The organism is Pseudomonas sp. sp1636, from assembly GCF_030376615.1.
Classification (GTDB): Bacteria; Pseudomonadota; Gammaproteobacteria; order Pseudomonadales; family Pseudomonadaceae; genus Aquipseudomonas.
The window spans coordinates 54688-112358 of record NZ_JARRAB010000011.1 but is presented as its reverse complement, the minus strand read 5'-3'; the positions used below and the strand labels follow the sequence as shown (position 1 = coordinate 112358).

Below are 57671 nucleotides of genomic sequence, written 5' to 3'. Positions count from 1 at the left end.
AACCTTGCCGCTGCGGTGTTGCTGCGTGCCGGCTGGCCGCGCATCGCCGCCGAGGGCGGGGCGCTGACCGATCCGATGTGCGGGGTCGGCACCTTTCTGGTGGAAGCGGCCATGATCGCCGCCGACATCGCGCCGAACCTCAAGCGCGAGCTGTGGGGCTTCAGCCATTGGCTGGGCCATGTGCCGGCCTTGTGGAAAAAGCTGCACGCCGAAGCCGAGCAGCGTGCGGTTGCAGGGCTGGCCAAGCCGCCGTTGTGGATTCGCGGTTATGAGGCCGATCCGCGGCTGATTCAGCCGGCGCGCAACAATATCGAGCGCGCCGGGCTGAGCGACTGGATCAAGGTCTACCAGGGTGAGTTGGCGACCTTCGAACCGCGCCCGGATCAGCACCAGAAGGGCCTGGTGATCTGTAACCCGCCCTATGGCGAGCGGCTGGGCGATGAAGCCAGCCTGCTGTACCTCTATCAGAACCTCGGCGAGCGTCTGCGCCAGGCGTGCATGGGCTGGGAGGCCGCGGTGTTCACCGGGGCGCCGGATCTGGGCAAGCGCATGGGCATTCGCAGCCACAAACAGTACGCCTTCTGGAACGGCGCCTTGCCGTGCAAGTTGCTGCTGATCAAGGTGCAGCCGGAGCAGTTCGTCACCGGCGAGCGGCGCACCCCGGAGCAACGCGAGCGTGAGCGCGAGCAGGTCGAAGCCGACAAGGCCGTGCTGGAGCCGCTAGAGCGCCAGTACAACAAGAACGGCAACCCGCTTAAACCGGCGCCGGCGCCGGTTGTCGAGCAGGCGCGCCTGAGCGAAGGCGGGCAGATGTTCGCCAACCGCCTGCAGAAGAACCTCAAGCAGCTGGGCAAGTGGGCCAGGCGCGAGGGTGTCGAGTGCTACCGCGTCTACGATGCCGACATGCCCGAGTACGCCCTGGCCATCGATCTGTACCACGATTGGGTGCATGTGCAGGAATACGCGGCGCCCAAGTCGATTGATCCGGAGAAGGCCCAGGCCCGTCTGTTCGACGCCTTGGCGGCGATTCCCCAGGCGTTGAACGTCGACAAGAGCCGGGTGGTGATCAAGCGCCGCGAGCGCCAGAGCGGCACCAAGCAGTACCAGCGCCAGGGCAGCCAGGGTCAGTTCATGGAGGTCAGCGAAGGCGGGGTCAAGCTGCTGGTCAACCTCACCGACTATCTCGATACCGGGCTGTTCCTCGACCATCGACCGCTACGCCTGCGTATCCAGCGCGAGGCGGCCGGCAAGCGCTTCCTCAATCTGTATTGCTACACCGCCACGGCGAGCGTGCATGCGGCCAAGGGCGGGGCGCGCAGCAGCACCAGCGTCGACCTGTCGAAGACCTACCTGGACTGGGCGCGGCGCAATCTGTCGCTCAATGGCTTCTCCGATAAGCACAAGCTGGAGCAGGCCGATGTAATGGTCTGGTTGGAGGAGGATCGCGGCGAATACGACCTGATCTTCATCGATCCGCCAACCTTCTCCAACTCCAAGCGCATGGACGGCGTGTTCGATATCCAGCGCGACCATGTGCAGTTGCTCGATCTGGCCATGGCCCGCCTGGCACCGGGCGGCGTGTTGTATTTCTCCAATAACTTCCGCAAGTTCCAGCTCGATGAGGGGCTGGCGGCACGTTACGGTCTGGAGGAAATCAGCGCCGCGACCCTGGATCCGGATTTTACCCGTAACCCGAAAATCCACCGCGCCTGGCGCTTGACGACGCAAGGCTGATCGACAGGGTTGGCCGTCATTCGTCCAGCGCTTGCAGCCACTCCTGGGGCACATCGCGTTTCAGGGCCAGCTGGCACTGTTGGCTTTCGGGATCGAAAACGATCACCGCTTGGCCCTTGTCGAGGGCGTGACGCACCCGTTGCACGCGGGTTTGCAGCGGCGTTTCATCGCCGTTGTCGGTGCCTTCGCGGGTGACGAAATCTTCGATCAGGCGGGTGAGGGTATCGGCTTCGAGCAGGGACGAGGGGATCAGCACGGTTTTTTCTCCAAAACACGGCGGCGATGCTAACGCGCCGTGGGCGTGCTGGCCATGTCCGCCGTTCATCCGGCGGGTTGTGTGTGCCATTGCGATCTCAAGCAGGGCGTAGGGCGGTTCGGGCGGCGTTCTGTTCGGCGCGCAGCGACAGTCTGCCGGATCGGCGTCCAGGCGTACTGCTGCGCGAGTGCGCCCTACGGGTTATGTGTCTGGTACGGCCTGCTCGAGTAGATAAAGCTCCAGGGTGCTGTAGAGCTGGGCGCTGTCCAGTGGTTTGCCGAGAAAGTCGTCCATGCCGACCTCGATGCCATGCTGGCGGTGTTCGTCGAGGGTGTGCGCAGTCAGGGCGATGATGGGCACCGCCGCGAGGTTTTGCTGGCGCTCCAGCAGGCGAATTTTTTCGGTCGCTTCGAAGCCGTCCATTATCGGCATTTCACAGTCCATCAGGATCAACTGTATCGCTGCGGGGTTGCGCTGGTATTCGTTGACTGCGGCCAGCCCATTGCTGACCAGGCGCACCTTGTAGTTACGTTTGTTGAGGAAGCCTTGCACCACCATCTGGTTGATCGGGTTGTCTTCGGCAACCAGGATGCACGGGACTGCAGCCCGATCGCTGGGGGCTTCACGCGGCAGGCCGGGCTCTTCGGCGTGGCGCTCCGCATGGAGTTCGGTCAGGGCGTCACGCAGGGCGCTGACCGTGAGTGGAAGCGCCAGGCTGAGCAGGCGCAGGTTGGTGCTGGGCGGCAGTGGCTGGCAGTGCTGCGCAGGGCAGAGCAGTAAGATGCGCTGGTCGGGTTGCAGGTAGGGCCGTAGCGAGTCCAGCCAGTGGCTGGCACTGCCGGGCCAGGGCGACATCAGCACCAGCAGCGGCGCGGCAGCAAAATCTTCCAGATAATTGTGCAGTTTGTCCGGGTTTTGACAGCACTCGGTGCGCATGCCCCAGCGTCTGAGCAGGCGGCTGAGGGCGTCCAGGCCGGGGCCGTCGAGCGAGCAGAGCAGGGCGGTGCGACCCTTGAACAGCAGGTGCACAGCGTCGGCCTCGCATGCTTGGTCGTTGAGGGGAATGTCGAAGGCAAAGCGCGTGCCTTGCCCGGGGGTGCTCTGTACGTCGATACGTCCGCCCATCATTTCTACCAATTCCTTGCTGATTGCCAGACCGAGACCGCTGCCGCCATAACGCCGGGTGGTGCTGGAGTCGCCCTGGGAGAAGGACTCGAATAGCCGAGCCCGATGCTGCGGGGTGATGCCGACGCCGCTGTCGCTGACCGAGAACAGCAGGTGCGCGTTGCCCTGGGAGTCGCTACGGCGGCAGACGTTGACGCCGACATGGCCTGCGTCGGTGAACTTCAGGGCGTTGCTCAGCAGGTTCATCAGCACCTGCTTGACCCGGGTCGGGTCGCCGCGCATGTGTCGCGGCACGCCCGCGTCCAGGCTGATGTAGAGGCGCAGTTGTTTGTCCTGCGCTTGCCCGATGAACAGGCTGAGGGTGTTGGAGATCAGTTCTTCGAGGTCGAAGTCGATATGTTCCAGGCTGAGCTTGCCGGATTCGATCCGCGCGTAATCGAGGATGTCGTTGATCACCGCCAGCAAGGAACTGCCGGAGCCGGAAATGGTATCGACATAGAACCGCTGGCTGCGATCCAGGGTGCTTTCGCGCAGCAGTTGCAGCATGCCCAGCACGCCATTGAGCGGGGTGCGGATCTCGTGGCTCATCATGGCCAGGAAGCGGCTCTTGGCCTGGTTTTCGATCTCCGCCTGCTCGGCGGCGCGGCGTGACTGGAAGCCTTCTTCCTTGAGGATGTTGATACGGTCGGCCAGGCCGATGGAGAGGGTAATCAGCTCGATGGTCACGCCGACCTTGACCACCGCGGCACCATACAGGTCGAACAATTCGACCCCCAGCGAACCCGCGGTGGCAATGATGAACGAAGCCAGCAAGATACCCCAGGCGAGGATGTAGTAGGAGCCGTAGCGCAAGCCCTGGCGCCAGATATAGGCGCCGCTGAGCAGCAACACCAGGGAGACCGCCAGCACGGTCAGGCTGGCGAGGATGTTCCAGGCCTGCAGGCCGATCAGCGGCAGTGATAACAGGCAGCCGAGCATGGCCAGCATGAACAGGCGCAAGCCCAGGTCGAGACGCGGGAAGTGCTGTTGGGTATGCAGGAAGTGGCGGCTGAACTGGCTGGCGCTCAGGCAGTGGAAGAACATCAGGATGTAGATGCTGACCGACTGCAGTTCGATGTAGTGCGGCAGCAGTTTGAACAGCATGCCGTCGAAGCTGATGCTGAACAGGCCGATGTTCAGGCTGTAGACCAGGTACCAGAAATAGGCCGGCTCGCGCAGCGTGATAAACAGGAACAGGTTGTAGCAGAACATCGCGAACAGCACGCCGTAGAAGGCGCCGTTGATGCTCATGAGGTTTTCCTGGGCGGCCGCGCTGGCATTGTAGGTGCTGAAGAACAGCGGCACGAACACCGTGCTGCTGGTCTCCACGCGCACCAGCAGGGTGTGGTCGCCCGGGGACAGGCTGACCGGAAACCAGAAGTTGCGCACCTGCACCGGGCGCTGGGAGAAGGCATAGCGGTCGCCGCTTTCCTGCGTGAGCCAGTGGCCGTCGCTACCGCTCAGGTAGATCTGGATATGATCGAGCAGCGGGTAATTGACTTCCAGGTAGCCGGCCAGATCCTGCGTCAGGCTGTTGCGCAGGCGCACCTTGAACCACCAGACCGAATTGTTCTTGCCTCGGTTGGCATGGTCGCCCTGAATCCGTGCGAAGTGCTCGTCGTCCAGGGCGCTGACCTGCTCGAGGCTCAGGCTGCCATCCGGGTCTTCCAGGTAGCCCATGGCGGGGCCGAGCGACAGGCGTAGCTCCTGTTTGTCCAGTTCGGCGGACGGCAACGCCCACGCCGGGCCGCAAAGCCAGAGCAACAACACAACCAGGCATATACGCGGCATCCGCGCCCCTTATTATCGTTAGCAGGCCGTTGAAAACCACGGCGCTCGGCTCTGCCGCGTGGCAGCCGATTTCGCCTGGCCTGGCCGTCGTGCGCTCCATGTTTCAACGGCCTGTCGGCGGGGGCGCGTGCAGCACGCCACGCCGGTCATCCCATGCCTGCCACTTTGCCCGGATGCGCGTTGCCCTTCAAGCGTCCTGGTCGCGCTGACCGAGCAGGCTGTCGACGGTCGGTACGCGCGTCTCGCTTTCCATCTGGGCATCGTGCTCGATCTGGTGACTGAAGCGTTCCAGGGAGCCCTCTGCCGGCAGGGCATCGCTGGCGAACACCGGCGGGCTGAGCAGGTAGGCGCCGAGCAGGCGGGTGAGGGCGGCCAGGCTGTCGATGTGGGTGCGTTCGTAGCCGTGGGTGGCGTCGCAGCCGAAAGCCAGCAGGGCGGTGCGGATGTCGTGGCCGGCGGTCACCGCCGATTGGGCATCGCTGTGGTAGTAGCGGAACAGGTCGCGGCGCACCGGAATCTCCTGTTCGCCGGCCAGGCGCAGCAGGTGCCGCGACAGGTGATAGTCGTAGGGGCCGCCGGAGTCCTGCATGGCGACGCTGACCGTGTGTTCGCTGGACTGCTGGCCGGGTGCGACCGGGGCGATGTCGATGCCGACGAACTCGCTGACGTCCCAGGGCAGGGCGGCGGCGGCGCCGGAGCCGACTTCCTCGGTGATGGTGAACAGCGGATGGCAGTCGATTTCCGGTTCCAGGCCGCTTTCCTTGATCGCCTTGAGCGCCGTGAGCAGGGCGGCGACACCGGCCTTGTCATCCAGGTGGCGGGCGCTGATATGGCCGCTCTCGGTGAACTCGGGGAGCGGGTCGAAGGCGACGAAATCGCCCACCGAGATGCCCAGCGACTCGCAGTCGGCGCGGGTGGTGCTGTACGCATCCAGGCGCAGTTCGACGTGATCCCAGCTGATCGGCAGCTGATCCACTTCGGTGTTGAAGGCATGCCCCGAGGCCATCAGCGGCAGTACGCTGCCGCGGATCACGCCGTGGTCGGTGAATACGCTGACCCGGCTGCCTTCGGCGAAGCGGCTCGACCAGCAGCCCACCGGTGCCAGGGCCAGACGGCCGCCGTCCTTCAGCTCGCGGACAATCGCGCCAATGGTGTCGAGGTGGGCCGACACGGCGCGATCCGGGCTGCTCTGCTTGCCTTTGAGGGTGCCGCGAATGGTGCCGCGCCGGGTCAGCTCGAAGGGGATGCCGATTTCTTCCAGACGCTCGGCGACGTAGCGCACGATGGTGTCGGTAAAGCCGGTTGGGCTGGGGATGGCGAGCATTTCCAGGAGGGTTTTTTGCAGATAGTCGAGATCCGGTTCGGGATGTTGCTGCATTTACGTCTCCTTGCGTGCCGCGAGATAAGGATCGAGTCCGTAGCCCGGATGCAATCCGGGAAAGCGCGATCCGGGATTGCGCCAAGGCTCATTGGGCCAGGTTCGTTGTCAGCCCACCTGGCTGAGCGGGAACAGCAGATCGATAAAACGCTCGGCGGTCGGTTGCGGTTCGTGGTTGGCCAGGCCGGCGCGTTCGTTGGCTTCGATGAACACGTGTTCGGGTTGGTCGGCCGCCGGCACCAGCAGGTCGAGGCCGACCACCGGGATGTCCAGGGCGCGCGCGGCTTTCACTGCCGCCTCGGCCAGTGCCGGATGGAGGATGTCGGTGACGTCCTCCAGGCAGCCGCCGGTGTGCAGGTTGGCGGTCTTGCGCACGGCCAGGCGCTGGCCCTGGGGCAGGATGCTGGCGTAGTCGACGCCGGCGGCATGCAGGGTGCGCAGGGTTTCCGCGTCCTTGGGGATACGGCTTTCACCGCCGGTGGCAGCCTGGCGGCGGCGGCTCTGGGCGTCGATCAGGTCGCCGATGCAGTGGCGGCCGTCGCCGATCACCTCGGCCGGCCGGCGAATGGCGGCGGCGACCACCTCGAAGCCGATCAGCAGAATGCGCAAGTCATAGCCCTGATGAAAGCTCTCCAGCAGCACCCGGCTGTCGAATACCTGGGCGCGTTCGATGGCGCTCTGCACCTCGGCCGGGCTGCGCAGATCGACCGCCACGCCCTGGCCCTGTTCGCCGTCCACCGGTTTGACCACCAGGCTGCCGTGTTCGCGGAGGAAGGCGGCATTCTCTTCGGCGCTGCCGGCCAGGCGCTGGGCCGGCAGGCTGAGGCCGGCGCGGCTGAGGGCGCGATGGGTCAGGCGCTTGTCCTGGCACAGGGTCATGCTCACCGCGCTGGTCAGGTCGGTCAGTGACTCGCGGCAGCGGATGCGGCGGCCGCCGTGGCTCAAGGTGAACAGGCCGGCTTCGGCGTCGTCCACCTGCGCCTCGATACCGCGACGCAGGGCTTCGTCGACGATGATCCGCGCATAGGGATTGAGCTCGGCCTCGGGTCCGGGGCCGAGGAACAGTGGCTGATTGATGCTGTTCTTGCGTTTGATGCTGAAGGTTTGCAGTTCGCGAAAACCGAGCTTGGCGTAGAGCCCTTTGGCCTGACGGTTGTCGTGCAGCACCGAGAGGTCGAGGTAGCTCAGGCTGCGGCTCATGAAGTGCTCGATCAGGTGGCGCACCAGCACCTCGCCGACACCGGGGCGACTGCACTGCGGGTCGACCGCCAGGCACCAGAGACTGCTGCCGTTTTCCGGATCGCGATAGGCTTTCTGATGATTGAGGCCCATGACGCTGCCGATCACCGTGCCGCTGTCTTCATCTTCAGCCAGCCAGTAGGTGGGCCCGCCCTGATGGCGCGGGGTGAGCTTGGCCGGGTCGATCGGCAACATGCCGCGCATCTGGTACAAGCAGTTGATCGCCTGCCAGTCCGCAGCATTCTGCGCGCGGCGGATACGGTAGCCGCGAAAGCCGCGGTGTGCCGGGCGATAGTCGCTGAACCACAGACGCAAGGTGTCCGAGGGGTCGAGAAACAGCTGCTGCGGCGCCTGCGCCAGCACTTGCTGTGGCGCGGCGACGTACAGGGCAATATCGCGCTCGCCCGGCTGTTCGGTCAGCAGCTCTTGGGCCAGCTCGGTGGCGTCCGGGAAGGTATGGCCGATCAGCAGGCGGCCCCAGCCGCAGTGCACCGCCAAGGGCTGGCAGAGTTCCGCGTCGCGCTCTTCGGCGAAGCGTGCCTGCAGGCGTTCATAAGAGGGGGCTTGGCCGCGCAGCAGGCGTTGATTGAAGGCATTGGCGCGCATGGTGTGCTTCCTTGGCTTTCAGCTGCGCCCGGACAGTGCCCGGGCGCGTGAATGTAGTCGTGACATCTCCGGACTCGGTCCGGCCTGCGACCCTGGTCGAACAATGGCTTGGAGCCCCGATAGCCATGCTTGGTTCAGCTGGATTGCCGGGGCACCAGGCTTACAGGCCTTGCTCGCTCAACCACAGGTTGAGCGCCGCCATCTGCCACAGCTTGGAGCCGCGCAGCGGGGTCAGCTGGCCGTGTGGATCGGTCAGCAGGCGGTCGAGCATGGCCGGGTTGAACAGGCCGCGATCCTGGCTCGGGTCGATCAGCAGATCGCGTACCCAGCCCAGCGTCGCGCCTTCCAGGTGCTTGAGGCCGGGCACCGGGAAGTAGCCCTTGGGCCGGTCGATCACCTCGCTGGGGATGACCTGGCGGGCGGCCTCCTTGAGCACGTGCTTGCCGCCGTCGGGCAACTTGAAGCGGCCCGGGATGCGCGCCGAGAGTTCGGCCAGGCGGTAATCGAGGAACGGCGTGCGCGCCTCCAGGCCCCAGGCCATGGTCATGTTGTCGACCCGTTTGACCGGGTCGTCGACCAGCATCACCGTGCTGTCCAGGCGCAACGCCTTGTCCACCGCGGCGATGGCGCCGGGCTGGGCGAAGTGCTGACGGACGAACTCGCCGGCATGGTCGTCGGTCAGCCACTCGGGCTGCACGCAGGCGGCATACTCGTCGTGTTCGCGGTCGAAGAAGGCCGCACGATAAGCGCTAAAGGCATCTTCGGCACCGTCCACCAGCGGATACCAGTGGTAGCCGGCGAACAGCTCGTCGGCGCCCTGGCCGCTCTGCACCACCTTGCAGTGCTTGGCCACTTCGCGCGAGAGCAGGTAGAAGGCGATGCAGTCGTGGCTGACCATCGGCTCGCTCATGGCGCGGAAGGCCGCCGGCAGTTGCTCGATGATCTCGTGCTCGCCGATGCGCAGCTGATGGTGCTGGGTGTGGAAGCGCTCGGCGATCAGATCCGAGTACTGGAACTCGTCGCCGCGTTCGCCGCCGGCATCCTGGAAACCGATGGAGAAGGTCGAGAGGTTTTCCACTCCGGCCTCGCGCAGCAGGCCGACCAGCATGCTCGAATCGACGCCGCCGGACAGCAGCACGCCGACATCCACCGCCGCGCGCTGGCGGATCGACACCGCCTCGCGCATGCCGTCGAGCACCTGGTCGCGCCAGTCATCCAGCTCGAAGGCGATTTCCTCGCGCTTGGGGCCGTAGTCGAGCTGCCACCAGCTCTGCTGCTGGCAGTTGCCCTGGGCGTCGAAGCGCATCCAGCTGGCTGGCGGTAGTTTTTCCACCCCGGCCAGGATGGTGCGCGGCGCCGGCACCACGGCATGGAAGTTCAGGTAATGGTTAAGCGCGATCGGATCCAGCGCCTTGCCGATGTCGCCGCCTTTTAGCAGCGCCGGCAGACTGGAGGCGAAGCGCAGGCGCTGGCCGGTACGCGACAGGTACAGCGGCTTGACGCCGAGGCGGTCGCGGGCGATGAACAGTTGCTGGGTGTCGCGCTCCCACACGGCGAAGGCGAACATGCCGTTGAGCTTGGGCAGCAGGTCGGTGCCCCAGGCGTGGTAACCCTTGAGCAGCACTTCGGTGTCGCCGCCGGAGAAGAAGCGGTAGCCGAGGCTTTCCAGCTCGCCGCGCAGTTCCGGGTAGTTGTAGATGGCGCCGTTGAACACCATGGACAGGCCGAGGTCGCTGTCGATCATCGGCTGGCCGGAGGCTTCGGCGAGATCCATGATCTTCAGCCGGCGGTGGCCAAGGGCAACTGGCCCCTGACTGTGGAAGCCATGCGCGTCAGGGCCGCGCGGGGCTAAATGATGGGTGATCCGCTCGACTGCAGCCAGGTCGGCCGGTCGTTGATCGAAGCGTAGTTCTCCAGCTATTCCGCACATAGGGTTCCTTACCGGTGTTGCCGTTGGGGAGTGGTTCGGGCTCGCCGAACCTTTTACATGGGAACAAAAAAATGCTTTCATGTCAAAGCGTTTATTCGATCTGAAGGCATGTATGAGTGAGAATATAGTTTCTACTGAAATAGATTTGTCACCTGTGATGGCACTCGACCTGCCGATTTTCCAGGCGCTCAGGCGCCTGCAGCAGGCCGGTGAAGTGCACGCCAAGCGCCTGGCCCGTTTCGGCGGGCTGACCCCCATGCAGTTGATGATCCTGCAGGTGCTGGCCGGTGAGGCACGATTGACCGCCAGCGACCTGAGCGGACGGGTCAGCCTCACCGCGGCAACGCTGTCGGGCATGCTCGATCGCCTGGAGGAGCGCGGCCTGTTGCAGCGCCAGCGCGACGATCAGGATCGCCGCCGCCAATGGTTGCTGCTCAGCGAGGCCGGCCGCGAGTTGGTGCAACAGGCACCGACGCTGCTGCCGCCGGAGTTTCGCCAGCGCTTCGCCGCGCTCAAGGATTGGGAGCGGCACAACCTGACCGCCGCGCTGTTGCGCGCGGCGGAACTGTGCGGCGAGATGGAGTGAACGAGCTGCAGGATTGAGCGTCGGCGCGGCGGCCTGTTGTTGTTGATTGCTGCCGAAAGAAACACCTCTGTAGGCGTCAGCTTGCCATGCTTCGGCATTCCGGGGATTCGCTAGCCGGCGGCAAAAGATCGCCCGCAAGCGGACTCCTGCAACTCCGGCCACGCCCCAGGAGTCGGGAAACGATCATTGCGGCGACAGGCCGCTAGGTGTACTTGGTGAAAATGGCGCGAACCCGGGCCAGGGTTTCGCCGGGGTCATGCTCGGGGTCGAGCACGGCTTCTTCCAGCAGGCAGGCGAGCATCTCCTGATAGGCCTTGTCCAACGCCTTGCGGGCGGCGGCGAATTGCTGGGCGATGGCCTCGCAGTCCTCGCTGCGGCGGATCATGGCTTGAATGCCGCGGATCTGCCCTTCGACCCGGGCCAGGCGTTTGAGCATAGCGTCTTCATGGGCTGCGCGGGTTTGTTCGCTCATGGCGCTGCATCCGCCAGTGATCGACGCAGGGTGAAGGCGCCGCGCAGTTCGCCTGGGGCAAAGCCGGTGGCCTGATCGTTGGGGTAGCTTTGCTCGATCTGCGCCGCCACCTCGGCCTCGATCCCCTGGCCGTGACAGGCCAGGCACGGCTCGCCGGTGGCGATGGCTTGCATGTAACGGAATTCGCCGTCGACGACCGCCGACGCACTCATCTGCGCCAGCTCTTCGCCAGCGCTTTGCCGCCGTAAAAAGTCTTCCAGTATCTGGCGTTCCCAGGCGTCCGGCTGGTTATCCGGGTTGCGCAGGCGCAGGGCGGTGCGCCCGACTTTCCAGGGCTGCTGGCTGTGCTCCACGGCGATGGTTGGCGCGAGCAACTGGCAGGCTTGCACGGCCTGCACCGGGTCGCCGGCCGCGATTGCAGTTTTCACCGTCTGCAGCAGGTGTTGCTGGAAGGGTGGGATAAGGCTGGCGGCTTCGCGTGCGAGGCTGCCCGGGTCTGCCGCAGGAGCGGCCCAGGCCAGAGTCGGCAGGGCTGCGAGTACGAGAATGAGGCGCATGCGGGTGTCACTCCTGTTCTGTATACCCCGTAGGGTATGCATGCGGGGTGAATGCACGCAAGGGTCGAGCTTCGGCTTGCGACTATTGGCCGCGGATCAGCGTGCGCAGGGCGAACCGGTTGGGGTGGCAGGCCGCGGCGACATCCCGGGGCACGGGCAAGGGCTCCTCATTCAGCCAGGCGGCAATCAGTTCGCCGGACAAGGGGGCGGTGATCAGCCCGCGCGAACCGTGGCCGCTGTTGACGTACAAGCCGTCGAGCCAGGGGCAGGGGGTGTCCGGCACTTGGCGGGCATCCTTGGCCAGCACCGCGTAGGCCTCGAGAAAGGCCGGGCGATCGGCCAGGGGGCCGACGATGGGCAGGTAGTCCGGGCTGGTGCAGCGAAAGGCGGCGCGACCCTCGAGCTGCGCCGGGTCGAGCTGGGCGCTGTGCAGGCGTTCGGCCAGGTCTGGCGAGATTTCCTCGAGCAGGGCGAGGTTGCCCGCATGGTCGGCGCTGTTGAGTCCAAGATCGTCGCTTTTGAAGTCGAAACTGGCGCCCAGGCAGTGCTCGCCGAGGCGCGCCGGGGCGATATAGCCCGAGGCGCACACCACGCTGCGCAGCGCCGTGCTCTGGGGGGTGGCCGGCACCCGACTGATCTGCCCGCGAATACGTTTGAGCGGCAGTTCGGCGCTGTAGGGGAAGCGCTTGATCTCGGCGGCGCCGGCCAGCACCACCACGGCGGCGCTGGCCAGCAGCTCGGTGCCGTTCCAGGCCTGCCAGGCTTGGCCGTCGCGGCGTAACTGCAGCGCCTCCCGGTGCAGTTGCAGGCGAATATTCGGCTGCTCGGCCAGCAACCGGCACAGCGCCGGCGGGTGCACCCAGCCGGCTTGCGGGTAGAACAGGCCGCCGGCCGGGAGCTGGATGCCGGCTTGGGCTGCGGCGCTGGCCTGGTCGAGATTGACCAGCAGATCGCTGGGGAAGGCCGCCGCCAGTTGCGCCTGGCGCTGCGCTTCCTGGCTGTCGAGGGCCAGTTGCAGTACCCCGCAGTTGTCCCAGTCGTGGCCTTTGTGCAGGCGCTCGAGCAGGCGGCGGGTGTAGCCGAAGCCGCTGACGATCAAGCGCGACAGCGCGGTGCCGTGGGCCGACAGCTTGAGGTAGAGCACGCCTTGCGGGTTGCCCGAGGCTTCCTCGGCAATGTTGGCGTGGCGCTCCAGCAGGGTCACCTGCCAGCCGCGTGACGCCAGGCTGGCGGCGCTGGCGCAACCGGCCATTCCCGCGCCTATGACCAGAGCCCGGCGTTCGCGCTGGCGCTGTGGCGGACGGGCGAACCAGGGTTTGCCGGCGTCCGCGGCGCTGCCGACGAATTGGCCTTTGAGTACTTCCCACTTGTTGCCCAGGCCGGGTACGCGGCGCATTTTGAAGCCGGCATCATTCAGGCGCCGACGCACATAGCCGGTGCTGGTGAAGGTGCCGATGCTGGTGCCCGGCACACTCAGGCGGGCCAGTTCGACGAAGAGCTCGGGCGTCCACATCTGCGGATTTTTTGCCGGGGCGAAGCCGTCGAGAAACCAGGCGTCGATGCGCGCGTCGAGTTGCGGCAGCAGCTCCAGGGCATCGCCGATCAGCAGGCTGAGGATGATCCGTCCGCCGGCGAACATCAGGCGTTGAAAACCCGGATGCAGGGCGACGTACTGGCCCAGCAGTTGCTGGGCCAAGGGCGCCAGCTCGGGCCACAAGGCCAGGGCGCGCTGCAGGTCGCTGAGATTGAGCGGGTATTTCTCGACGCTGACGAAGTGCAGCCGCGCACCCGCGGGTGCCTGCGACTCGAACAGCTGCCAGGCGCAGAGAAAGTTCAGCCCGGTGCCGAAACCGGTTTCGCCTATCACCAGTTGTTCGCCGTCGCCCAGGGCGCTGAAACGCGCCGGCAAATCGTTATTGGCGAGGAAGACGTGGCGGCTTTCGGCCAGACCGTCCTGCTTCGAGAAATAGACATCGCCGAATAGCCGCGAGAGCGGTTGCCCCGTGGCGTCCCAGTCGAGCTGCGCGGCTTGGGTGGCGGGTAGGTCGAGCGGGGCGTCGGGCATGGCAAGGGCACCAGATTGAGCAGGCGCGCATTCTAGCGCACAGCTGCAGATGGCTCACCCCGTCGCTCGCGCGATCCGCTAGGCTCTGCTGATCAGATCAGGGAGCTAGCCATGTTTGAGTCCGCCGAGATTGGTCGCACCATCGATAAAGCCAGGTTCGATGCCGCCGTGCCGGAGTTGCGCGAGGCATTGCTCGAGGCGCAGTACGAGTTGCAGCAGCAGGCGCGTTTCCCGGTGCTTATCCTGCTCTGCGGTGTCGAGGGGGCCGGCAAGGGGGAGACAGTCAAGCTGCTCAACGAGTGGATGGATCCGCGTCTGATCCAGGTCAGCACCTTCGATCAACCAAGCGACGAGGAGCTGGCCCGGCCACCGGCCTGGCGCTATTGGCGGCAACTGCCGCCCAAGGGGCGCATGGGGGTGTTCTTCGGCAACTGGTACAGCCAGATGCTGCAGGGGCGGGTGCATGGGGATTTCAAGAATGCGGTGCTGGATCAGGCGCTCGATGCGGCCTCGGCCCTGGAACGCATGCTCTGTGACGAGGGCGCGTTGATTTTCAAGTTCTGGTTTCATCTGTCCAAGAGTCAGATGAAGGCGCGCCTCAAATCGTTGCAGGACGATCCCTTGCACAGCTGGCGTATCAGCCCGCTGGACTGGCAGCAGTCGAAGACCTACGACAAGTACGTGCGGGTCGGTGAGCGGGTACTGCGCCGTAGCAGCCGCGACTATGCGCCCTGGTATGTGGTCGAGGGCGTGGACGAGTATTACCGCAGCCTGACGGTTGGGCGGATTCTCCTCGAAGGCTTGCAGGCCGCGCTCAACGCCAAGAACCGACCGCTACCCCAGCCCCATGCGGCGCCGCTGACGTCCAGCCTGGATAACCTCGGCTTGCTCGACAGCCTGGATATGAGCCAGGCACTGGACAAGGACGACTACAACGAACAGCTGATCACCGAGCAGGCGCGACTGTCGGGTTTGCTGCGCGACAAGCGCATGCGCAAACATGCCCTGGTGGCGGTGTTCGAGGGTAACGATGCCGCCGGCAAGGGCGGCGCGATTCGGCGGGTGACGGCGGCGCTCGACCCGCGCCTGTATCGCATCGTGCAGGTGGCCGCGCCGACCGACGAGGAACGCGCGCAGCCGTATCTGTGGCGCTTCTGGCGGCAGATTCCGGCGCGCGGCAAATTCACCATGTTCGACCGCTCCTGGTACGGCCGGGTGCTGGTGGAGCGGGTCGAGGGTTTTTGCAGCCCCGCCGACTGGCTGCGGGCCTATGGCGAGATCAACGACTTCGAGGAGCAACTGACTGATGCCGGCGTGGTGTTGGTCAAGTTCTGGCTGGCGATCGATCAGGACACCCAGTTGCAGCGCTTCAATGAGCGCGAGCAGACGCCCTTCAAGCGCTTCAAAATCACCGAGGACGACTGGCGTAATCGTGAAAAGTGGCCGCAATACCGCGATGCCGTGGGCGATATGGTCGACCGAACCAGCACCGAACTCGCGCCCTGGACCCTGGTCGAGGCCAATGACAAACGCTTTGCCCGGGTCAAGGTGCTGCGCACCATCAATGCGGCGTTGGAGGCGGCATTCGAGCGGGACTGAGGGTGTCCGCCCGGGCCAGGTTAAAGATGGCCGCGCCGACGCCAGCCTGCAAAGCCTGAGCGCACTCCGCCGAGGCGCCGCCGAGCATAAGCTATCCTGCGTAAGGCCGGTTGAAGTCCTGCGGCCCAAGTGATGCCAGGCGCCAGTGGCGGCGAGCGCCGTCAGCTACTGCCGGCCGAGGATGTCGGCGCCGAATTCACCCCGAACTGCGCGAGCAGCAAGCACGCATTCGCGCGCGCATCGACCTTCGCAAGCGAGGAGAGTTGTGATGAAGATCCATGCCTACCTGATGTTCGACGGCCAGTGCGAGGCCGCCTTCAGCTTTTACGCCAAGTGCCTGGGCGGCACCCTGGAGATGATGCGCTACGCCGAGAGCCCCGACGCCGGCGAGATTCCGACGCAGTTCCAGCAGCGCATCATGCACGCCTGCCTGACGGTCGGCGACCAGTTGCTGATGGCCTCCGACCGCCCACCGCAGTCCCCGCACGAGGGCATCAAGGGCTGCTCGATCTCGCTGCAGGTGGACAACCTGCCAGAGGCCGAGCGCCTGTATGCTGCCCTGGCCGAGGGCGGTTCGGTGCAGATGGAGCTGCAGCAGACCTTCTGGGCCACGCGTTTCGCCATGCTCAGCGATCGTTTCGGCGTGTCCTGGATGATCAACTGCGTGGTGAGCCAGATGGACTGAGCCCCGGCGAGTTCCTGAGGCGGAGCGTCGCCGCACGTCGCCCGGATGCAATCCGGGAGCGGTGGTGGAGGCGCATCCGGGCTACAAAAGAACCGGGTAGGGCAACCAGCGGGCTGGAGTCGGTGGGATCGGGGGGCGCATGGTGCGCCCCGACGATTCAGCCGCATCGGGCCGTCGGAAGGGGCGCCATGCACACTCGGAGGTAACCCTTAGCTGGCCAAGCCCAGGGTGGCGTGCTTTTCGGCCTCAGGCTGCTCTGCCACGCCGGCGAGGAATTCCTCGCCCCAGCGCCGGATGTCGTTGTAGCTGACGATGTCGAACAGTTCGCGCAGGCGGGCCTGGGCTTCGGCCTTGGGCAGGTTGAGCGCCAGGTAGCAGGTCTGCGCCAGGTCGGCCGGGTCGTGCGGGTTGGTCAGCAGGGCGCCCTTGAGTTCGGCGGCGGCGCCGGCGAATTCCGAGAGTGCCAGCACGCCATGGCCTTCGAGCAGGCCCTGGGTGGCGACGAACTCCTTGGCCACCAGGTTGAGGCCGTCGCGCAGTGGGGTGATCCACATTACGTCGGCCATGGCGTACCAGGCCACTACTTGATCGAAGGGGAAGCTACGGAAGAAGAACTGCACCGGGATCCAGCCGATGTGGGCGAAGCGTCCGTTGATGCGGCCGACGGCTTGCTCGATCTGCGCTTGCAGTTCGTCATAAATGGTCATTTCGCTGGCGGCCGGTACGCAGATGCTGACCAGGGTGACTTTGCCCAGCAGCTCCGGGTTGTCCTCCAGCAAGCGTTCGTAGGCATTGAGCTTTTCCAGGATGCCCTTGGTGTAGTCGAGGCGTTCCACCGAGAGAACCAGTTTCAGGCCGCTGAGTTCTTTGCGCAGGTTGGCCATCTGCTCCTGAATCTTCGGTTGGGCCAGGGCGCCGCTGATCCGCCCCATGTCCAGGCCGACCGGGTGGGCGCCGAGCTTGACGATGCGGCTGCCGGTGTCGACGGCGGTGGTCATGCGCTCCAGGCCCACGGCGCAGCCATAGGTGATGAAGCGCGGGGCGCAATTCTGCCGGCTGACGGTTTGCAACGGCGTCACGCCGCGTGCCACGTCGACGAAGTTCTCCACCTGGCGCGGGATGTGAAAGCCGATGTAGTCGCATTGCAGCAGGCTGCCGATGATCTGCCGGCGCCACGGCAGTACGTTGAACACGTCCGCCGAGGGGAAATAGGTGTGGTGGAAGAAGGCGATGCGCAGATCCGGGCGCAACTCGCGCAGGTAGCCGGGCACCATCCACAGGTTGTAGTCATGCAGCCAGACGATGGCGCCTTCGGCGGCTTCCAGCGCAGTGCGTTCGGCGAAGGCGCGGTTGACCTTGAGGAACACCTGCCAGTCGTCTTCGTTGAAGGTGGCGCGTTCCCAGAAGGTGTGCAGGGTCGGCCAGAAGGCTTCCTTGGAGAAGCGCTTGTAGAAGATGTCGACTTCTTGCTTGCTCAGCTTGACCCGCGCGGCGGTGAGCTTGGGGTAGCGCTCGGCATCCACCGTGGTGTGGCTGTCGAAGGGGTCGTCGCCGTCCTCATGCACTGCCCAGGCGACCCAGGAACCGGGGCGGCCGTCGCCGAAGAAGCTCAGCAGGGTAGGGATGATGCCGTTCGGCGAGGTCGGCCGGCGGCGCTGCAGCTTGCCGTCGGCGCCACGGTATTCCTCATAGGGCAGGCGGTGGTAGACCATCACCAGTTCGGCCTTGCCGGGCTGGGCCGCCTGGCGCTTTTCCGCGGCGATGCCGTGTTCGCCGAGGAAGCCGAAGTGGGCGAACGCCTCGAGAATGCCGCCGCAGCCGGGGCGCTGCGCGTGCAGGGTGCGCGAGTGGTTGCTGGTGGCCTCCAGCAGCGCCGACTCGGACTGGCCGACGCAGACGCCATGGAATTGCGCGCTGAGCATGGACAGGTCGTTGAGGGTATCGCCGGCGGCGAGCACCTGATCCTCTTCCAGCTCCAGCCAGTCGGCCAGGGCCTTGAGGCTGCTGCCCTTGTTCACTCCTTGCGGCAAAAAGTCCAGGTAGCGCTCGGCCGAATAGAGCAGGTCGCAACCCAGTGCCCGGGCCGCTTCCAGCAAGGCCGGGTTGGCCGCCTCCTCAGGGCTGCAGAAGTAGGAACAACGGCGTATCTGCGGCACGTCCTGGCGCTCCAGAGCGAAGCCTTCGATGGCGCTGGCGACCTGGCTCTCGCCGGGCCAGAGTGCATCGACCATGCTTTGCAGCGGCTGGATGGGCTGCAGGGTGTCGCCGTGGGTAAAGCTGGCACCGACATCGGAGATGATGAAGTCCGGCTGTGGCAGGGTCGGGTCGGCCAGCAGTGGCAGTACCGACTCCAGGCTGCGGCCGGTGACGTAGGCTAGTTGGATTTCCGGGTGGGCGGCGATGGTCTGGTAGAGGCTCAGGCGATCCTCGGGATCGCCGGCGAGAAAGGTTCCATCGAGATCGGTGGCAAGCAGCATGCGCTGTCTCCTTGTGCAGTTGACGCGCCGACCTGGGCCGACGTGCTAATGGGTGGGCGTTGCCGCTGGAAGGCGGCGGCCGCAGTTGTTGCAGCAGCGCGGTGTTGCGCGGCTAGCGTGATTCGGGGGCGAGCGCCGCGGCGCGGTCGTCGGCCGCGGCCGGCGGTGCGTCGGGCATCAGCTCCAGCACCGTGTGGCTGGTGCGCAGCATGGGCATGAAGTGGGCGTGCTCGCCGCTGACCAGGTCGCTGACGTGGCGCAGGCGGTACCAGGTATAGGCGGCCAGCAGGCCCAGCACCGCGGCGAAATACAGCGGCAGTGCCTGGGCGCCGAAGTGCTGCATCAGCATCCCGGCCAGCAGCGGCCCGCCTACCGAGCCGATGCCGTTGACCAGCAACAGGCTGCCGGAGCCGGCGAGGATCTCGTCGCGGTGCAACTGGTCGATCAGTTGCGCCACGGCGATCGGGTAGATGGCGAAGGACAGGCCGCCGAACAGGAATATCGACCCGAGCAACGCTCGGCCGGCCGGCAGCAGGCTCATCAGCACGGCGACCAGCATCGCCAGCAGCACCACCCAGAGCAGCACCAGGCGCCGGTCGTGGCGGTCGGAATAATGCCCGATCGGCCATTGCAGCAGGGCGCCGCCGAGAATCGCGCTGCTCATCAGCAGGCCGACGCCGCCGGCATCGAAGCCGCTCAGGCTGGCATACACCGGGGCCATGCCCCAGAACGCGCCGAGCGCCAGGCCGGACAGGCCGGCGGCGGCGATGGCCAGCGGCGCGATGCCGACCAGTTGGCGCAGGTTGCTGTGCAGGGTGTCCGGAATGCTCGGCTGCAACTGGCGGGTGAGGGTGATCGGCATCAGCGCGGCGCTGATCAGCATGGCCGCCAGGACGAACAGGATGAAGTCGCTGGGCGAGGCCAGACCCAGCAGTTGCTGGGCGGCGGCCAGGGCGCCGAGGTTGACCGCCATGTACAGGGCGAACACCTGGCCACGCCTGTCGTTGGCCACCTGGGCGTTGAGCCAGCTCTCGATCACCATGTACAGGCTGACCAGCGCCAGGCCGTAGAGCACGCGCAAGCCCAGCCACACCCAGGGGTCGACCAGCAGGACGTGGAGCAGGGCGCAGATGGCGGCCAGGGCGGCACAAAAGGCGAAGGCACGGATATGGCCAACCCGACGCACTAGCGGAATCGCTAGCCAGGTGCCGAGGAGAAAACCGACGAAGTACCCGGACATGATCAGGCCGAGCATCCCGGTGGAGTAGCCTTCGGCGACGCCACGCAGGGTCAGTAGGGTGTTGAGCAGGCCATTGCCGAGCAGGAGTAACGCGACCCCGCTCAGCAACGAGCCGATGGGGGCAATCAGGGACCACATGGCGAACTACCCTAGGGAAGTATGACCTCGATAGCAAGCAGGAAACGCGCCAGGTCTACTGGCTGTTAGTTAGTAACTTATTGTTTTTATTGAAAAAAACGCCATGACAAATGGGGCTGTATTTATTTTTGGCAGCACGTGTGCACCATGTTGGCGCGTGATTGCTTCAGCGCTTGTCGATTTTGAGCGGGCCGAGCGCTGGCGGTGAAAGCTTGGCGGCCTGGTTGAAGCGTTCGATCATGTCGTTCAGCTCCTCGCGGTCGCGTCTATTGGCGATGTGCCGGTCGGCGGCTTCCACGACGCTGTGCGCGTGGGTGATCAGGTCGGCCTGGTGATGGGCGCGTGGGTGCTGAAACAGCAGGTTCTTGAAGGCCTGCAGCAGACGGATCAGCACACTCGGATCACGGCTGCCGTAGGTGCGTATAGGGCCGAAGATCAGTTGCAGCAGTTGATCCAGCGACAGTTCGAAGTAAAACAGGCGGGGTGCTTCGTCCGCCAGCGGCGCGATGTCCAGGTCTGGCAGTTGCAGGCGTTTGCTGAACAGCATGCTGAGCATGTCGATGGCGGTGATGGCGGTGCCCGGATCGTTGATCCCCGGGCTCAAGGCCTTCACGGCAATTTCGGAGATTTGCTTGCAGGCGAACACATAATGGCCGCTGGCGTATTGCTCGACGAAGAAGTCGAAGCAATCGAGCAACTGCTGGCGCAGTGCCTCGTCGACTTCGCGGTCGAGCTTGAACAACGGGTGCCCGGGCATGACGAAAAAGCCGCGATGAACCAGCACCGTCATGTGCAGGTCATTGTCGGCCAGCAGGGCGTTGAGCCTGTAGATATTCAGCTCCTTGAAGTAGCCGCTACGATGTGCGTTGACCACCAGCCAATTCCGGTCTGCCGGCCAGGAGGGCGGCTCTTTGAGCGCCTGGTGTTTGCTTATGCCAGTGGTGAGCTTCTCCAGAGCGGTGGTGTAGAGATTATTGAGGATGTATTCGACCTGGATCGACTGCGAGATCGAGCGGATGAACTCGACGAACAGGCCCAGGCAGGCAATGCCCAGACCCAGGGTGATCAGTACGCCGAGGCTGGGCACCTGATCCTGACCGTTCTGCTCGATGGTGGTGATCAGCAGCAACGCATAGAGGATGGTGCCGAGGTAGAAGCCCAGGGTCTTCTGGTGCCCCTTGCTGCTGATCAGCCCGGGCAGCACGCGTGGTGACAGAGTCGCGGAGGCGTTGTTGAGAACCACCATGACCATCGAGAAACTGAACACCATCAGCGACAGGATGCCGCCGACCAGGGTGCCGAGAATCAGTCGGGCGTTATCGCCATTGCGCACCAGGCCGATGTCAAACCGCTGTTTGAGCGCCATCAGCCAGGGCTGGTACTCGATGGCTATGTTCAATAGGCACAGCAGCACGAAGCCCAGAGCGATCAGTGTCGGGTAGAAGGCCAGGCTATGAACGGTGCGCTGGTAGGCGCGGAAGAGCAGGTTGGCGGGCTGCATCACGAGATATTCCGCTTCGGCGAGGGCGTAGCCCGAACTATAGTCAAGTGCCGTGGTACGCGCCTTTAGCGGTCGGGCAGGAGCGCAAGGCCCAGCTCAGGATGAACCTGGCCTGGGCCTTGAGCGTGGCGCATGGGCTTGTGGGAGCGGCCTCGGCCACGGAACTGTCATGGCGACCAGCACCGCTCCCGAAGCATCTTGGCCATCGCATTGTTCCGCGATCAGTCTGCGCACACCCGGGCGATGGCGCCGGCCAGTTGATCCAGGCGTTCGGCGTCCAGGCCGGCGACATTGGCCCGGCCGGAGCCGACCAGGTACACGCTGTACTCCTCGCGCAGGCGCTGCACCTGGCTGGGCGACAGGCCGGTGTAGGAGAACATCCCGCGTTGCACGCCGATATGGGCGAAGCGCTCGGCCAGGCCGTAGGGGCGCAGGGCCTCGACCAGGCCCAGGCGCAGGCTGGCGACGCGCCGACGCATGCCGTCCAGTTCAGTGCGCCACTGGGTTCTGAGCTGCGCGTCGGCAAGGATGGTTGCGACCACGGCGGCGCCGTGGGCCGGTGGTGTCGACCACAGGTTGCGGGCGATCGAGGCCAGCTGGCTGCGCACGTCCTGCAGTTTTTCTGCATCCGCGGTGCAGACCAGCAAGGCACCGGTGCGTTCGCGGTACAGGCCGAAGTTCTTCGAGCAGGAGCTGGTGACCAGCAGTTCCGGCAGCGCCTCGGCGAACAGGCGCACGGCCCAGGCGTCCTGCTCCAGGCCGTCGCCGAAGCCCTGGTAGGCGAAGTCGATCAGGGGCAGCAGTTCGCGCGCCTTGACCACCTCCAGCACCCGGCGCCAGTCGTCCTGGCTGAGGTCGAAACCGGTCGGGTTGTGACAGCAGGCATGCAGCAGCACCACGTCGCCCTGGGGCAAGTGGCTGAGCACGGCGATCATCGCCTCGACGTCGAGCCGGTTGGCGGCGCCGACATAGGGGTAGTGGCCGACCCGCAGCCCGGCTTCGGCAAAGATGCTTTCATGGATCGGCCAGGTCGGGTCGCTCAACCAGATGCCGCGACCCGGCAGGCAGTGGCCGATGAAGTCGGCCGCCAGGCGCAGGGCGCCGGTGCCGCCGGGTGTCTGGGTGGTACCGGCGCGGCTCTCCAGTAATGGGTTGTCCGCCCCGAGCACCAGCTGACTCAGCAGCGTGCCGAACAGCGCATCGCCGTGGCCGCCGATATAACTCTTGCTGGTTTCGCTGTCGAGCAAGCGTTGCTCGGCCAGCTTGACTGCCCGCGGGATCGGCGTCAGGCCCAGGGCGTCCTTGTATACGCCCACGCCCAGATCGAGTTTGGTCGGGTTGCGGTCGGCGCGATACGCCTCCAACAGGCCGAGAATCGGGTCGCCGGGAACCCGTGCAACCTGGGCGAAATGGCTCACTTGCGGCCCTCGGCGGTTTTCGCCAGCTCGTCGGTGCGCGCGGCCATGATGAAATCGTTGCGGTGCAGGCCTTTAATCTCGTGGCTCCACCAGGTCACGCGAACCTTGCCCCATTCGGTGAGCAGGGCCGGATGGTGGCCGACTTCCTCGGCGATGGCACCGACCGCGTTGGTGAAGGCCAGGGCGTGCCGGAAGTTCTTGAACAGGAATATCCGCTCCAGCTCCATGTGCTCGTCACGCACTTCGATGCTCCAGTCGGGGATCTGGCGGATCAGCTCGGCCAATTCTTCCTCCGACACGTGGGGGGCGTCGGCGCGGCAGGCTTCGCATTGGGCTTGGGCAAGGCTCATTGGGGGCTCCAAAGTTCGCTGGTGATCTAAATGCAGGTTATCGTTCGAGCCAGCCGGCATCAGTGATTTACGCCGCTTTCGGCGAGAATTTCGGCGCGTGCAGGCCCATCTGCATGGCCTGCTGAGCCATGGCCATGATGTCCTGGTGAGCCAGCTCGAACAGATGCTTGAGTTCCGGCAAGACAAAATACAGCGGTTGCAGGATATCGATGCGGTAGGGCGTGCGCATGGCCTCGATCGGGTCGAATGGCTGATGTTCGGGCTCGCTGGACAGGCTGTAGACGGTCTCTTTGGGCGAGGAGAGGATGCCGCCGCCGTAGATCCTGCGCCCCTGGCTGGTGTCGACCAGGCCGAATTCGATGGTCAGCCAGTACAGGCGGGCCAGGTAGACGCGCTGCTCTTTGCTGGCCTTGAGACCCAGCTTGCCGTAAGTGTGGGTGAATTCGGCGAACCAGGGGTTGGTGAGTAACGGGCAGTGGCCGAAAATCTCGTGAAAGATGTCCGGTTCTTGCAAGTAGTCCAGTTCCTCGGGGCTACGGATAAAAGTGGCCACCGGGAATTGCTGACTGGCCAGCAATTCGAAAAAGGTCTGGAAGGGGATCAGCGCAGGTACGCGGGCGACCCGCCAGCCGGTAGCGGCTTGCAACACCCGATTCACTTCGTCGAGTTGCGGGATGCGCTCATGGGGCAGGCCGAGTTGCTCGATGCCGTCCAGGTACTCCTGGCAAGCGCGGCCTTCGATCACCTTGAGCTGGCGGCTGATCAAGGTGTTCCACACCTGGTGCTCGGCTTCGCCGTAGTGGATAAAGCCGTTTTCATCCGGTTGCCGAGCCACATACTGCGTGTGCTTCATCACTGCCTCCTGCTGGGGCCGTTGTTGTTATGTTGGACAATGAATACCCCAGGTTGTGAGGTTGCGCAGCGCTTAAGGTGACTGTTTAGGCGGGGCAAGCGTGGGGATTGCGTAAAGGAAAAATTACGCCGGCAGGGGAGTGGCCGACTATCGTCTTGCTGCTGCGCTAACCTGTCACATATTCTTGACGAAAATTAAGACCTGGCCGCCGATTTTCGGCGGTTCGGCTACCGGGAAATGGGTTCAGGGCCTGCCATGCGTATCAAAATTCACTGTCAAAACCGGATCGGCATTCTGCGCGACATCCTCAACCTGTTGGTTGAGTACGGCATCAACGTCGCCCGCGGCGAGGTCGGCGGCGAGCAGGGCAACGCCATCTATATGCTCTGCCCGAACCTGATCAACCTGCAATTGCAGGCACTGCGGCCGAAACTGGAGGCGATCCCCGGAGTGTTTGGAGTCAAGCGCGTCGGTTTGATGCCCAGCGAGCGCCGCCACCTGGAGCTCAACGCCTTGCTCGGCGCTCTGGATTTCCCGGTGCTGTCGATCGACATGGCCGGCTCCATAGTCGCCGCCAACCGCGCCGCCGCCCAGTTGCTCGGCGTGCGGGTCGACGAAGTGCCGGGGATTGCGCTGTCGCGCTACGCCGAAGACTTCGATTTACCGGAGTTGGTGCGCGCCAACAAATCGCGGATCAATGGCTTGCGGGTCAAGGTCAAGGGCGATGTGTACCTCGCCGACATCGCCCCGCTGCAAACCGAACACGACGAGAGCGATGCCCTGGCCGGTGCGGTGCTCACCCTGCACCGGGCGGATCGGGTTGGCGAGCGCATCTACCATGTGCGCAAGCAGGAACTGCGCGGCTTCGACAGCATCTTCCAGAGCTCGAAAATCATGGCGGCGGTAGTGCGCGAGGCGCGACGCATGGCGCCCCTGGACGCACCGCTGCTGATCGAGGGCGAGACCGGCACTGGCAAGGAGCTGTTGGCGCGGGCTTGCCACCTGGCCAGCCCGCGCGGGCAGTCGCCCTTTATGGCGTTGAATTGCGCCGGCTTGCCGGAGTCGATGGCCGAGACCGAGCTGTTCGGCTACGGCCCCGGCGCCTTCGAGGGCGCGCGCCCGGAGGGCAAGCTCGGCCTGCTCGAACTCACCACCGGCGGTACCCTGTTTCTCGATGGCGTTGGCGAGATGAGCCCGCGTTTGCAGGCCAAGTTGTTGCGCTTCCTGCAGGACGGCTGTTTCCGCCGGGTCGGCAGCGACGAGGAGGTCTATCTGGATGTGCGGGTGATTTGCGCGACCCAGGTCGATCTGTCCGAGTTGTGCGCCAAGGGTGAGTTCCGCCAGGATCTCTACCACCGACTCAATGTGCTCAGTCTGCACATTCCGCCATTGCGTGAGTGTCTGGACGGGCTGGTGCCGTTGGTCGAGCACTTCCTCGACCAGGCCAGCCGACAGATCGGCTGCCCGCTGCCCCGGCTGGCTCCGCAGGCGCTGGACAAGCTCGCCCATTACCATTGGCCAGGGAATGTGCGCCAGCTGGAAAACGTGCTGTTTCAGGCGGTGTCGCTGTGCGAGGGCGGCATGGTCAAGGTCGAACATATCCGCCTGCCGGACTACGGTGCACCACAACCCTTGGGCGAGTTCTCGCTAGAGGGCGGCCTGGACGAGATTCTCGGCCGCTTCGAGAAGGCCGTGCTGGCGCGGCTGTATCACGACCACCCGAGCAGTCGGCAGCTGGGCAAGCGCCTGGGAGTGTCGCACACCACCATCGCCAATAAGCTGCGTCAGCATGGGTTGGGCAAGGAGTTGGAATAGTCGGGTAGGTGCATTGTTGTTGCACATAATAAGACGTGAAATTCGCTTCGACTTTCCTTGCCGCAGGGAGTGCCGGGCGAGGCCCGGCTGGCCTGCGTGGCGATCAGCGGCGTGGGTGTGGAGAGCGACGACGAGCGGGGCGGCGGGGCCGCTGAATCCTGTTAGACCTTGGTGCAATTGTTGGTGGGCGAGGTGGTGGGGGAGACTGGCCGCGTTCGAATCCTGCGTAATTTGAATACCAGCGGTTCTCCATTCCGTTCGCGGAATGTTCGGGTAGGCGGCCTCCGGGTCGCCTTTTTTCTGCGTTGAGCGGATTGACGGCTTGCCGGCGGCCGCTCGGCATCGATGTTTGCCGTCGCGAACGCCTGGAGACGGCCTCGCGACGGCGTTCGATATTTCCACAAATTTTGATCGTGCAACTGCTTTACTGCAGGCGTGGTTGCAGCGCCTGGCGAGTCATCGGCGCTGCAAGACCTTGGTTGTAGAGCGGTAATACCATGGTCGAATGGCCCAAGCAGGGGCACCTGGCTACAAAATGCCCCATAGAAAAACAACTACCCACCGAGGTCTATCCAATGAGTGTTGCGTCTCTCTATCCCGTGCGCCCAGAGGTGGCGGCTCAGTCGTTTACCGATGAAGCTACCTACAAAGCCATGTATCAGCAGTCGGTGATCAACCCTGACGGCTTCTGGCGTGAGCAGGCCCAACGTATCGACTGGATCAAGCCGTTCACCAAGGTCAAGCAGACCTCGTTCGACGATCACCATGTCGACATCAAGTGGTTCGCCGACGGCACCCTCAACGTCTCCTACAACTGCCTGGATCGCCACCTGGAAGCGCGCGGCGACGAGGTGGCGATCATCTGGGAAGGCGACGATCCGTCCGAGCATAAGCGCATCACCTACCGCGAGTTGCACGAGCAGGTGTGCAAGCTGGCCAACGCCCTGCGCGGCCAGGACATCCACCGCGGCGACGTGGTGACCATCTACATGCCGATGATCCCGGAAGCGGTGGTGGCGATGCTCGCCTGTGCGCGCATCGGTGCCATCCACTCGGTGGTGTTCGGCGGCTTCTCTCCCGAGGCCCTGGCCGGGCGGATCATCGACTGCCAGTCCAAGGTGGTGATCACCGCCGACGAAGGTCTGCGCGGCGGCAAGAGCATCCCGCTGAAGGAAAATGTCGACGATGCCTTGACCAATCCGGAAACCGCCAGCGTGCAGAAGATCATCGTCTGCAAGCGCACCGGCGGCAAAATCAAATGGCACTCGCATCGCGACATCTGGTACGAAGACCTGATGGCGGTCGCCGGCAGCGTCTGCGCGCCGAAAGAAATGGGCGCCGAGGAAGCGCTGTTCATCCTCTATACCTCCGGCTCCACCGGCAAGCCCAAGGGCGTGCTGCATACCAGCGCCGGCTATCTGCTGTATGCCGCGCTGACCCATGAGCGAGTGTTCGATTACCGGCCGGGCGAGGTCTTCTGGTGCACCGCCGATATCGGCTGGGTCACCGGGCACAGTTACAACGTCTACGGCCCGCTGGCCAATGGCGCGACCATCGTGCTGTTCGAAGGCATTCCCAACTACCCGGATATCACTCGCGTCGCCAAGATCGTCGACAAGCACAAGGTCAATATTCTTTACACCGCCCCGACCGCCATCCGCGCCATGATGGCCCAGGGCAAAGCGGCAGTGGAGGGTTTCGACGGTTCCAGTCTGCGCCTGCTCGGTTCGGTCGGCGAGCCGATCAACCCGGAAGCCTGGCAGTGGTACTACGAGACCGTCGGCCAGAGCCGTTGCCCGATCGTCGACACTTGGTGGCAGACCGAGACCGGCGCCACCCTGATGAGTCCGTTGCCCGGTGCTCATGGCCTCAAGCCCGGCTCGGCGGCGCGGCCGTTCTTCGGCGTGCAGCCGGCATTGGTGGACAACATGGGTAACCTGATCGAGGGGGCCGCCGAAGGCAACCTGGTGATCATCGACTCCTGGCCGGGCCAGGCACGTACCCTGTACGGCGACCACGACCGCTTCGTCGACACCTACTTCAAGACCTTCAAGGGCATGTACTTCACCGGCGACGGCGCCCGTCGCGACGAGGACGGTTACTACTGGATCACCGGGCGGGTCGACGACGTGCTCAACGTCTCCGGCCACCGCATGGGTACCGCCGAAGTCGAGAGCGCCATGGTCGCCCACCCGAAAGTCGCCGAGGCCGCCGTGGTTGGTGTGCCGCACCCGATCAAGGGGCAGGGCATCTATGTATATGTCACCTTGAACAGCGACGAGGAGCCTTCCGAGCAGTTGTGTCAGGAGCTGAAGAGCTGGGTGCGCAAGGAAATCGGCCCAATCGCCTCGCCGGAGGTTATCCAGTGGGCTCCCGGTTTGCCGAAGACCCGTTCGGGCAAGATCATGCGCCGCATCCTGCGCAAGATCGCGACCGGCGAATACGATGCGCTCGGCGATATCTCCACGCTAGCCGATCCTGGCGTGGTGCAACACCTCATTGATACCCATCGCGAAATGCAGGTCGCCTGACCGGCATCTGACCAATAAAAAGCCCCGTCCGGCCACAAGTCGGACGGGGCTTTTTGTTTTTTCATGGTTGGTTGGCCGCGTGGAAAGCCATTAACCGGCCGTTAAAGCCGATTGCTATCGGCCTGTGTCGCTGTCACCGCTCAGGTAACGGCGCGCATTTTTCTGGGGTGGAAGGAAACAGCTGGCATCGATTCGGTGTGTTTTTCTGCTGCCCGATAAAATAGGAATGCCCTTGCAAAGCTTATGGGTAGAGGGGTCTTGCAAGGGTGGCCTGCATATTGCATTTTTTAAAGGTTACCCTTCTCTTCTGTCTCTGCATGTTTGTGGGAGGCTGTCAATGTGTCTGCGCTACCCGCTCGGGGCTTTTGTAAATACTTGTCGCATTGAGGAAATATCGACTTTCGGCCTGTCGCTAGAATGCCGCTCACCCAGCCGAAGTTGCCGTTGCCTGCACGTTATGCGGCAAGGATGGCGACGTTCTCTACAATTCATCCATGGCTGGACGCACATACCTGAACACTGCCAACCGAAGCCATTCCCATTCGAAGGAGTCACAAGATGAAGAAGATTGCACTTCTCGGCGCACTGGCGCTATCCGTACTGTCGCCGCTGGCCATGGCAGAAGAAGCCAAGCCGCTGCGCATCGGCATCGAAGCCGCCTATCCGCCCTTCGCCTACAAGACTCCTGAAGGCAACATCACCGGTTTCGACTACGACATCGGCAATGCCTTGTGCGAAGAGATGCAGGTCAAGTGCCAGTGGATCGAGCAGGAGTTCGATGGCCTGATTCCGGCCCTGAAAGTACGCAAGTTCGACGCCGTGCTGTCGTCGATGTCCATCACCGAGGATCGTAAGAAGTCAGTGGATTTCACCGGTAAATACTATTCGACTCCCGCCAAACTGGCGATGAAGGCCGGCACTGCGATCAACGATCCGTTGCTCGACCTCAAAGGCAAGAAAGTCGGCGTGCAGCGTTCCTCGATCTACGACCGTTATGCCAGCGATGTCTTCGCCCCGGCGGGTGTTGAAGTGGTGCGTTACAGCTCGCAGAACGAAATCTTCCTGGATTTGCAGACCGGTCGCCTGGATGCCACCCTCGCCGATTCGGTGAACATCGACGACGGCTTCCTCAAGACCGACGCCGGCAAGGGCTTCACCTTTGCCGGACCTGATTTCACCGATGTGAAGTACTTCGGCGAAGGGCAGGGGATTGCCGTGCGCAAGGGCGATGCCGCCCTGGTCGACAAGTTCAATACGGCCATTGCAGCAATTCGTGCCAATGGCAAGTACCAGCAAGTGCAGGGTAAGTATTTCGACTTTGACGTCTACGGCGACTGATCTCTGCAATCAAGTCGCTTATCACCGAGAGTGGCGCAATCAGGCGGATAACGCGCTGGTGCCACTTTTCCGTTGTGCTCCTTGGCGCCGCCTGGCGCCTGCATGAGGTACTAGAGCATGCTTAACGGCTACGGCTCGACCATTCTCGACGGTGCCTGGCTCACCCTGATCCTGGCGCTGACATCGATGGCGGTGGCGATTGTCCTGGGCCTTATGGGCGCGGCGTTTCGCCTGTCGCCGATCAAGTGGTTGGCGACTCTGGGCGAAACCTACGCCACCGTGATTCGCGGTATTCCCGACCTGGTGCTGATCCTGCTGATCTTCTACGGCGGCCAGGACTTGGTGAACCGGGTGGCACCGCTGCTGGGTTACAACGAATACATCGACATCAATCCGTTTATCGCCGGCGTCTTCACCATGGGTTTCATCTTTGGTGCCTACCTGTCGGAGACCTTTCGCGGAGCCTTCATGGCGATTCCGAAAGGCCAGAGCGAAGCGGGTGCTGCCTACGGTATGAGTGGCATCAAGGTGTTCTTCCGCATCCTGGTACCGCAGATGATCCGCTTCGCCATCCCTGGGTTCACCAACAACTGGTTGGTGCTGACCAAGGCCACCGCGCTGATTTCGGTAGTCGGCCTGCAGGACATGATGTTCAAGGCCAAGAGCGCGGCCGACGCCACGCGCGAGCCGTTCACCTTCTACCTGGCGGTCGCGGCGCTCTACCTGGTGCTGACCAGTGTGTCGTTGCTGGCCTTGCGTTACCTGGACAAACGCTACTCGGTCGGCACCAAAGCCGCCGATCTGTGAGAGGAGCGAACGCATGATCTTCGACTACAACGTGATCTGGACAAGCCTGCCGCTGTACTTCGGTGGCGTGCTGATGACCCTGAAGCTGCTCCTGATTTCCCTGGCGTTTGGCCTGGCGCTGGCAATTCCGCTGGGGCTGATGCGGGTATCCAAGTCGGCGTTGCTGAACTTTCCGGCCTGGCTCTATACCTACGTGATTCGCGGCACGCCGATGCTGGTGCAGTTGTTTCTGATCTACTACGGTCTGGCCCAATTCGAGGCGGTGCGCGAGAGCTTCCTCTGGCCGTATTTTTCCAGCGCGACCTTCTGTGCCTGCCTGGCATTTGGCATCAACACCAGTGCCTACAGCGCGGAGATTCTCGCCGGCAGCCTGAAGTCGACTCCGCATGGCGAGATCGAGGCGGCCAAGGCCATGGGCATGTCGCGGGCCAAGCTGTACCGGCGCATCCTTCTGCCTTCGGCACTGCGTCGGGCACTGCCGCAGTACAGCAACGAAGTGATCATGATGCTGCACACCACCAGCCTGGCCTCGATCGTCACCCTGATCGATATCACCGGCGCGGCACGCACCGTCAGTTCGCAGCATTACCTGCCGTTCGAGGCCTTCATCACCGCCGGCCTGTTCTACCTGTGCCTGACCTTCATCCTGGTGCGCCTGTTCAAGTACGCCGAACGCCGCTGGCTGGCCTATCTGGCGCCACGCAAGGCCTGAGGAGGCGGAGATGCAACGCATCGATCATTCGCTGCCCTGGAGCGCACCAGGCACGGAGCGCCGCCTGAGCGTATTCCGCTTTGGCAGCGGCCTATGCAAGGCCTACATCCAGGCCGCGCTGCATGCCGATGAGATGCCAGGCATGCGGGTGGCGGTGGAACTCAAGCGGCGGCTGCGCGAGCTGGAGGCTCAGGGGCGCTTGAGCGGGGTGATCGAACTGGTGCCGGTGGCCAACCCGATCGGCCTGGGGCAGGTGATCCAGGCTGCCCAGCTGGGCCGTTTCGAGTTCGCCAGCGGCAAGAACTTCAATCGCGACTTCCCGGCGTTGGCCGAAGCTATAGCCCCGGCGCTGCACGGCAGTCTGGGCGGCGATGGGCCGACCAATGTGCGTCTGATTCGCGCGGCCATGCAGGAGGCGCTGGACGATCTGCCGGCGGCGCAGTCCGAGCTGCAGGGTTTGCAACGCCTGCTGCTCAAGCACGCCTGCGATGCCGACGTGGTACTCGACCTGCACTGTGATTTCGAGGCCGTGGTGCATCTCTACAGCCTGCCGCAGCAATGGCCGCAACTGCGCTCATTGGCCGCCCGCCTGCAGGCCGGTGCGGTGCTGACGACCGAAGATGGCGGCGGCAGCTCCTTCGACGAATCCTGTTCGCTGCCCTGGTTGCGTCTGGCCCGGCATTTCCCCGAGGCCGATATTCCGCTGGCTTGCCTGGCGGCCACGGTCGAGCTGGGCGGCATGGCCGACACCGGCAAGGAGCAGGCCGCAGCCAGTGCCGAGAGTATTCTGGCGTTTCTCGCCGAGCAGGGCCTGATCGCTGGCGATTGGGCCGCGGCTCCGGCGGATTGCTGCGAGGCCACGCCTTTCGAAGGCGCCGAATATGCCTGTGCACCGCATGCCGGAGTGGTGAGTTTTCTGCAGCCGGTGGGGGCGCAGGTCAGGGCCGGCGATCCACTGTTCGAGGTGATCGATCCGCTGAGCGATCGCCATAGCACCGTCTGCGCTTCGACCGATGGTGTGCTTTACGTTCGCGAACGGATGCGCTTTGCCCAGCCCGGTTTGTGGCTGGCCAAGGTCGCCGGTCGTACCCCTATTCGCCAGGGTCGCTTGCTCAGCGACTGATTCAAGAGAGTGGAAACCATGTACAAACTCGAAGTTCAGGATCTGCACAAGCGCTACGGCAGCCACGAAGTGCTCAAGGGCGTGTCCCTGGCGGCCAAGGCGGGTGACGTGATCAGCATCATCGGCTCCAGTGGCTCGGGCAAGAGTACCTTCCTGCGCTGCATCAACCTGCTCGAACAACCCCACGGCGGCAAGATTCTGCTCAACGGCGAAGAGCTGAAGCTGGTGGCCAACAAGGAGGGCGCGCTCAAGGCCGCCGACCCCAAGCAGTTGCAGCGCATGCGCTCGCGCCTGGCCATGGTGTTTCAGCACTTCAACCTGTGGTCGCACATGAGCGCCCTGGAAAACGTCATGGAAGCGCCGGTGCATGTGCTCGGTATCGCCAAGGCCGAAGCCCGGGATAAAGCCGAACACTACCTGAACAAGGTCGGCGTGGCCCACCGCAAGGACGCCTACCCGGCGCATATGTCCGGCGGCGAGCAGCAGCGTGTGGCGATTGCCCGCGCCCTGGCCATGGAGCCGGAAGTGATGCTGTTCGACGAGCCGACCTCGGCACTCGACCCGGAACTGGTCGGCGAGGTGCTCAAGGTGATGCAGGATCTGGCCCAGGAAGGCCGTACCATGGTGGTGGTCACCCACGAAATGGGCTTCGCCCGTGAGGTGTCCAACCAGTTGGTGTTCCTCCATAAGGGGGTGGTCGAGGAGCGTGGCGACCCGCGCGAGGTGCTGCTTAAGCCACAATCCGAGCGCCTTCAGCAGTTCCTCTCTGGTAGCCTTAAGTGAGCGGCATCCCCTTGTCCGTTCACAGAGCCTAAACTGCCCCATGACTGCCCATCGAATCGGCTTCCTGCTTTGGCCCAACTGCAAGCCCCTGACCCTGGCCTTGGCCGAGGAAGCCTTGCGCGTTGCTCAGCGCGTCCACCCGGACGTGGTCTACGAACTGTCGTTTCTGCAGGCCGAGAGCCCGGCCGAAGGTGCCTGGCGTCTGCCGGGAGGAGCCTGGGCGGGCAAGCTGGAGGGTTTGCAAAAGCTCTTCCTGCTCGCCGACGAGCCGCCCGCGCCAATGCCCTTGGCCCTGTCCGGCGCGCTCAAGCAACTGGTGCGTGGCGGCTGCGTGATCGGCGGGATATCCGCCGGGGTCTATCCGCTGGCGCAACTGGGTCTGCTCGACGGCTATCGCGCCGCCGTGCACTGGCGCTGGCAGGACGACTTCAGCGAGCGTTTCCCCAAGGTCATCGCCACCAGCCACCTGTTCGATTGGGATCGTGATCGTCTCAGCGCTTGCGGCGGTCTGGCCGTGCTCGATCTGCTGCTGGCCCTGCTGGCCCGCGATCACGGTGCCGAGCTGGCCGGGGCGGTGTCGGAAGAGCTGGTGGTCGAGCGGATCCGCGAGGGCAGCGAGCGTCAGCGCATTCCATTGCAGAATCGCCTGGGCTCCAGCCACCCCAAGCTGACCCAGGCGGTGCTGCTGATGGAGGCGAACATCGAAGAGCCGCTGACCACCGACGAGATCGCCCAGCACGTCTGCGTCTCGCGCCGCCAGCTGGAGCGCATCTTCAAGCAGTATCTCAACCGCGTACCCAGCCAGTACTACCTGGAACTGCGCCTGAACAAGGCACGCCAACTGCTGATGCAGACCAGCAAGTCGATCATCCAGATCGGCCTGTCTTGCGGCTTCTCCTCCGGTCCGCACTTCTCCAGTGCCTACCGCAACTTCTTCGGCGCCACCCCGCGCGAAGACCGCAACCAGCGGCGCAGCAACAGCCCCTTCGAGTTGACTTCGGCGCCGGTCGAACGCGGTTGAGACCGGGCTATTCGGCGGCGGCCTGATGCGGAAACAGCGGGTTGCCGCAGCGACTGCAAAACGCCGCGCCGTGTTCGTGAAAATCCTTCGCGCAGCTCGGGCAGTCTTGCCGGAGCTGGTCGCCGCCGCGCATGGCGCTGGCCAGTTCGGCGGTGAAGATGCCGGTGGGCACGGCGATGATCGAATAACCGGTGATCATCACCAGGGTCGACAGCGCCTGACCCAGGGCGGTTTTCGGCACGATATCGCCAAAGCCCACGGTGGTCAGGGTGACCACGGCCCAGTAGATGCCTTTGGGAATGCTGGTGAAGCCGTTGACCGGCCCTTCGATCACGTACATCAGGGTGCCGAACACGGTGACCAGGATGGCGATAGTGGCGAAGAACACGATGATCTTCTGCCGGCTGCCGCGCAATGCGGTGAGCAGGAAGTTGGCCTGGCGCAGATAGGGGCTGAGCTTGAGCACCCTAAATACCCGTAGCATGCGGATCACCCGGATGATCAGCAGGTACTGGGCGTCGGCGAACAGCAGCGCAAGGATGGCCGGTAGCACGGCCAGTAGGTCGACCAGGCCATAGAAGCTGAAGGCATAGCGCAGCGGCTTGGGCGAGCAGTACAGGCGCACGCTGTACTCGACAGCGAACAGCAGGGTAAAGGCCCACTCGAAAGCTTTCAGCCAGGCGCCGAACTGATCGTGAACATCGCTCACGCTGTCGAGCATGACCACCACCAGGCTGGCCAGGATGGTCAGCAGCAGCCAGTTGTCGAAGCGCTGCCCGGCCGGGGTGTCGGTATGGAAGATGATGATGTACAGGCGCTGGCGCCAGTCCGTTGAAGTGTTCATGGCCGGGCTTCGGCTCCCTTGCTGTACCGGTGGCGGAGGTAATGGCCATCAGCCTAGGGAGTTGTGCCACTAGGATGCAAGCATTGCGCGTCTATCGCGTGGATTCTGCGGTCGCTTGCCGCAGCCGTCGCTGGCTGGCCCGAACCAGCCAGCAGGCGAGGATGAACGGCATGGTCAGCGGCGGCAGGCCCAGGCCGGTGAAGCCGAGCTGCAGCAGCAGGGCCAGGACAATTCCCAACCAGGGCAACCAGGGGCGGCGCTGCACCTGGCTGAGGGCGATGGCCGCCAGGGCACCGTTGTAGCCATACAGACCGGTCAGGGCATCGTGCTGCGGCAGCTCCTGAAGCAGGCCTAGTGCCAAGCCGCCAGCCGAACCGAGCAGGGCCCAGCAGGCGGCGCGGCGATCGGCCAAAAGTAAGCCGAGCAACAGGCAAGCCCCGGCCAGCGGCTGGTCGAGGAAAATCACCTGAGCCAAACCGCGGGCTATGGCGGCCAGGCTGCCAAGCCAGTCGAGCGGATGGGGCTGGCTTGCGGCCGTGCTTTGCAGATCCAATTGCAGCGGCGTTGCCAGCCACAGCAGCAGCCAGCTTAAGGCGACAAAGGGCAAGGTAAAGGCCGGCAGCCACTGGCGTTCACGCATGCAGCGCATCCAGGGCGCAAGACCCAGGCTCGACAGGCCGGCACCGAGGATGATCAGCAGCGGCAACAGCGGCGTCCAACTGAACTGCACACCGATCAGCAGGCCGAGCAGGATGCCGTTGTAGCCGTACAGACCCTGCTCGATATCGGCGCTCGGGTAGCCGCGCCGTTGCGCGATGAGCATGCCGCTCAGACCGCCGAGCAGGGCGCCGCCGAGCAATTGCGGCGCGCCGATCAGGATCGCCAGCACGACCAGCAGGCCGCAGCCGGGGTGGCTCAGCAGGAAGATCTGGCTGAAGCCGTTGAGCAGGGCGCGCAAGTCACGTCGGGCGCGGGCTGGCAGAGACAGCTTGTGCATGCACGGTCGGCCTGAATAAAAAGAGGCGCCCACCGCCTGAGCCGTGGGCGCCTGGAAACTGGCGATGCCAGAGTTGGAGCGATGGAGTTTACGCCTACAGCTGGCAAGGTGGGTTAGGCGCAGGACACATTGCTCCCGGGTTGAGGGGAATTTCACTGCGCCCTAAGCCTCCATTGGGTTCCGGCAGACGGGCAAAGAAACCGCTGGGTTACGCGGCGCTCCGATACCGCATTGTTCCAGCATCGCGTGCCGCGCCGCTAACCCACTCTACGTTCAGTGCAGCGTTTCGATGCGCAGGCTGTTGGTGCTGCCCGGTTGGCCGAAGGGTTCGCCGGCGGTGATCACCAGGGTGTCGCCGCGTTGGGCCATGCCCTGGGCCTGGGCGATTTCCACGGCGGTGCGGGTGACTTCCTCGACTTGGTGCAGGCGTTCGTTGACCACCGAGTAGATGCCCCAGGCCACACTCAGACGGCGGGCGGTATGCAGGTTCGGCGTCAGGCTGAGGATCGGCGCCGTCGGTCGTTCGCGCGAGGCGCGCAGGCTGCTGGCGCCGGACTCGGTGTAGTTGACCAACGCGGCCACCGACAGAATGCCGCTGATACGGCGGATCGCGCAGCTGATCGCATCCGAGGCGGTGGCCTCGGCCTGCGGGCGGCTGACGTCGAGCTGGGCCTGGAAGTCCGGGCCGTTCTCCACCTGGCGGATGATCTTGCTCATCATCTGCACGGCTTCCAGCGGGTAGTCGCCGGAAGCGGTCTCGGCCGAGAGCATCAGCGCGTCGGCGCCTTCGGCCACGGCGTTGGCTACGTCGGTGACCTCGGCGCGGGTCGGTGCCGGCGAGAAGCGCATGGACTCGAGCATCTGGGTGGCCACCACCACCGGCCGGCCGAGCTGGCGGCAGGTGCGGACGATGTCCTTCTGGATGCGCGGCACGTTTTCCGCCGGCACTTCCACGCCCAGATCGCCACGGGCGACCATGATCGCATCGCAGAGGCGGGCGATCTCTTCCAGGTGGGTGACCGCCGAGGGCTTCTCGATCTTGGCCATCAGAAAGGCCTTGCCACCGATCAGCTCGCGGGCCTCGACGATGTCCTCGGGGCGCTGGACGAACGACAGCGCCACCCAGTCCACCCCCAGCTCCAGGCCGAAAGTCAGGTCGCGGCGATCCTTCTCGGTCAGCGGACTCAGTTGCAGCACGGCCTCCGGCACGTTGACCCCCTTGCGGTCGGACAGCTCGCCGCCGGCTATCACCCGGGTGTCGACCCCGTCGGCCTGCTTGGCGGTCACTTGCAGGCGCAGGCGGCCGTCGTCGAGCAGCAGGTTCATCCCCGGCTGCAGCGCCTCGATGATTTCCTGGTGGGGCAGGTTGGCCCGTTGTGCGGTGCCGGGCGTCGGGTCGAGGTCGAGGCGGAAGGCTTGGTCGCGTTCCAGGTTGACCTTGCCCTCGGCAAAACGGCCGACCCGCAGCTTGGGCCCCTGCAGATCCATGAGGATGCCGATCGGGGTGTTCAGCTGTTGTTCCACTTCACGCACCCAGGTGTAGCGCTGGGCGTGGTCGGCGTGTTCGCCGTGGCTGAAGTTGAGGCGGAACAGGTTGACCCCGGCCTCGACCAACTGGCGGATGTCGTCTTTGCTTTTGATCGCCGGGCCGAGGGTGGCGAGGATCTTTACTTTCTTGTCGGGTGTCATTGGGCGGGTTCCTCGAGAATCAGAATGGCGCGGAAGTCGTTGACATTGGTACGGGTCGGCCCGGTGTGGAGCAGTTGGTCGAGGGCGGCGAAGTAGCCGTAGCCATTGTTGTTGTCCAGTTCAAAGCTGCTGCTCAGGCCCAGCGCCGTGGCGCGGGCATAGCTGTCGGGGGTCATCAGGGCGCCGGCGTTGTCTTCCGAGCCGTCGATGCCATCGGTGTCGCCGGCCAGGGCATAGACCCCGGGCAGGCCCTTGAGGCTGTCGGTCAGGCTCAGCAGGAACTCGGCGTTGCGCCCGCCGCGGCCTTGGCCGCGTACCGTCACGGTGGTCTCGCCGCCGGAGAGGATCACGCAGGGCGCCTGGATCGGCTGGCCGTGCAGGACCACCTGCCTGGCGATGCCGGCATGCACTTTGGCCACCTCGCGCGACTCGCCCTCCAGATCGCCGAGGATCAACACCGGCAAGCCGGCGGCGCGGGCTTTGCCGGCGGCGGCCTCGAGCGACTGCTGCGGGGTGGCGATCAGCTGGAAGTGGCTGCGCGCCAGGCAGGGGTCGCCGGGCTTGAGCGTTTCCGAGCGCGGATCCTGCAGCCAGGCGCGCACCTTGGCCGGAATCTCGATGCTGTAGCGGGCGAGAATCGCCAGGGCCTGCACCGAGGTGGTCGGGTCGGCCACGGTCGGGCCGGAGGCGATCACCGTGGCCTCGTCGCCCGGCACATCGGAGATCGCGTAGGTGTAGACGCTGGCCGGCCAGCAGGCCTTGGCCAGGCGCCCGCCCTTGATCGCCGAGAGGTGCTTGCGCACGCAGTTCATCTCGCCGATGGTCGCGCCGGACTTGAGCAGGGCCTTGTTGATCGCCTGCTTGTCTTTGAGTGTGATGCCCTCGGCCGGCAGGGCCAACAGCGAGGAGCCGCCGCCGGAGAGAAGGAAGATCACCCGGTCGGATTTCTGCAGGTTGCTGACCAGTTGCAGCACCCGCCGGGCCACCCGTTCGCCGGCATCGTCCGGCACCGGGTGGGCGGCCTCCACCACCTCGATCTTGCGGCAGTCGGCGCCGTGCCCGTAGCGGGTCACCACCAGGCCGGACACCTCGCCCTGCCACTCGCGCTCGACCACCTCGGCCATGGCCGCGGCGGCCTTGCCGGCGCCGATGACGATGAGCCGACCGCTGCGGTCGGCCGGCAGGCAGTCGGCCAGAACCTGGCGCGGGTGGGCGGCGTCGATGGCGGCGGCGAACAGTTCGCGCAACAGGCTTTGCGGATCGATGGACATGGCAGGCTCTCTGGTTATCGCTGATTCAACTTCGATTCTAGTGCGCAACGTCCGCCGCGCGGACGCTGTGCACTGGAATCGACCCACCCGGCAGGCAGGCCGTGACACCGCCTGCCGGGCAAATCGAAAGGGGTATCGGCTGACCGCTCCAACCTACCTTGGATCAGTCAGCCGATGTGTTGCTCGTTGCACGCAGATGCCGCGCGTTCTCACGCGGGGCATTGCTGGTTGTGCCCATGCTCTGCGTGGGCATGTAGCCCGTGACGCTCTGCGTCACTACAGCAGACGCTGGAGCGTCCTCAGAGGCGTTCCCACGCGGAGCGTGGGAACGATCAAAGGCGCTTTACTCCTTGCGGATCGAGAAGTTGGCCATGTGCTCCAACCCTTTGATCAGCGCCGAGTGATCCCAGTTGCTGCCGCCGATGGCCGCGCAGGTGCTGAACACCTGCTGGGCGTTGGCGGTGTTGGGCAGGTTCAGGCCCAACTCGCGGGCGCCGGCCAGGGCCAGGTTGAGGTCCTTCTGGTGCAGGCTGATGCGGAAGCCCGGGTCGAAGGTGCCCTTGATCATGCGCTCGCCGTGCACCTCGAGGATCTTCGAGCCGGCGAAGCCGCCCATCAGCGCCTCGCGCACCTTGGCCGGATCGGCGCCGTTCCTGGCGGCGAACAGCAGGGCTTCGGCCACCGCCTGGATGTTCAGGGCGACGATGATCTGGTTGGCCACCTTGGCGGTCTGGCCGTCGCCGTTGCCGCCGACCCGGGTGATGTTCTTGCCCATCGCCTGGAACAGCGGCAGGGTGCGCTCGAAGGCCGCCTCGCTGCCGCCGACCATGATGCTCAGGGTCGCCGCCTTGGCGCCGACTTCGCCGCCGGACACCGGGGCGTCGAGGTACTCGGCGCCAGTGGCCTTGATCTTCTCGGCGAAGGTCTTGGTGGCGGTGGGGGAGATCGAGCTCATGTCGATCACCACCTTGCCGGCGCCCACACCCTCGGCCACGCCGTCCTGGCGGAACAGCACGTCGTCGACCTGCGGGGTGTCCGGCACCATGACGATGATGAATTCGGCTTCCTGCGCCACTTCGCGCGGGTTGGCCAGGCCGATGCCGTGGTCGCCGATCAGCTCGGCCGGGGCCTTCTCGAAGTGTTCGGAGAAGAACAGGGTATGCCCGGCGTTTTGCAGGTTCTGCGCCATGGGTTTGCCCATGATGCCGGTGCCGATAAATCCGATTTTAGCCATGAGAGTTCTCCTCTGATTAGATGGCGTTGTGCATGCTGTTCTGGTGGGGAGCCATCCAGCCAAGGCCGGCGGCGGTGGTGGTGGCGGGCTTGTACTCGCAGCCGATCCAGCCCTGGTAGCCGATGCGATCCAGGTGCTCGAACAGGAAGCGGTAGTTGATCTCGCCGGTACCCGGCTCGTTGCGGCCCGGGTTGTCGGCCAGCTGCACATGGTTGATCGCGGCCAGGTTGCTCTCCAGGCTACGGGCCAGATCGCCTTCCATAATTTGCATGTGGTAGATGTCGTATTGCAGGTACAGGTTGGCGCTGCCGACCTTGTCGCGAATGGCCAGCGCCTGCTGGGTGGTGCACAGGTAGAAGCCGGGGATGTCGCGGGTGTTGATCATCTCCATGACCAGCTTGATACCCGCGGCTTCGAGCTTGCCTGCGGCGTACTTGAGGTTGTCGACGAAGCACCGCTCGACGCTGGCGCAATCCAGCCCCTGCGGGCGGATGCCGGCCAGGCAATTGATCTGCGTGTTGCCCAGCACCTGGGCGTAGGCGATGGCCTTATCCACGCCGGCGCGGAATTCCTCGACCCGATCCGGGTGGCAGGCGATGCCGCGCTCGCCCTTGGCCCAGTCGCCGGCGGGCAGGTTGAACAGCACCTGGGTCAGGCCGTTGGCGTCCAGGCGGGCCTTGATCGCCTCGGCCGGAAAATCGTAGGGAAACAGGTACTCGACACCGCTGAAGCCGGCGTCGGCGGCGGCGGCGAAACGCTCGAGGAAGTCCACCTCGGTGAACAGCATGGACAGGTTGGCGGCAAAACGGGGCATGGTTGGCTCCTTTCAAGTTCGTAGGGTGGATGTCGCGCAGCACATCCACCAAGCGGTGGTGGAAAACGCTTCGCGGTTTTCCACCCTACGGCTGCATCAATCCAGCATGGAGATCGCAGTTGGCGCGTCGGCGCCGCGTTCGGCCAGTGCTTCGAACTCGTTGACCGCGTTGATCTCGACGCCCATGGAGATGTTGGTCACCCGCTCCAGGATGATCTCCACCACTACCGGCACGCGGAACTCTTCCATCAGTGCCTTGGCCTTGGCCAGGGCGGCCTGGATGTCGTTCGGCTCGAATACGCGGATCGCCTTGCAGCCCAGGCCTTCGACCACGGCGACGTGGTCGACGCCGTAACCGTTGATCTCCGGCGCGTTGATGTTTTCGAAGGCCAACTGCACGCAGTAGTCCATCTCGAAGCCGCGCTGCGCCTGGCGGATCAGACCCAGGTAGGAGTTGTTCACCACCACGTGGATGTACGGCAGGTTGAACTGCGCGCCGACCGCCAGTTCTTCGATCATGAACTGGAAGTCGTAGTCGCCGGACAGCGCCACCACGGAACGCGAGGGGTCGGCCTTGACCACACCCAGGGCCGCCGGAATGGTCCAGCCGAGCGGGCCGGCCTGGCCACAGTTGATCCAGTGGCGCGGCTTGTAGACGTGGAGGAACTGCGCGCCGGCGATCTGCGACAGACCGATGGTGCTGACGTAGCAGGTGTCCTTGCCGAAGAACTCGTTCATCTCTTCGTACACGCGCTGCGGCTTGACCGGCACGTTGTCGAAGTGGGTCTTGCGCTGCAGGGTGCGCTTGCGCTCCTGGCAGGCTTCCACCCAGGCGCTGCGATCCTTCAGTTTGCCGGCGGCTTGCCACTCGCGGGCCACTTCGATAAAGACCTCCAGCGCGGCAGCGGCGTCGGAGACGATGCCCAGATCCGGGTTGAACACGCGGCCGATCTGGGTCGGCTCGATGTCGACGTGGATGAACTTACGGCCTTCGGTATAGACCTCGACGCTGCCGGTGTGGCGGTTGGCCCAACGGTTGCCGATGCCGAACACCAGGTCGGAGGCCAGCAGGGTGGCGTTGCCGTAACGGTGCGAGGTCTGCAGGCCGACCATGCCGACCATCAGCTTGTGGTCGTCCGGGATCGCGCCCCAGCCCATCAGGGTCGGAACCACCGGCACGCCGGTCAGCTCGGCGAATTCGACCAGCTTGTCCGCCGCGTCGGCGTTGAAGATGCCACCACCGGCGACCAGCAAGGGGCGCTCGGCGTCGTTCAACATGGCCAGGGCCTTCTCGGCCTGGATGCGGTTGGCCGCCGGCTTGGCCAGCGGTAGCGGCTGGTAGGCGTCGATGTCGAACTCGATCTCGGCCATCTGCACGTCGAACGGCAGGTCGATCAGCACCGGGCCCGGACGGCCGCTGCGCATTTCATAGAAGGCCTTCTGGAAGGCACGCGGCACTTGGCCCGGCTCCATCACGGTGGTCGCCCACTTGGTCACCGGCGCGACGATGCTGGTGATGTCGACGGCCTGGAAGTCCTCCTTGTGCATGCGGGCACGCGGCGCCTGGCCGGTGATGCACAGGATCGGGATGGAGTCGGCGCTGGCCGAGTACAGCCCGGTGACCATGTCGGTGCCGGCCGGGCCTGAGGTGCCGATGCACACGCCGATGTTGCCGACATTGGTGCGGGTGTAGCCCTCGGCCATGTGCGAGGCGCCTTCGACGTGACGCGCCAGGACGTGGTCGATGCCGCCGACTTTCTGCAGGGCGGCGTACAGCGGGTTGATCGCCGCGCCGGGAATGCCGAACGCCGTGTCAACGCCTTCGCGGCGCATCACCAGGACGGCGGCCTCGATTGCTCTCATTCTGGCCATTATTTGTGCCTCTTTTGTTTTAAGATTGTATACAAAACAGCTGCGACCGATTCTATTCAGAACATGACCGCGAGGTCAACATTTTTTCTGCCAGCGAGGCCTGCGGGAAAATCTTTTGAAACGCCTGTTTCAGCGGTATGGCGCGCGGGTGAGGGGGAGGCGGTCGATTAATTGTATACAAAGCAGCTGTATATTGTGTCTGTCTATTGTTTTTTTTGTTTCTGGTGGGATAGTGAGGGCGAGTTTTTGCTTGCCAGCACGCCGGTTTTCCTTGCCAAAGGCGGCTGTGCCTGGCGCTTCGTTCGACTTATCACCATTGAGGAAGGGCTACCTATGAGCACCCTGGACTTGAATACCGCCACCCTGATCAGCAACCGCGCCCTGGCGCTCGGGCGCGAGATCAGCGCCGCGCCTTTGACCGTCGCCGTGCTGGATGCCGGTGGCCACCTGATCAGTCTGCAGCGTGAAGACGGCGCGAGCCTGTTGCGCCCGCAGATCGCCATCGCCAAGGCCTGGGGCGCGGTCGCCCTGGGCAAGGGCTCGCGCGCCATCGCTGCCGATGCGCAGCAGCGGCCGGCGTTTATCGGCGCGCTGAACAACCTGGCCGACGGCAAGCTGGTGCCGGCACCGGGTGGCGTACTGATCCGCGATGAGCGGGACGAGGTGCTCGGCGCCATCGGCATCACCGGCGATACCTCGGATATCGACGAGCAATGCGCGATCGGCGCGGTGCAGGCGGTAGGGTTCAAGGCCGATGCAGGCCTGATGTAGGCCGGCCCCGGCGCGCAGCGGCAGCCCGCCGTTATTGCGTCGCAGCGATCATCTAGCGGGCGAGTAGTGCGCTACGGTTTGCGTGGTGCGGCGCCCCTAAACGCGGGTGACCTGCTCGGAGGCGCTTGGCTGGTTTTCGACGATCTCGCAGCCCTTGATCACCAAGCGGATGATGGTCTGGGTGGCCGCTTCGTAATCGGCATCATCCAGGCTGGCCTTGCCGGTGACGGTGGCGATCTGCCAATCGAAGTCGGCATAGGTCTGGGTTGCGGCCCAGATGCTGAACATCAGGTGATGCGGGTCGACCTTGGCCATCAGGCCCTGCTCGATCCAGCGCTGGATGCAGGCGATGTTGTGCTGGGCCTGGGCGTTGAGCTGCTCGGCCTGTTCGGCGGACAGATGCGGCGCGCCGTGCATGATCTCGCTGGCGAACACCTTGGAGGCAGAGGGCAGCTCGCGGGAAATGCGGATCTTCGAGTGGATATAGGCCTTGAGCACTTCGGCCGGATTGCCGGGCTGATTGAACGGCGCCGAAGCCTGCAGCAGCGGCTCGATAATGCTTTCCAGCACCTCGCGGTAGAGGTGCTCTTTCGACTTGAAGTAGTAATAGACGTTGGGCTTGGGCACTCCGGCCTTGGCGGCGATATCGCTGGTCTTGCTGGCGGCAAAACCCTTGTCGGCGAACTCTTCGCTGGCTGCGCGCAAGATCAGCTCTTTGTTGCGCTCGCGGATACTGGTCATAAGCCTCTATACATTCTCGTGTCACCCGGCGCCGGGCAGCGGTCGGGCATGGTAGCACCGGCCTTGCGCCGGCCTCAAGCAGGCGCCCTGCGGGGCTGCGAGCGGTTTATCTGATCTTTTGGTCAGGTAAATGTATACAATTTTTAGGCTTTCTGTTTTCATCTGTTTCTCGCGATTCATCGCAAATATCCCGCCTCCTTGAACACTGGAGACCTGCTGTGCCCAACACCCAGCTGGTCGACCCCTTCGGTCGGCGCATCACCTACCTGCGGTTATCGGTTACCGATCGCTGCGACTTTCGCTGCACCTACTGTATGAGCGAGGACATGGTCTTCGCTCCGCGGGCGCAGATCCTCAGTCTGGAAGAGCTGTATGCCGTGGCCGATGCCTTTATCGGTCTGGGGGTCAGGCGCATCCGGATTACCGGTGGCGAGCCGCTGGTGCGCAACAATCTGCTCGGCCTGCTTCAGCGTCTGGGCCAGCGCCCGGAGCTGGAGGATCTGGCCATTACCAGCAACGGCTCGCAGCTGGCCGAACTGGCGCCGCAACTGCGCGCGGCCGGAGTCAAGCGCTTGAACATCAGCCTGGACTCATTGCAGCGCGAGCGCTTCGCCGCCTTTACCCGGCGCGACAGGCTCGACCAGGTGCTGGCCGGCATCGAGGCGGCGCGGGCCGCTGGGTTTGCCAAGATCAAGCTGAATTGCGTGGTGCAGAAGGGCCGCAACGACGACGAGGTTCTCGACCTGGTCGAGTTCGCCATGGCGCGTGGCCTGGACATCAGCTTTATCGAGGAGATGCCCCTGGGCAGCATCTCCAGCCACCAACGCCAGGACACCTTCTGCTCCAGCGACGAGGTGCGCGCACGTATCGAGCAGCGCCATACGCTGGTGCGCAGCAGCAAGCGGACCGGTGGCCCGTCACGTTATTGGCAGGTGGCCGGCAGCGAGACGCTGATCGGTTTTATCGCGCCGCACAGCCATAACTTCTGTGGCGATTGCAATCGCGTGCGGGTGACCGCCGAAGGCAAGCTGGTGCTGTGCCTCGGCCATGAACACGCCCTGGATCTCAGGGCGCTGATGCGCCGCCACCCCGGCGACCGCCAGCGTCTGCGCGATGCTCTGGTCGCGGCCCTGCAGCTCAAACCCGAGCGCCATCACTTCCAGACCGACGCGCAGGTGCAGGTGCTGCGTTTCATGAGCATGACCGGCGGCTGAGTCGCCGGCCCCGCGCCAGCTCCCGCGGCGGCTTCAGGGGGCGAACAAAACCAACAATAATCGGGAGGATTGCCGTGAAGCCTATGCGTGTCTGCCATTTGTTCGCCTTGCTGGCTTGTACCAGCAGCCAGGCCGAGAGTTATGTCATCGGCGTCGAGGACATGGCCTTCGCACCGCATTACCGCATCGACCAGCAGGGTCGATACCAGGGCTTCGCCCGCGAGCTGTTCGATCTGTTCGCCACGCACAGTGGGGTGCAACTGAGCTACCGGGTGCTGCCGGTGACGCGTTTGCTGCCGGCCCTGTTGCAGGACGAGGTGGACTTCAAATACCCGGACAGCAGTCACTGGGGGCAGGCACAAAAGGCCGGCACGCAGTTGCACTACAGCCAGGCGGTGGTCGGCTATGTCGACGGCGTGCTGGTCGCGCCGCAGCGCCAGGGACAGCCGATCGGGCGGCTCAAGCGTCTGGGCATGGTCAATGGCTGGACGCCCGGGGGCTATCAGGCGCGGATCGACGGCGGAGAGATCCAGCTGAGCTACAGCGAAGATCTGCGCAAGATGATCCACCAGGTGCTGAAGAAGGACGCCGACGGCGCCTATTTCAACGTGGTGGTCGCCACCCACTACCTCGACAATATCCGCGCCCGTCCCGGTGCTCTGGTGTTCGATGCCAAGCTGCCGCATACCCGCGGCAGCTTCCACCTGTCCAGCCGCAAGCACCCCGAGCTGATCCGGCGCTTCGACCGCTTCCTGCTCGAGCGCCGAACCGAGGTGGCCGCGTTGAAGGACAGATACCGGGTCGAGGCCAACCTGGACTCGCAGTACCTGGGCCTGGAGCAGTGGAAGGTGGATTTCCTGGAGCGGCAGAAGGCCAGGGAGACGACCGAGCAGTAGCACGCGGTGCAAGGTCGCTGTTGCGTTCATGGCCCCAGGCTGTGCGCGCAACGGGGGCACGCCGAGGCGACGGAAAACACCGAGGTGAAGGCAAGGCGGTCATCGCCTTGCGGTTTCGGGCGGTGGCGTACTGTTTTGCGAGTACGCCCTACGTGCGCTGGCGCGTCGCACCGGCAAATTCCATAAAAAAGGGGATCAGGCTGAGCGCGATCCCCCTCCATTTGCCCGTTGCCGCCTACCCGGCAATGGGCAAATCCTGGATCAGAAGTGCACCTTGACCAACAGGCTGGCGGTGTTCTGATCGGTACCGCCGAGAATCTCGTCGCCGAGGAAGCTGTCGTCGTCGATACCGTATTTGTCTTTCCAGTAGTCGTACTCGATACCGACGTACAGCTGTTTCTCGCCCCAGTGCAGGGCCTTGCCCAGGTCGTACTTGATCTGCGGGTTGAAGTGCAGGTTGGCGTGATAGGTGCCGCGGGCGTTCTCGTCGTTGTCGACCACCCAGTCCATGAAGCCGTCGATGACGATGTCGGATTCGCCCACCGGAAGGGTGTAGCTCCAGGCCGGGGTGATCTGCCAGACGTTGTCGCCCGGGCGGTCGCCGTCGGTATGGCGGTTGTAGAAGTTGACCTGGAAGAAGTCGAAGCCGGGGATCGCCAGGTCGAAGCCCGGGCCGATCAGGTAGGACTCGACGTCGTCTTCGCCGAACTCGTAGGTCATCGCCAGCAGCACGTCGCTGACCGGGCCGAACTGGATCTTCTGGTCGAAAATCTTGCCCAGCGACAGGCGCGGCTGGAGTTCACCGTAGTAGCTATGGCCGTCGCCAGCGCCATTGGTGGCATCGCCGTTGTACTTGATGAGATCGAGGAACATGAAGTTGTCGCCGTACTTCCAGCCGTCGACGTGCTCGAAGGTCACGGTCTGCTGGATCTCAGGATCGATCTTGAAATCCTGGCCATAGAGGTAGGTCAGGCTGTTGTTCTGCCAGTGCAGCAGATCGCCGGCAGTCGCCGGGGGGCCGGCGAACAGGCCGGCCGACAGGGCTAGGCAGTGGGGCAGGTACTTCAGTTTCATCGGGTTTTCCTTATTTTAGGGTGTGCAAACGCTCTCTCCCTGTGGCGAACCGCAGGGCGATGCCGGGGCTGGTTGTTGTGGCGAAGCGGCTTGGTTCGGACACTGCTCGGCTTGAGCCCGCTGCGGGCATCTTCCAGTCGTGCCTCGAACTCATCATCGTTCCCGGTTAGGCGACCGGATCGAGCATGTTCAGGGTGGCGAAGATCGCCGAGGGAAGGCCGGGCCGTCGTCGAGCTGGTTGATCAGGTTGTAGCCACCCGCAGAGGGTGCAGGGGTGTGCCTGGTGCGAGTCGTGGTCATGTCAGTGCCTGCCAGTTGTTTTTATACGGTCATGGGCTTGCACGAGGCTTCACGGCGCCTCTATCCGAATACCGGCAAAAACTGTCTTGCCGGTCAGAATGCGCTGACTATAGCAATATTGACCACAATATTAAAAACAATTTATTTAAAAATTGTACACATAATAAGTTGCGCGTGCGGCAGGCGTGCCGACGCCTGCCGTCATGTCGAACGAGCGGCGGGGCGGGGTCAGGAACGCAGCGAATAGCCCGCCAGTGCGCTGTCGCAGCGGCGGGTCGCAGTCGGCGGGGGGGTTTTCACAACCGCTCAGTTGCCCGCTTGCAGGTCGCGGGCAACGTGTTCGGCCAGGCCGTTGCCGGCCTCGCTCATGGTCAGGTAGGTGCGGTCGGCGCCGGCGGCCTGGATGCGCTGGGCCATGTCTTCATACATGGCATGGGCGGTGATCAGCCCCTTGAAGCCGCGTTCGCGCAGTTTCTGGGTGGAGATGATTTTGGCTTCCTGGTCGTTCATGGCCAGGATCACCGCCTCGACCGACGGCATCTCCAGACTCTGCCAGAACATCTGGTCTTCGGCGTCGGCGAATTGCACCCGACGCCCGGCCTGGGTGCTCAGTTCGATCATGCCCGGGTCGGAATCCAGGCTGACCAGCTTGAAGCCTTTCTCCTTGAGGTGATCGTAGGCGGCGCGGCCGGTGCGGCCCATGCCGATGATCAGGATCTGCGCATCGCCGAGGGAGACCGGCTGTTCGTCGGGGTGGCGGATGTCGCGCTCCAGTGGAATCAAGCGCTTCGCCAGGCGGTCGTAGAGGGGGTGGGCGATACGGTTCAGTTGTGCGGAAACGACGAAGGACAGGGCCATGCTGATGGCCAGCGGCGTGACCCATTGCGGCAGTACCACGCTAGCGACGATCAGGCCGAATTCGCTGTAGTTGGTCAGGCTGACCGCACTGAGGAAGGCGCTGCGCGCACGCAGGCGGAAAACCAGGAACAGGCCGAAGAACAGCAGGCCCTTGAGCGGCAGCAGCAGCGACATCGCTACGGCGAAGACCAGTGCATCGCCACCCGGCAGGCCGCCGATGCCGATCTGCAGGAAGAAACCGACCAGGAACACCTCCTTGATGCTCCACAGCGAGTTGGACAGCTCGACGGCGCGCTTGTGTTTGGCCAGCAGGGCGCCAAAGGCCAGGGCGCCAAGTTCCGAGCTGAGCCCCAGCAACTCGAAGCCATAGCCACCGACCACCAGCGCCAGCAGCAGACCCAACAGCACCATCAGCTCCTCATGGCCGCTGGCATCCAGCAGGCGGAACAGCAGCGGTCGCAGCAAGGGCAGGGCGAATACCAGCAAGGCCCAGGGCGAGGGGCTGTCACCGCTGGCCAGGCTCATCACCACCAGGGCGATCAGATCCTGGATGATCAGCACACCAATCGCTACCCGACCGTGGAAGGCACGCAGTTCGCGTTTGCTCTCCAGTACCTTGGCCGCCAACACGGTGCTGGAAAAGGACAGGGCGATGGCCAGCAGTAACCCCTCTTGCCAGGGCAGATCCAGGGTCAGCTGGATGGCCGGCAGGAAAATCAGGCTGGAGATGGCGAAATGCAGCAGGCCGCCGCCGACCACTTCGCGCCGAACCAGGTTGCTCGGCTTGAGTTTGAGGCCGACGGTGAACAGCAGCAGGAGCACGCCGAGGTGGGCGATATGCTGCAGTGCCGCGCTGTCATTCAGGCCAATGCCCAGGTGCTCGCCGAAGCCGGCCAGGGCGAAGCCGGCCGTCAGGTAACCGACCAGTGGCGGCAGGCCTATGGCACGTACTGCCAGGCCCATGACGAAGGCGAAGGCGATCCAGGAGGCTTCGATCATGGCTTGTCCTTGTCGGCGTGGGGCGTCGGGTTGGCAGTTGGTCGGGCTTGATCGTTCGTGGCGAGGGCAGACCGGTTTGAGGCGGTTTTGCGCGCTGTTGAGGCGAATAATCGCTCTATCCAACGAAAAGACGCGCAAACAACGATCAAGTCCGGCATTTTCCCAGCAGGGCAGTGTTCAGTCCGACAGGCTGCTAGCAGGCCGTTGAAAAATGTAGGCGAGGCAGCCGAGGCTAGGCAAAAACAGGCGAAAAAGCGCAGTTTACGGGTTGTAAATGAGCATTTTGAGCCTGTTTTTAACGACGCATCGGCAACGCAGGTGGTTTTTCAACGGCTTGCTAGAGGCAGTGCATTGTAACGGGATGGCAGAAGGCTATGTCCAGTGCGGGGCCGCTTGAGGGCAAAAGCAGTCGAGCCGCAGTGCTTGGCCAGAGAGCAAGAAGCCCGCGCATAGGCGGGCTCGAGGGAGTGAAGAACAGGCCGTGGCCTGTCCAGAGGCCTTGCTTACTCGATCTGCGCGCCCTGGGCGATCCAGGCGCCGATCAGCTCGCGTTCGTCCTGGGTCATCTGGGTGATGTTGCCCAGCGGCATGATCTGGCTGGCGACGCTTTGCGCGTGGATCTTCGCCGCCAGCTGGTGGATCTGCTCAGGCGTGTCGAACATCACCCCGGCCGGCGCGGCACTGAACATCGGGCTGCTCGGGCTGGCCGAGTGGCAGACGCTGCAGCGCTGCTGGATCACGCTGTTGACCTTACTGAAGTCGCTGCCGGTCGCTGTTGCCGGGGTAGCGGCAGGCATCTCGGTGACCTTGGCCACCATGGCGGCGGGGGCATTGCTCGCGCTGGCGAGCGGGGCGGCAGTCGGTGCCTGGCGCAGCGGGGCGGTGACATAGGCCAGGCAGATCATGCCGAGGGCGGCGGCCGGCAGGGTCCAGGCGAACTGGTTGCTGGCGTGGCGGGTGTTGAAGTAGTGGCGCACCAATACCGCCAGGATGGCGATGCCCGCCAGGATCAACCAGTTGTACTGGCTGCCGTAGGTGCTCGGGAAGTGGTTGCTGATCATGATGAACAGCACCGGCAGGGTGAAGTAGTTGTTGTGCCGCGAACGCAGCAAGCCCTTGGCCGGCAGCAGCGGGTCGGGTGTGCTGTTGTCTTCGATGGCCTTAACCAGGGCGCGCTGGGCCGGCATGATGGTGAAGAATACGTTGCCGACCATGATGGTGCCGATGATGGCGCCGACATGGATATAGGTCGCGCGGCCGCTGAAGATCAGGCTGAAGCCATAGGCCGCCGCGATCAGCAGGACGAACAGCACCGCACCGAGCAGGGCCGGTTGCTTGCCGAGGGCCGAGTCGCAGAGCAAGTGGTAGGCCACGTAGCCCGCAATCATTGAGCCGAAGCCGACGACAATGGCCATTTCCGGTGCCAGATCAACGCCAGGCTTGACCAGGTACAGGCTAGGGTTGAGGTAGTAGACCACCAGCATCAGGGCAATACCCGACAGCCAGGTGAAGTAGGCCTCCCACTTGAACCAGTGCAGGTTGTCCGGCATCTTCGGCGGGGCCAGCTTGTATTTTTCCAGGTGGTAGATGCCGCCGCCGTGGATCGCCCAGAGGTCGCCGGCCAGGCCGTCGCGCGGATTGACTCGGTTGAGGTTGTTCTCCAGCCAGACGAAGTAGAAGGATGCGCCGATCCAGGCGATGCCGGTGATCATGTGGATCCAGCGGATGCCCAGGTTCAGCCATTCAGTCAAATGTGCTTCCACAGTGTTTACCTCTTTCCCGCTGCCGGCAGGCCGGCGTCAGGCTTCTCTTATTGGTGGGGGTCGAGCAGTAACTGCTCTTGCTCGGTAAAGAAATGCTCATCGCAGTTGTTGCCGGAGCCACTGCGATCAACCACCAGGAAGTCATCCCGCTTTTCGATCGTCAGCACCGGGTGGTGCCAGACGCCGCGATGGTAATTAATGCCCTGCCTGCCGTTGCTGCGGAAGGCGCGGACCAACTCCGATTCAGGTGCATCGCCAACTGGCGCGACCACGATCAGAAAGGGGTGGCCGAGCAGCGGCACGAAGGCCTGGCTGCCCAGCGGATGGCGCTCCAGCATGCGCACGGTCAGGGGCATCTGCAGGGCCTCGGCGCTGAAGATGCTGATGATCGCCTGATCCTCCGGCTGGGCGGTCTCGACCGTGGCCAGCTGGTGGTAGCGGCGAGTGGAGCCGTTATTGATCATGAAGAACTCGCTGCCCTCGGTCTCGATGACGTCGCCGAAGGGGGCGAAGGCGGCTTTGCTCAGGGGCTCGATGATCAGTTTGCGCATGATGGTCTACTTGTTCTCTGTTGCGTGATGCCCCCGGCTGTCAGCCGGGGGCCGTGGCCTTACTTGCTGACTTTGCCGAACAGGCGCAGGCGGCTGATGCCCCCATCCGGAAAGACGTTGACGCGCACGTGGGTGATGGGGCCGAGGGCGTTGATCTGCTCGACGAACTCGTGCTCGGCGTGCATCGACAGCTTCTGACTGGGCAGCAGTTCGCGCCAGAACAGGCTCTGGGTCTCGATCTGTGCGTCGGTGCCGCCCTTGACGAAGGCGCCCTGAACCGAGCAGCTGTCCGGGTAGTTGCCCTTGAAGTGCAGGGTGTCGACGACGATGCGCTCGATCTCGCCCGGGTGGCCGAGGGCGACGATGACCCAGTCGTTGCCCGGGGTGCGCCGGCGCGCGGTTTCCCAGCCGTCGCCCATGTTGACGCCGCGGCCCGGGTTGAGAATGTTGCTCATGCGGCCGAAGTGCTCGTCTGAGCAGGCCAGGGCGCGGCCACCATTGAGGGCGGCGGCCAGGTCGATCTGCTCGTTGTCGCCGATATGGCTCCAGTCGCGGAAGGGCACGCCGTACACGCGCAGGCGCGCCACGCCGCCATCGGGGTAGATATTGAAGCGCAGGTGGGTGAAGGCCTGGTCGTTGGCTATCTCGTGGTAGTGGTGGCTGTTGCCTTGCAGGGTCACCGCCGGCAGCACCTCGCTCCACTCGGTGGTGTCGGTCGGGTCGCCCTCGGCGACGAAGCAGCCCTCCAGGGAGGCCGACGGCGGGAAGTTGCCGGTGAAGAAGCTGGTGTCGATGTCCACGCCCTTGATCGAGCCGGGCACGCCGAGGCGGATCACCGCATGATCGTAGCCTTCGAAGCGCTTGCGCCGCGATTCCCAGCCGTCCATCCACTTGCCGTTGTCGTCGAACACGCCTTCCTTCCATACCGCCGGGGTCGGCTGGAACAGGCGGTTGACCTCGGCGAACCAGTCGTCGGTGACGAAGATGGCCTGGGTGCCGAGGCGCGCGTCGGCCAAGTTGAGGTATTTCTCGAAGGGTACGGCGTAAGCTTTCATATCGTGTCTGCCTTAACAATGAGGGCGTTACAGGGCTTGCAAGCGGAACAGGGCGATCTGGTTGATCTCGGCCAGGGCGCGGGCGAACTCCTGTTCGGGGCTGTTGTGAATGCGCTCCTCGAAGGCCGCGAGGATCTGCTGCCGGTTGCTGCCTTTCACCGCCATGATGAAGGGGAAGCCGAATCTGGCCTTGTAGGCGTCGTTCAGTTCGGTGAAGCGGGCGAACTCCTCGGCGCTGCATTCGTGGATGCCGGCGCCGGCCTGTTCGCAGGTGCTCGATTCGGTCAACTCGCCGCGCACGGCGGCCTTGCCGGCCAGATCCGGGTGCGCGTTGATCAGGGCCAGCTGCACCTCGTGGCTGGCACCGAGCAGCAGGTCGGCCATGCGCTGATGCAGGCCGTCGACCTCGTCCACGGTCGAATCCAGGCCCAGCGCATAGGCTTGCTCGGCGACCCAGGGCGAGTGCTCGTAGATGTCGGCGAAGACTTTGACGAAGTCCGCGCGGCTCAGTCGCGAGGGGGTCAGGGTCTGGAAGCGGCTCATTTCGCAGCCTCTTTGAAGGGGTGGGTGGCGTGCCAGTGGCGGGCGATGTCGACGCGGCGGGCGCACCAGACTTTGTCGTGGCCTTTGACGTACTCGATAAAGCGCGCCAGGGCGGCCAGACGCGCCGGACGGCCGAGCAGGCGGCAGTGCATGCCGACCGAGAGCATCTTCGGCGCGCCTGCCACGCCTTCGGCGTAGAGCACATCGAAAGCGTCTTTCAAGTACTGGTAGAAGTCGTCGCCGGTGTTGAAGCCCTGCGCCTGGGTGAAGCGCATGTCGTTGGTATCCAGGGTGTAGGGGATCACCAGGTGCGGCTGCTCCGCTGTGCTGGTCGGATCCCAGTAGGGCAGGTCGTCGTCGTAGGTGTCGCTGTCGTAGAGGAAGCCGCCTTCCTCCATCACCAGGCGCCGGGTGTTCGGCCCGGTGCGCCCGGTGTACCAGCCCAGCGGGCGTGAACCGGTGAGGTCGGTGAGGATGCGGATGGCTTCGAGCAGATGTTCGCGTTCGGTGGCTTCGTCCAGGTACTGGTAGTCGATCCAGCGGTAGCCGTGGCTGCAGATCTCGTGGCCGGCGCCGACCATGGCCTCGATCAGCGCGGGGTGACGCTGGGCGGCCATGGCCACGGCGAACACGGTCAGCGGGATGGCGTGCCTGTCGAACAGCTTGAGCAGGCGCCAGACGCCGGCGCGGCTGCCGTACTCGTAGAGCGACTCCATGCACAGGTTGCGCTCGCCCTGCAGCGGCTGGGCGGAGACCATCTCGGAGAGGAAGGCCTCGGATTCCGGGTCGCCATGCAGCACATTGCGCTCGCCGCCTTCCTCGTAGTTGAGGACGAACGACAGGGCAATGCGCGCATCGCCCGGCCAGTGCGGGTGCGGCGGGTGGTTGGCGTAACCGATCAGGTCGCGTGGGTAGTCAGCGCTCACTGCAGTCTTCCTTCTTGGTGTGTTGCGGCCATCGTGTAGCCCGAAAGCTGCAGGGTGACCCTGATGTGATGATTGTATACAAAGTAGATGCTGTCTTGTAAATGAAAAATTGAATTTTACTGAAATTAATCTCCCCCGCTGTTTTTTGCAAATGCACGATCCTTGCTGCTGACGCACCTGGAACGCAGGATTTCTAGGCTATTGCGGAGTCAGGTCTGGGGTTTTACGCAGGATGATGGCGATTATATTGTGTACAATAAATCAAAAAAATGTCTTAGCTCTTTGCGCCGCATGCTATGCTTCGCGCAACTCGAGGCTGCTGAGGCCTGAATGATCTGCCGCATTCAACAACAATAGAGGAGGTGCGGTGTCTGCGTGGCAATTGGCCGGCGTGGATGCCCGATAGCTATGGGACGATTGACCACGCATGTTCTAGATGCCGCGCACGGCTGCCCAGGCAGCGCCATCAGGGTTGAGCTGTATCGGCTCGAGGGCGCGCAGTTGCAGTTGCTCACTCACACCCTGACCAACCATGACGGCCGTTGCGATGCGCCTATGCTGCAAGGCGACGATTACCGCAGCGGCGTCTACCAGCTGCACTTCCATGCGGGCGATTATTACCGGGCCCGTGGCGTGCAGTTGCCCGATCCGGCGTTTCTCGACGTGGTGGTGCTGCGCTTCGGTATCGATGCCGGCCAGGATCACTACCACGTCCCCCTGCTGATTTCCCCATACAGCTACTCCACCTACCGCGGTAGCTGATAGCGAATAGGTGTGACCCTCTGACTCATGATTAGAGTCTTTGCCCGCGCCACCGCGGCTTTTTGTGTGGCGCTAGGGCGGCCTCGAAGCGAAGCGACAGCCCGCCATTTTTGTGCCGCGCCGACTATCGACGGCATGCTGCCTGCGGCGAGTAGCGCCCTACGATGCGGGCATGGAATGCTTTGCTGCGTTAGCGTGTGGCCATCCAGATCAGCAAACCCGCCTGAAACAGGCAAAACGCCACCAGGCAGGCGATGGTGAAACGCAGGCTGCCGTCTTCGCGGCGCAGCAGTTCGATGCGTGACTCCTGCTTGCGCAGCTTGATGTCCTGTTCGCGCAGGCTCTGATCGGCTTGTTGCAGCATGGCCGCGGCATCGAGCAGGTCGACGATCTGCACCTTTTCGCTATGCCAGTCGTTGTGCAGGCTGCTGACCCTGGCTGCGCCGTAACGGGCTTTGAGTTGCAATGGGTCGAGGTATTCGATGACGAGGCCCTGGGCTTGCAGGCAATGGTCGCGACGCAGGCGAGCGTCTGCGTTGAGGGCATCCTTGGCCGGCAGCGCCGCGCCTTCTACCTGGTAGTGTGCACAGTGCTGCTGAGCCCAGGCGATACCCTGGGCCAGCAGGAAGCGGCCCAGGCCACGATTGGCCGGTTCTAGCTGCAAGCCTTTTTCCGGGCCGAAGCGCATCTCCTGGTTGCGGTGGTCGAGCCATACCTCCAGCAGATTCTGTTCCCTGCGCATACACAGGCCGGGCAGGTGCAGGGTCAGGCGTAGCAGGCTCTGGCCCTTGCTATGCCGTTCCACCCGGCCCAGTTGCACGAAGCGCAGGGGCCGTGCGCCGGTGTGACGGTCGACCGGTAGGGGGGCAAGACGCAACAGGCGAAAATGCTCCGGGTCGAGATCCGCCCAGGGGTGGGCTTGCTCAGCCGTGGCTTGGGTCGCGGCTGTGGCGTCAGTCGCCGGGTGTGGAGCTTGGGCATCGATCATGAAGGCAGTCCTGTGCGCGACGCCGGCGCAAGGTGTCGCGCTGGCCCAGCAGTTATCGGCCGGTTTGCGCGGCGCTGAAGGCTGGCACTGTGCCGGTGTGCTCGATGAAGCCGACGACTCGTTCGGCCAGCAGTCGTGCCAAAGGTAGCCGAGGATTGTCGTAGGACGCCAGTTGCGCCTTCATGTCCAGGGGGACGATGCGCAGGACATGGTTCATGCCTTCGATTATCTCCAGCTGGGCATCCGTCTTGGCGGCTTTAAGTGCCTCGGCGTCGGCGACGCCGACCTGGATGTCGTGGCTGCCCTGGACGATCAGCGCCGGAATCCGCAAACGGGCGAAAGCTGCGCTGGGCTTCTGGCGCAACAGTGAGATCAGGTAGGGCTGCACGCTGGGGCGAAACAGTACGTGCAATGCAGCGGGCACTGCATCGATGGGCCGGCCGGCCAGTAGCGAGTCAAGCAGGCGATGGCTTTGCGCGAGCAATGGCGGCGGCAGGCGATAGTGCAGTTGTTCGCGCAGCACCTGATCGATGGGCCGCGAGCTGCCGGCAATCGAGATCAGTGCGTCGGCACCTGCTGCGGGGGCGGCCAGGCTGGCGATCAGGGCGCCTTCGCTGTGGCCGGTCAGGATCAAGCGACTGAACGTTGCGTCGGCCTTGAGCAGGCGGCCCCAGGCGACCACGTCGGCGACATACTGCTCGACACTCAGGTCGCGCTCGTCCGGGGTAGCCGCGCGGCTGGCGGCCACCCCGCGTTTGTCGTAGCGCACACTGGCGATGCCGTGCTTGGCCAGCGTCCGGGCCAGACGCTTGAGGCTGTCGTTGTGCCCGCCGGCGGGGTTGTTGCCGTCGCGGTCGGTCGGCCCGGAGCCGGCAATCAGCAGTGCGACAGGCACCGGCGTGGCGCTTTGCGGGCGGACTAAGGTGCCATGCAGGGTGCCCAGGCCGGTTTCCAGGCTGATAGGCCGTTGCACGATGGTGTGGGGCGCGGCCTGGGCCAGGCCGGCAAGCAAGGTCAGGGTAAACAGCACGGCTCGCAACATGGATAGGCACTATGGCAACGGAAGTGGGTTGGACGTCGACAGCGAGATAAGGTTCTAGGGTGAACTGGGCTGGCGCCGCAGGTATACTCGCGGCCTTTATTGAGTAGGGGTTTGGCGCGCGGGCAAGCGTTGCGCCGGCTCGGTGCTGATTTCCGCGGAGTATCCTGCAAATGTCCGGCAATACCTACGGCAAGTTGTTCACCGTCACCAGCGCTGGCGAAAGCCATGGCCCGGCGCTGGTCGCCATCGTCGACGGCTGCCCGCCGGGCCTGGAATTGTCGCTGGAAGACATGCAGCG

General features: G+C 64.2%; 48 protein-coding genes (2 of these 48 only partly in view). 17 read left to right on the top strand and 31 right to left on the bottom strand.

Going from position 1 to position 57671, the window contains the following annotated elements; translation table 11 throughout:
• Window positions 1–1734 carry the 3' portion of a bifunctional 23S rRNA (guanine(2069)-N(7))-methyltransferase RlmK/23S rRNA (guanine(2445)-N(2))-methyltransferase RlmL gene (gene rlmKL / locus P8H27_RS12820; RefSeq protein ID WP_289637961.1) on the top strand. The gene continues 534 nt to the left of window position 1, outside the view, so 1734 of the gene's 2268 nt are visible here — the last part of the coding sequence; its start codon lies off the left edge, out of view; its stop codon occupies window positions 1732–1734.
• Between the two features lie 16 nt (window positions 1735–1750).
• Here the strand turns inward: rlmKL and P8H27_RS12815 are convergent, their stop codons facing one another.
• The 5 genes from P8H27_RS12815 to P8H27_RS12795 form a co-directional block, all read right to left on the bottom strand.
• Complete coding sequence (locus P8H27_RS12815; RefSeq protein ID WP_289637960.1) at window positions 1751–1990, bottom strand: YheU family protein; 240 nt, start codon at window positions 1988–1990, stop codon at window positions 1751–1753.
• Window positions 1991–2191: 201 nt separating this feature from the next.
• On the bottom strand, window positions 2192–4945 hold the full coding sequence (locus P8H27_RS12810) for a hybrid sensor histidine kinase/response regulator (RefSeq protein WP_289637959.1): 2754 nt from the start codon (window positions 4943–4945) through the stop codon (window positions 2192–2194).
• 187 nt (window positions 4946–5132) lie between these two features.
• Window positions 5133–6323, bottom strand: coding sequence for an osmoprotectant NAGGN system M42 family peptidase (locus P8H27_RS12805; protein ID WP_289637958.1), 1191 nt, complete (start codon window positions 6321–6323; stop codon window positions 5133–5135).
• A 108-nt stretch (window positions 6324–6431) separates the two neighbouring features.
• Window positions 6432–8168 carry an N-acetylglutaminylglutamine synthetase gene (ngg, locus tag P8H27_RS12800; RefSeq protein ID WP_289637957.1) on the bottom strand — a complete coding sequence of 579 codons (1737 nt, stop codon included), beginning with the start codon at window positions 8166–8168 and terminating at the stop codon, window positions 6432–6434.
• A 160-nt stretch (window positions 8169–8328) separates the two neighbouring features.
• Complete coding sequence (locus tag P8H27_RS12795) at window positions 8329–10098, bottom strand: N-acetylglutaminylglutamine amidotransferase (protein WP_289637956.1); 1770 nt, start codon at window positions 10096–10098, stop codon at window positions 8329–8331.
• A gap of 112 nt (window positions 10099–10210) precedes the next feature.
• Here P8H27_RS12795 and P8H27_RS12790 point away from each other — a divergent pair, with 112 nt between their 5' ends.
• Entirely contained in the window at window positions 10211–10684 is a 474-nt protein-coding gene (locus P8H27_RS12790) for a MarR family winged helix-turn-helix transcriptional regulator (RefSeq protein ID WP_289637955.1), read from the top strand.
• Between the two features lie 202 nt (window positions 10685–10886).
• Here P8H27_RS12790 and P8H27_RS12785 read toward each other — a convergent pair whose 3' ends face one another.
• The 3 genes from P8H27_RS12785 to mnmC form a co-directional block, all read right to left on the bottom strand.
• Window positions 10887–11156, bottom strand: coding sequence for a metal-sensing transcriptional repressor (locus tag P8H27_RS12785; RefSeq protein WP_289637954.1), 270 nt, complete (start codon window positions 11154–11156; stop codon window positions 10887–10889).
• Window positions 11153–11713, bottom strand: coding sequence for a DUF3365 domain-containing protein (locus P8H27_RS12780; RefSeq protein ID WP_289637953.1), 561 nt, complete (start codon window positions 11711–11713; stop codon window positions 11153–11155). The genes P8H27_RS12785 and P8H27_RS12780 overlap by 4 nt, the downstream gene beginning before the upstream one ends.
• Window positions 11714–11795: 82 nt before the next feature.
• Window positions 11796–13778 (bottom strand): bifunctional tRNA (5-methylaminomethyl-2-thiouridine)(34)-methyltransferase MnmD/FAD-dependent 5-carboxymethylaminomethyl-2-thiouridine(34) oxidoreductase MnmC, encoded by a 1983-nt coding sequence (gene mnmC, locus P8H27_RS12775; protein ID WP_289637952.1) that lies wholly within the window; start codon window positions 13776–13778, stop codon window positions 11796–11798.
• Between the two features lie 111 nt (window positions 13779–13889).
• Between mnmC and pap the strand changes: the two genes are divergently transcribed.
• Together pap and P8H27_RS12765 are read left to right on the top strand one after the other, a co-directional pair.
• The gene (pap, locus tag P8H27_RS12770) at window positions 13890–15377 is read left to right on the top strand and encodes a polyphosphate:AMP phosphotransferase (protein WP_289637951.1); all 1488 of its coding nucleotides are present in this window, start codon (window positions 13890–13892) and stop codon (window positions 15375–15377) included.
• A gap of 268 nt (window positions 15378–15645) precedes the next feature.
• A complete protein-coding gene (locus P8H27_RS12765; RefSeq protein WP_289637950.1) occupies window positions 15646–16062 on the top strand; it encodes a VOC family protein in 417 nt (138 codons plus the stop codon).
• 209 nt (window positions 16063–16271) lie between these two features.
• Here the strand turns inward: P8H27_RS12765 and ggpS are convergent, their stop codons facing one another.
• The 6 genes from ggpS to phhA all read right to left on the bottom strand — a co-directional run bounded on the left by ggpS (window position 16272) and on the right by phhA (window position 24039).
• Complete coding sequence (gene ggpS, locus P8H27_RS12760) at window positions 16272–18539, bottom strand: glucosylglycerol-phosphate synthase (RefSeq protein WP_289637949.1); 2268 nt, start codon at window positions 18537–18539, stop codon at window positions 16272–16274.
• A 112-nt stretch (window positions 18540–18651) separates the two neighbouring features.
• Complete coding sequence (locus P8H27_RS12755; RefSeq protein ID WP_289637948.1) at window positions 18652–19917, bottom strand: MFS transporter; 1266 nt, start codon at window positions 19915–19917, stop codon at window positions 18652–18654.
• 166 nt (window positions 19918–20083) lie between these two features.
• Window positions 20084–21421, bottom strand: coding sequence for a DUF2254 domain-containing protein (locus tag P8H27_RS12750; protein WP_374761349.1), 1338 nt, complete (start codon window positions 21419–21421; stop codon window positions 20084–20086).
• Window positions 21422–21639: 218 nt separating this feature from the next.
• Window positions 21640–22836, bottom strand: a complete 1197-nt coding sequence (locus tag P8H27_RS12745) for an amino acid aminotransferase (protein WP_289637946.1) — start codon at window positions 22834–22836, stop codon at window positions 21640–21642.
• Window positions 22833–23186, bottom strand: a complete 354-nt coding sequence (locus P8H27_RS12740; RefSeq protein ID WP_289637945.1) for a 4a-hydroxytetrahydrobiopterin dehydratase — start codon at window positions 23184–23186, stop codon at window positions 22833–22835. The genes P8H27_RS12745 and P8H27_RS12740 overlap by 4 nt, the downstream gene beginning before the upstream one ends.
• 67 nt (window positions 23187–23253) lie before the next feature.
• A complete protein-coding gene (gene phhA / locus P8H27_RS12735; RefSeq protein ID WP_289637944.1) occupies window positions 23254–24039 on the bottom strand; it encodes a phenylalanine 4-monooxygenase in 786 nt (261 codons plus the stop codon).
• Between the two features lie 255 nt (window positions 24040–24294).
• Between phhA and P8H27_RS12730 the strand changes: the two genes are divergently transcribed.
• The 8 genes from P8H27_RS12730 to argR all read left to right on the top strand — a co-directional run bounded on the left by P8H27_RS12730 (window position 24295) and on the right by argR (window position 34169).
• A complete protein-coding gene (locus P8H27_RS12730; protein ID WP_289637943.1) occupies window positions 24295–25854 on the top strand; it encodes a sigma-54-dependent transcriptional regulator in 1560 nt (519 codons plus the stop codon).
• A gap of 575 nt (window positions 25855–26429) precedes the next feature.
• Entirely contained in the window at window positions 26430–28385 is a 1956-nt protein-coding gene (gene acs / locus P8H27_RS12725; protein WP_289637942.1) for an acetate--CoA ligase, read from the top strand.
• A 558-nt stretch (window positions 28386–28943) separates the two neighbouring features.
• Entirely contained in the window at window positions 28944–29723 is a 780-nt protein-coding gene (locus P8H27_RS12720) for an ABC transporter substrate-binding protein (RefSeq protein WP_289637941.1), read from the top strand.
• 117 nt (window positions 29724–29840) lie between these two features.
• Complete coding sequence (locus tag P8H27_RS12715) at window positions 29841–30530, top strand: ABC transporter permease (RefSeq protein WP_289637940.1); 690 nt, start codon at window positions 29841–29843, stop codon at window positions 30528–30530.
• A gap of 13 nt (window positions 30531–30543) precedes the next feature.
• On the top strand, window positions 30544–31242 hold the full coding sequence (locus P8H27_RS12710) for an ABC transporter permease (RefSeq protein ID WP_289637939.1): 699 nt from the start codon (window positions 30544–30546) through the stop codon (window positions 31240–31242).
• 10 nt (window positions 31243–31252) lie between these two features.
• Window positions 31253–32365, top strand: a complete 1113-nt coding sequence (locus tag P8H27_RS12705; protein WP_289637938.1) for a succinylglutamate desuccinylase/aspartoacylase family protein — start codon at window positions 31253–31255, stop codon at window positions 32363–32365.
• A gap of 18 nt (window positions 32366–32383) precedes the next feature.
• The gene (locus P8H27_RS12700) at window positions 32384–33148 is read left to right on the top strand and encodes an ABC transporter ATP-binding protein (RefSeq protein WP_289637937.1); all 765 of its coding nucleotides are present in this window, start codon (window positions 32384–32386) and stop codon (window positions 33146–33148) included.
• A 40-nt stretch (window positions 33149–33188) separates the two neighbouring features.
• Window positions 33189–34169, top strand: coding sequence for a transcriptional regulator ArgR (gene argR / locus P8H27_RS12695; RefSeq protein ID WP_289637936.1), 981 nt, complete (start codon window positions 33189–33191; stop codon window positions 34167–34169).
• 7 nt (window positions 34170–34176) lie between these two features.
• On the opposite strand, the gene P8H27_RS12690 is transcribed toward argR, so the two are convergent.
• The 7 genes from P8H27_RS12690 to gcl form a co-directional block, all read right to left on the bottom strand.
• On the bottom strand, window positions 34177–35013 hold the full coding sequence (locus P8H27_RS12690) for an ion transporter (RefSeq protein WP_289637935.1): 837 nt from the start codon (window positions 35011–35013) through the stop codon (window positions 34177–34179).
• Between the two features lie 91 nt (window positions 35014–35104).
• A complete protein-coding gene (locus tag P8H27_RS12685) occupies window positions 35105–36010 on the bottom strand; it encodes an urea transporter (RefSeq protein ID WP_289637934.1) in 906 nt (301 codons plus the stop codon).
• A 273-nt stretch (window positions 36011–36283) separates the two neighbouring features.
• Window positions 36284–37699: a pyruvate kinase gene (gene pyk, locus P8H27_RS12680; protein ID WP_289637933.1), complete on the bottom strand. Its 1416-nt coding sequence runs from the start codon at window positions 37697–37699 to the stop codon at window positions 36284–36286.
• On the bottom strand, window positions 37696–38970 hold the full coding sequence (locus P8H27_RS12675; RefSeq protein WP_289637932.1) for a glycerate kinase: 1275 nt from the start codon (window positions 38968–38970) through the stop codon (window positions 37696–37698). The genes pyk and P8H27_RS12675 overlap by 4 nt, the downstream gene beginning before the upstream one ends.
• Window positions 38971–39313: 343 nt before the next feature.
• On the bottom strand, window positions 39314–40204 hold the full coding sequence (locus P8H27_RS12670) for a 2-hydroxy-3-oxopropionate reductase (protein WP_289637931.1): 891 nt from the start codon (window positions 40202–40204) through the stop codon (window positions 39314–39316).
• Between the two features lie 16 nt (window positions 40205–40220).
• Window positions 40221–41018 (bottom strand): hydroxypyruvate isomerase, encoded by a 798-nt coding sequence (gene hyi / locus P8H27_RS12665; RefSeq protein WP_289637930.1) that lies wholly within the window; start codon window positions 41016–41018, stop codon window positions 40221–40223.
• 96 nt (window positions 41019–41114) lie between these two features.
• The gene (gene gcl / locus P8H27_RS12660) at window positions 41115–42890 is read right to left on the bottom strand and encodes a glyoxylate carboligase (RefSeq protein WP_289637929.1); all 1776 of its coding nucleotides are present in this window, start codon (window positions 42888–42890) and stop codon (window positions 41115–41117) included.
• 333 nt (window positions 42891–43223) lie between these two features.
• On the opposite strand from gcl, the gene P8H27_RS12655 reads away from it, so the two are divergent.
• Complete coding sequence (locus P8H27_RS12655) at window positions 43224–43661, top strand: heme-binding protein (RefSeq protein WP_289637928.1); 438 nt, start codon at window positions 43224–43226, stop codon at window positions 43659–43661.
• Window positions 43662–43757: 96 nt separating this feature from the next.
• Here P8H27_RS12655 and P8H27_RS12650 read toward each other — a convergent pair whose 3' ends face one another.
• Window positions 43758–44402, bottom strand: coding sequence for a TetR/AcrR family transcriptional regulator (locus P8H27_RS12650; protein WP_289637927.1), 645 nt, complete (start codon window positions 44400–44402; stop codon window positions 43758–43760).
• 218 nt (window positions 44403–44620) lie between these two features.
• On the opposite strand from P8H27_RS12650, the gene moaA reads away from it, so the two are divergent.
• Both moaA and P8H27_RS12640 read left to right on the top strand, forming a co-directional pair.
• Complete coding sequence (moaA, locus tag P8H27_RS12645; protein ID WP_289637926.1) at window positions 44621–45616, top strand: GTP 3',8-cyclase MoaA; 996 nt, start codon at window positions 44621–44623, stop codon at window positions 45614–45616.
• A 74-nt stretch (window positions 45617–45690) separates the two neighbouring features.
• Window positions 45691–46512, top strand: coding sequence for a substrate-binding periplasmic protein (locus P8H27_RS12640; RefSeq protein ID WP_374761348.1), 822 nt, complete (start codon window positions 45691–45693; stop codon window positions 46510–46512).
• A 261-nt stretch (window positions 46513–46773) separates the two neighbouring features.
• Here the strand turns inward: P8H27_RS12640 and P8H27_RS12635 are convergent, their stop codons facing one another.
• From P8H27_RS12635 to puuE, 7 genes are all read right to left on the bottom strand, one after another.
• Window positions 46774–47586, bottom strand: coding sequence for an outer membrane protein OmpK (locus P8H27_RS12635; protein ID WP_289637925.1), 813 nt, complete (start codon window positions 47584–47586; stop codon window positions 46774–46776).
• Between the two features lie 606 nt (window positions 47587–48192).
• The gene (locus tag P8H27_RS12630; protein ID WP_289637924.1) at window positions 48193–49743 is read right to left on the bottom strand and encodes a cation:proton antiporter family protein; all 1551 of its coding nucleotides are present in this window, start codon (window positions 49741–49743) and stop codon (window positions 48193–48195) included.
• A gap of 503 nt (window positions 49744–50246) precedes the next feature.
• A complete protein-coding gene (locus P8H27_RS12625) occupies window positions 50247–51506 on the bottom strand; it encodes a urate hydroxylase PuuD (RefSeq protein WP_289637923.1) in 1260 nt (419 codons plus the stop codon).
• Window positions 51507–51553: 47 nt separating this feature from the next.
• On the bottom strand, window positions 51554–52057 hold the full coding sequence (locus P8H27_RS12620; RefSeq protein WP_289637922.1) for an ureidoglycolate lyase: 504 nt from the start codon (window positions 52055–52057) through the stop codon (window positions 51554–51556).
• 59 nt (window positions 52058–52116) lie between these two features.
• Complete coding sequence (alc, locus tag P8H27_RS12615) at window positions 52117–53112, bottom strand: allantoicase (protein ID WP_289637921.1); 996 nt, start codon at window positions 53110–53112, stop codon at window positions 52117–52119.
• A gap of 27 nt (window positions 53113–53139) precedes the next feature.
• Window positions 53140–53655: a 2-oxo-4-hydroxy-4-carboxy-5-ureidoimidazoline decarboxylase gene (gene uraD, locus P8H27_RS12610; protein WP_289637920.1), complete on the bottom strand. Its 516-nt coding sequence runs from the start codon at window positions 53653–53655 to the stop codon at window positions 53140–53142.
• Complete coding sequence (gene puuE, locus P8H27_RS12605) at window positions 53652–54581, bottom strand: allantoinase PuuE (protein ID WP_289637919.1); 930 nt, start codon at window positions 54579–54581, stop codon at window positions 53652–53654. Before puuE ends, uraD begins: the two co-directional genes overlap by 4 nt.
• Window positions 54582–54989: 408 nt before the next feature.
• On the opposite strand from puuE, the gene uraH reads away from it, so the two are divergent.
• Window positions 54990–55343, top strand: coding sequence for a hydroxyisourate hydrolase (gene uraH, locus P8H27_RS12600; protein ID WP_289637918.1), 354 nt, complete (start codon window positions 54990–54992; stop codon window positions 55341–55343).
• A gap of 190 nt (window positions 55344–55533) precedes the next feature.
• Here uraH and P8H27_RS12595 read toward each other — a convergent pair whose 3' ends face one another.
• The gene (locus P8H27_RS12595) at window positions 55534–56331 is read right to left on the bottom strand and encodes a hypothetical protein (RefSeq protein WP_289637917.1); all 798 of its coding nucleotides are present in this window, start codon (window positions 56329–56331) and stop codon (window positions 55534–55536) included.
• A 52-nt stretch (window positions 56332–56383) separates the two neighbouring features.
• Window positions 56384–57373, bottom strand: a complete 990-nt coding sequence (locus P8H27_RS12590) for an alpha/beta hydrolase (protein WP_289637916.1) — start codon at window positions 57371–57373, stop codon at window positions 56384–56386.
• Window positions 57374–57543: 170 nt separating this feature from the next.
• Between P8H27_RS12590 and aroC the strand changes: the two genes are divergently transcribed.
• Window positions 57544–57671 carry the 5' end (the start) of a chorismate synthase gene (gene aroC, locus P8H27_RS12585; RefSeq protein ID WP_289637915.1) on the top strand. It continues 964 nt past the right edge of the window, so only the first 128 of its 1092 coding nucleotides appear in the window; its start codon is at window positions 57544–57546; the stop codon falls past the right edge of the window.

What these genes read in the sequence shown, in the direction of transcription:
- P8H27_RS12810 (WP_289637959.1), bottom strand. Translation starts at nt 4,945, where the DNA reads ATGCCGCGTATATGCCTGGTTGTGTTGTTGCTCTGGCTTTGCGGCCCG.
- P8H27_RS12805 (WP_289637958.1), bottom strand. Translation starts at nt 6,323, where the DNA reads ATGCAGCAACATCCCGAACCGGATCTCGACTATCTGCAAAAAACCCTC.
- ngg (WP_289637957.1), bottom strand. Translation starts at nt 8,168, where the DNA reads ATGCGCGCCAATGCCTTCAATCAACGCCTGCTGCGCGGCCAAGCCCCC.
- P8H27_RS12795 (WP_289637956.1), bottom strand. Translation starts at nt 10,098, where the DNA reads ATGTGCGGAATAGCTGGAGAACTACGCTTCGATCAACGACCGGCCGAC.
- P8H27_RS12790 (WP_289637955.1), top strand. Translation starts at nt 10,211, where the DNA reads ATGAGTGAGAATATAGTTTCTACTGAAATAGATTTGTCACCTGTGATG.
- P8H27_RS12785 (WP_289637954.1), bottom strand. Translation starts at nt 11,156, where the DNA reads ATGAGCGAACAAACCCGCGCAGCCCATGAAGACGCTATGCTCAAACGC.
- P8H27_RS12780 (WP_289637953.1), bottom strand. Translation starts at nt 11,713, where the DNA reads ATGCGCCTCATTCTCGTACTCGCAGCCCTGCCGACTCTGGCCTGGGCC.
- mnmC (WP_289637952.1), bottom strand. Translation starts at nt 13,778, where the DNA reads ATGCCCGACGCCCCGCTCGACCTACCCGCCACCCAAGCCGCGCAGCTC.
- pap (WP_289637951.1), top strand. Translation starts at nt 13,890, where the DNA reads ATGTTTGAGTCCGCCGAGATTGGTCGCACCATCGATAAAGCCAGGTTC.
- P8H27_RS12765 (WP_289637950.1), top strand. Translation starts at nt 15,646, where the DNA reads ATGAAGATCCATGCCTACCTGATGTTCGACGGCCAGTGCGAGGCCGCC.
- ggpS (WP_289637949.1), bottom strand. Translation starts at nt 18,539, where the DNA reads ATGCTGCTTGCCACCGATCTCGATGGAACCTTTCTCGCCGGCGATCCC.
- P8H27_RS12755 (WP_289637948.1), bottom strand. Translation starts at nt 19,917, where the DNA reads ATGTGGTCCCTGATTGCCCCCATCGGCTCGTTGCTGAGCGGGGTCGCG.
- P8H27_RS12740 (WP_289637945.1), bottom strand. Translation starts at nt 23,186, where the DNA reads ATGAGCCTTGCCCAAGCCCAATGCGAAGCCTGCCGCGCCGACGCCCCC.
- phhA (WP_289637944.1), bottom strand. Translation starts at nt 24,039, where the DNA reads ATGAAGCACACGCAGTATGTGGCTCGGCAACCGGATGAAAACGGCTTT.
- P8H27_RS12730 (WP_289637943.1), top strand. Translation starts at nt 24,295, where the DNA reads ATGCGTATCAAAATTCACTGTCAAAACCGGATCGGCATTCTGCGCGAC.
- acs (WP_289637942.1), top strand. Translation starts at nt 26,430, where the DNA reads ATGAGTGTTGCGTCTCTCTATCCCGTGCGCCCAGAGGTGGCGGCTCAG.
- P8H27_RS12720 (WP_289637941.1), top strand. Translation starts at nt 28,944, where the DNA reads ATGAAGAAGATTGCACTTCTCGGCGCACTGGCGCTATCCGTACTGTCG.
- P8H27_RS12715 (WP_289637940.1), top strand. Translation starts at nt 29,841, where the DNA reads ATGCTTAACGGCTACGGCTCGACCATTCTCGACGGTGCCTGGCTCACC.
- P8H27_RS12710 (WP_289637939.1), top strand. Translation starts at nt 30,544, where the DNA reads ATGATCTTCGACTACAACGTGATCTGGACAAGCCTGCCGCTGTACTTC.
- P8H27_RS12705 (WP_289637938.1), top strand. Translation starts at nt 31,253, where the DNA reads ATGCAACGCATCGATCATTCGCTGCCCTGGAGCGCACCAGGCACGGAG.
- P8H27_RS12700 (WP_289637937.1), top strand. Translation starts at nt 32,384, where the DNA reads ATGTACAAACTCGAAGTTCAGGATCTGCACAAGCGCTACGGCAGCCAC.
- argR (WP_289637936.1), top strand. Translation starts at nt 33,189, where the DNA reads ATGACTGCCCATCGAATCGGCTTCCTGCTTTGGCCCAACTGCAAGCCC.
- P8H27_RS12690 (WP_289637935.1), bottom strand. Translation starts at nt 35,013, where the DNA reads ATGAACACTTCAACGGACTGGCGCCAGCGCCTGTACATCATCATCTTC.
- P8H27_RS12685 (WP_289637934.1), bottom strand. Translation starts at nt 36,010, where the DNA reads ATGCACAAGCTGTCTCTGCCAGCCCGCGCCCGACGTGACTTGCGCGCC.
- pyk (WP_289637933.1), bottom strand. Translation starts at nt 37,699, where the DNA reads ATGACACCCGACAAGAAAGTAAAGATCCTCGCCACCCTCGGCCCGGCG.
- P8H27_RS12675 (WP_289637932.1), bottom strand. Translation starts at nt 38,970, where the DNA reads ATGTCCATCGATCCGCAAAGCCTGTTGCGCGAACTGTTCGCCGCCGCC.
- P8H27_RS12670 (WP_289637931.1), bottom strand. Translation starts at nt 40,204, where the DNA reads ATGGCTAAAATCGGATTTATCGGCACCGGCATCATGGGCAAACCCATG.
- hyi (WP_289637930.1), bottom strand. Translation starts at nt 41,018, where the DNA reads ATGCCCCGTTTTGCCGCCAACCTGTCCATGCTGTTCACCGAGGTGGAC.
- gcl (WP_289637929.1), bottom strand. Translation starts at nt 42,890, where the DNA reads ATGGCCAGAATGAGAGCAATCGAGGCCGCCGTCCTGGTGATGCGCCGC.
- P8H27_RS12655 (WP_289637928.1), top strand. Translation starts at nt 43,224, where the DNA reads ATGAGCACCCTGGACTTGAATACCGCCACCCTGATCAGCAACCGCGCC.
- P8H27_RS12650 (WP_289637927.1), bottom strand. Translation starts at nt 44,402, where the DNA reads ATGACCAGTATCCGCGAGCGCAACAAAGAGCTGATCTTGCGCGCAGCC.
- P8H27_RS12635 (WP_289637925.1), bottom strand. Translation starts at nt 47,586, where the DNA reads ATGAAACTGAAGTACCTGCCCCACTGCCTAGCCCTGTCGGCCGGCCTG.
- P8H27_RS12630 (WP_289637924.1), bottom strand. Translation starts at nt 49,743, where the DNA reads ATGATCGAAGCCTCCTGGATCGCCTTCGCCTTCGTCATGGGCCTGGCA.
- P8H27_RS12620 (WP_289637922.1), bottom strand. Translation starts at nt 52,057, where the DNA reads ATGCGCAAACTGATCATCGAGCCCCTGAGCAAAGCCGCCTTCGCCCCC.
- alc (WP_289637921.1), bottom strand. Translation starts at nt 53,112, where the DNA reads ATGAAAGCTTACGCCGTACCCTTCGAGAAATACCTCAACTTGGCCGAC.
- uraD (WP_289637920.1), bottom strand. Translation starts at nt 53,655, where the DNA reads ATGAGCCGCTTCCAGACCCTGACCCCCTCGCGACTGAGCCGCGCGGAC.
- uraH (WP_289637918.1), top strand. Translation starts at nt 54,990, where the DNA reads ATGGGACGATTGACCACGCATGTTCTAGATGCCGCGCACGGCTGCCCA.
- P8H27_RS12595 (WP_289637917.1), bottom strand. Translation starts at nt 56,331, where the DNA reads ATGATCGATGCCCAAGCTCCACACCCGGCGACTGACGCCACAGCCGCG.
- P8H27_RS12590 (WP_289637916.1), bottom strand. Translation starts at nt 57,373, where the DNA reads ATGTTGCGAGCCGTGCTGTTTACCCTGACCTTGCTTGCCGGCCTGGCC.